Source organism: Kitasatospora sp. P5_F3 (assembly GCF_054049135.1).
The window spans coordinates 1-57671 of record NZ_JBFUMY010000016.1 but is presented as its reverse complement, the minus strand read 5'-3'; the positions used below and the strand labels follow the sequence as shown (position 1 = coordinate 57671).

General features: G+C 72.0%; 44 protein-coding genes and 5 pseudogenes (1 of these 49 running past the window's edge). 34 read left to right on the top strand and 15 right to left on the bottom strand.

The annotated features are described in order from the left end of the window. Positions 1-477, bottom strand: the start of a protein-coding gene (locus tag ACXJMZ_RS13515; protein ID WP_457030260.1) for a DEAD/DEAH box helicase. The gene continues 1758 nt to the left of window position 1, outside the view; the window shows 477 of its 2235 coding nt (coding positions 1-477); its start codon is at positions 475-477; its stop codon lies beyond the left edge, outside the window. A 220-nt stretch (positions 478-697) separates the two neighbouring features. Here ACXJMZ_RS13515 and ACXJMZ_RS13510 point away from each other — a divergent pair, with 220 nt between their 5' ends. Further along, positions 698-2287, top strand: a complete 1590-nt coding sequence (locus ACXJMZ_RS13510; protein ID WP_457030259.1) for a DUF4192 domain-containing protein — start codon at positions 698-700, stop codon at positions 2285-2287. 45 nt (positions 2288-2332) lie between these two features. Here ACXJMZ_RS13510 and ACXJMZ_RS13505 read toward each other — a convergent pair whose 3' ends face one another. Further along, entirely contained in the window at positions 2333-3646 is a 1314-nt protein-coding gene (locus tag ACXJMZ_RS13505) for an alpha/beta fold hydrolase (RefSeq protein WP_457030258.1), read from the bottom strand. Between the two features lie 426 nt (positions 3647-4072). Here ACXJMZ_RS13505 and ACXJMZ_RS13500 point away from each other — a divergent pair. From ACXJMZ_RS13500 to ACXJMZ_RS13465, 8 genes and pseudogenes are all read left to right on the top strand, one after another. After that, a pseudogene (locus tag ACXJMZ_RS13500) lies at positions 4073-4756 on the top strand (glycogen debranching N-terminal domain-containing protein); the annotation flags it as partial. A gap of 202 nt (positions 4757-4958) precedes the next feature. Continuing rightward, on the top strand, positions 4959-6500 hold the full coding sequence (locus ACXJMZ_RS13495) for an amylo-alpha-1,6-glucosidase (RefSeq protein WP_457030257.1): 1542 nt from the start codon (positions 4959-4961) through the stop codon (positions 6498-6500). 144 nt (positions 6501-6644) lie between these two features. After that, positions 6645-7394, top strand: a complete 750-nt coding sequence (locus ACXJMZ_RS13490) for an NUDIX hydrolase (protein WP_457030256.1) — start codon at positions 6645-6647, stop codon at positions 7392-7394. Positions 7395-7605: 211 nt separating this feature from the next. Next, the gene (locus tag ACXJMZ_RS13485) at positions 7606-8868 is read left to right on the top strand and encodes an ATP-binding cassette domain-containing protein (RefSeq protein WP_457030255.1); all 1263 of its coding nucleotides are present in this window, start codon (positions 7606-7608) and stop codon (positions 8866-8868) included. A gap of 2 nt (positions 8869-8870) precedes the next feature. Continuing rightward, positions 8871-9674 carry a hypothetical protein gene (locus ACXJMZ_RS13480; protein ID WP_457030254.1) on the top strand — a complete coding sequence of 268 codons (804 nt, stop codon included), beginning with the start codon at positions 8871-8873 and terminating at the stop codon, positions 9672-9674. A gap of 169 nt (positions 9675-9843) precedes the next feature. After that, the gene (locus ACXJMZ_RS13475; protein ID WP_457030253.1) at positions 9844-10767 is read left to right on the top strand and encodes a FadR/GntR family transcriptional regulator; all 924 of its coding nucleotides are present in this window, start codon (positions 9844-9846) and stop codon (positions 10765-10767) included. A 479-nt stretch (positions 10768-11246) separates the two neighbouring features. Further along, entirely contained in the window at positions 11247-12845 is a 1599-nt protein-coding gene (locus ACXJMZ_RS13470) for an RNA polymerase sigma factor (RefSeq protein WP_457030252.1), read from the top strand. A gap of 201 nt (positions 12846-13046) precedes the next feature. Continuing rightward, complete coding sequence (locus ACXJMZ_RS13465; RefSeq protein WP_457030251.1) at positions 13047-13913, top strand: S1 family peptidase; 867 nt, start codon at positions 13047-13049, stop codon at positions 13911-13913. Between the two features lie 132 nt (positions 13914-14045). On the opposite strand, the gene ACXJMZ_RS13460 is transcribed toward ACXJMZ_RS13465, so the two are convergent. Next, positions 14046-14276 (bottom strand): DUF7455 domain-containing protein, encoded by a 231-nt coding sequence (locus ACXJMZ_RS13460; RefSeq protein WP_057229341.1) that lies wholly within the window; start codon positions 14274-14276, stop codon positions 14046-14048. A 503-nt stretch (positions 14277-14779) separates the two neighbouring features. Here ACXJMZ_RS13460 and ACXJMZ_RS13455 point away from each other — a divergent pair. The 3 genes from ACXJMZ_RS13455 (at position 14780) to ACXJMZ_RS13445 (ending at position 19012) form a co-directional block, all read left to right on the top strand. Then, a complete protein-coding gene (locus tag ACXJMZ_RS13455; RefSeq protein ID WP_457030250.1) occupies positions 14780-16891 on the top strand; it encodes a DNA gyrase/topoisomerase IV subunit B in 2112 nt (703 codons plus the stop codon). 166 nt (positions 16892-17057) lie between these two features. After that, positions 17058-17408 carry a DUF485 domain-containing protein gene (locus ACXJMZ_RS13450; RefSeq protein ID WP_457030249.1) on the top strand — a complete coding sequence of 117 codons (351 nt, stop codon included), beginning with the start codon at positions 17058-17060 and terminating at the stop codon, positions 17406-17408. After that, entirely contained in the window at positions 17405-19012 is a 1608-nt protein-coding gene (locus tag ACXJMZ_RS13445; protein WP_457030248.1) for a solute symporter family protein, read from the top strand. Before ACXJMZ_RS13450 ends, ACXJMZ_RS13445 begins: the two co-directional genes overlap by 4 nt. On the opposite strand, the gene ACXJMZ_RS13440 is transcribed toward ACXJMZ_RS13445, so the two are convergent. Together ACXJMZ_RS13440 and ACXJMZ_RS13435 are read right to left on the bottom strand one after the other, a co-directional pair. Then, positions 18990-19688, bottom strand: coding sequence for a response regulator (locus tag ACXJMZ_RS13440; RefSeq protein ID WP_457030247.1), 699 nt, complete (start codon positions 19686-19688; stop codon positions 18990-18992). The genes ACXJMZ_RS13445 and ACXJMZ_RS13440 overlap by 23 nt on opposite strands. Next, positions 19685-21280, bottom strand: a complete 1596-nt coding sequence (locus ACXJMZ_RS13435) for an ATP-binding protein (protein WP_457030246.1) — start codon at positions 21278-21280, stop codon at positions 19685-19687. The genes ACXJMZ_RS13440 and ACXJMZ_RS13435 overlap by 4 nt, the downstream gene beginning before the upstream one ends. A 226-nt stretch (positions 21281-21506) precedes the next feature. Between ACXJMZ_RS13435 and ACXJMZ_RS13430 the strand changes: the two genes are divergently transcribed. The 3 genes and pseudogenes from ACXJMZ_RS13430 to ACXJMZ_RS13420 all read left to right on the top strand — a co-directional run. Continuing rightward, positions 21507-22328: an ABC transporter ATP-binding protein gene (locus ACXJMZ_RS13430; RefSeq protein ID WP_457030245.1), complete on the top strand. Its 822-nt coding sequence runs from the start codon at positions 21507-21509 to the stop codon at positions 22326-22328. Next, on the top strand, positions 22318-23184 hold the full coding sequence (locus tag ACXJMZ_RS13425) for an ABC transporter permease (protein ID WP_457030244.1): 867 nt from the start codon (positions 22318-22320) through the stop codon (positions 23182-23184). The genes ACXJMZ_RS13430 and ACXJMZ_RS13425 overlap by 11 nt, the downstream gene beginning before the upstream one ends. Positions 23185-23223: 39 nt before the next feature. Then, a pseudogene (locus ACXJMZ_RS13420) lies at positions 23224-24213 on the top strand (ABC transporter substrate-binding protein); the annotation flags it as partial. Positions 24214-25363: 1150 nt separating this feature from the next. Here ACXJMZ_RS13420 and ACXJMZ_RS13415 read toward each other — a convergent pair. Together ACXJMZ_RS13415 and ACXJMZ_RS13410 are read right to left on the bottom strand one after the other, a co-directional pair. Continuing rightward, positions 25364-26281, bottom strand: a complete 918-nt coding sequence (locus ACXJMZ_RS13415) for a sucrase ferredoxin (protein WP_457030243.1) — start codon at positions 26279-26281, stop codon at positions 25364-25366. Positions 26282-26463: 182 nt separating this feature from the next. Then, positions 26464-28917, bottom strand: a complete 2454-nt coding sequence (locus ACXJMZ_RS13410; RefSeq protein ID WP_457030242.1) for a DNA gyrase/topoisomerase IV subunit A — start codon at positions 28915-28917, stop codon at positions 26464-26466. A gap of 263 nt (positions 28918-29180) precedes the next feature. On the opposite strand from ACXJMZ_RS13410, the gene ACXJMZ_RS13405 reads away from it, so the two are divergent. From ACXJMZ_RS13405 to ACXJMZ_RS13395, 3 genes are all read left to right on the top strand, one after another. Then, positions 29181-30515, top strand: a complete 1335-nt coding sequence (locus ACXJMZ_RS13405; protein ID WP_457030241.1) for a M16 family metallopeptidase — start codon at positions 29181-29183, stop codon at positions 30513-30515. Beyond that, positions 30512-31930 carry a M16 family metallopeptidase gene (locus tag ACXJMZ_RS13400; protein ID WP_457030240.1) on the top strand — a complete coding sequence of 473 codons (1419 nt, stop codon included), beginning with the start codon at positions 30512-30514 and terminating at the stop codon, positions 31928-31930. The genes ACXJMZ_RS13405 and ACXJMZ_RS13400 overlap by 4 nt, the downstream gene beginning before the upstream one ends. 200 nt (positions 31931-32130) lie before the next feature. Further along, a complete protein-coding gene (locus ACXJMZ_RS13395; RefSeq protein ID WP_457030239.1) occupies positions 32131-33324 on the top strand; it encodes an RtcB family protein in 1194 nt (397 codons plus the stop codon). 4 nt (positions 33325-33328) lie between these two features. On the opposite strand, the gene ACXJMZ_RS13390 is transcribed toward ACXJMZ_RS13395, so the two are convergent. Beyond that, complete coding sequence (locus ACXJMZ_RS13390) at positions 33329-34147, bottom strand: LAGLIDADG family homing endonuclease (RefSeq protein ID WP_457030238.1); 819 nt, start codon at positions 34145-34147, stop codon at positions 33329-33331. 160 nt (positions 34148-34307) lie between these two features. On the opposite strand from ACXJMZ_RS13390, the pseudogene ACXJMZ_RS13385 reads away from it, so the two are divergent. Beyond that, positions 34308-35153 (top strand): annotated as a pseudogene (locus tag ACXJMZ_RS13385) (glutaminase); the annotation flags it as partial. Positions 35154-35182: 29 nt separating this feature from the next. On the opposite strand, the gene ACXJMZ_RS13380 reads toward ACXJMZ_RS13385, so the two are convergent. Then, on the bottom strand, positions 35183-35464 hold the full coding sequence (locus ACXJMZ_RS13380) for an HPr family phosphocarrier protein (RefSeq protein WP_457030237.1): 282 nt from the start codon (positions 35462-35464) through the stop codon (positions 35183-35185). A 228-nt stretch (positions 35465-35692) separates the two neighbouring features. On the opposite strand from ACXJMZ_RS13380, the gene ACXJMZ_RS13375 reads away from it, so the two are divergent. From ACXJMZ_RS13375 to ACXJMZ_RS13360, 4 genes and pseudogenes are all read left to right on the top strand, one after another. Further along, complete coding sequence (locus tag ACXJMZ_RS13375) at positions 35693-38461, top strand: bifunctional acetate--CoA ligase family protein/GNAT family N-acetyltransferase (protein ID WP_457030236.1); 2769 nt, start codon at positions 35693-35695, stop codon at positions 38459-38461. A 93-nt stretch (positions 38462-38554) separates the two neighbouring features. Continuing rightward, positions 38555-39145, top strand: a complete 591-nt coding sequence (locus tag ACXJMZ_RS13370; RefSeq protein ID WP_057229307.1) for a DUF5998 family protein — start codon at positions 38555-38557, stop codon at positions 39143-39145. A 9-nt stretch (positions 39146-39154) separates the two neighbouring features. After that, entirely contained in the window at positions 39155-40324 is a 1170-nt protein-coding gene (locus tag ACXJMZ_RS13365; RefSeq protein ID WP_457030235.1) for an alkaline phosphatase family protein, read from the top strand. Positions 40325-40367: 43 nt separating this feature from the next. Then, positions 40368-40963: pseudogene (locus ACXJMZ_RS13360) on the top strand (thymidine kinase). A gap of 3 nt (positions 40964-40966) precedes the next feature. Here ACXJMZ_RS13360 and ACXJMZ_RS13355 read toward each other — a convergent pair. Then, the gene (locus tag ACXJMZ_RS13355) at positions 40967-41668 is read right to left on the bottom strand and encodes a VOC family protein (protein WP_457030234.1); all 702 of its coding nucleotides are present in this window, start codon (positions 41666-41668) and stop codon (positions 40967-40969) included. Positions 41669-41795: 127 nt separating this feature from the next. Here ACXJMZ_RS13355 and ACXJMZ_RS13350 point away from each other — a divergent pair, with 127 nt between their 5' ends. After that, the gene (locus ACXJMZ_RS13350) at positions 41796-42629 is read left to right on the top strand and encodes a sulfurtransferase (RefSeq protein ID WP_457030233.1); all 834 of its coding nucleotides are present in this window, start codon (positions 41796-41798) and stop codon (positions 42627-42629) included. 63 nt (positions 42630-42692) lie between these two features. On the opposite strand, the gene sepH is transcribed toward ACXJMZ_RS13350, so the two are convergent. Beyond that, complete coding sequence (gene sepH / locus ACXJMZ_RS13345; protein WP_457030232.1) at positions 42693-43778, bottom strand: septation protein SepH; 1086 nt, start codon at positions 43776-43778, stop codon at positions 42693-42695. A 439-nt stretch (positions 43779-44217) separates the two neighbouring features. Here sepH and ACXJMZ_RS13340 point away from each other — a divergent pair, with 439 nt between their 5' ends. After that, positions 44218-45024, top strand: a complete 807-nt coding sequence (locus tag ACXJMZ_RS13340) for a hypothetical protein (protein WP_457030231.1) — start codon at positions 44218-44220, stop codon at positions 45022-45024. A 7-nt stretch (positions 45025-45031) separates the two neighbouring features. Here the strand turns inward: ACXJMZ_RS13340 and ACXJMZ_RS13335 are convergent, their stop codons facing one another. Then, positions 45032-46345 (bottom strand): D-arabinono-1,4-lactone oxidase, encoded by a 1314-nt coding sequence (locus tag ACXJMZ_RS13335; RefSeq protein WP_457030230.1) that lies wholly within the window; start codon positions 46343-46345, stop codon positions 45032-45034. Positions 46346-46456: 111 nt separating this feature from the next. Beyond that, on the bottom strand, positions 46457-47692 hold the full coding sequence (locus ACXJMZ_RS13330) for an MFS transporter (protein WP_457030229.1): 1236 nt from the start codon (positions 47690-47692) through the stop codon (positions 46457-46459). 125 nt (positions 47693-47817) lie between these two features. Between ACXJMZ_RS13330 and ACXJMZ_RS13325 the strand changes: the two genes are divergently transcribed. Together ACXJMZ_RS13325 and ACXJMZ_RS13320 are read left to right on the top strand one after the other, a co-directional pair. Beyond that, positions 47818-48972, top strand: coding sequence for a ferrochelatase (locus ACXJMZ_RS13325; RefSeq protein ID WP_457030228.1), 1155 nt, complete (start codon positions 47818-47820; stop codon positions 48970-48972). A gap of 47 nt (positions 48973-49019) precedes the next feature. After that, positions 49020-49808, top strand: coding sequence for an inositol monophosphatase family protein (locus ACXJMZ_RS13320; protein ID WP_457030227.1), 789 nt, complete (start codon positions 49020-49022; stop codon positions 49806-49808). 214 nt (positions 49809-50022) lie between these two features. Here ACXJMZ_RS13320 and ACXJMZ_RS13315 read toward each other — a convergent pair whose 3' ends face one another. Continuing rightward, positions 50023-50208 (bottom strand): hypothetical protein, encoded by a 186-nt coding sequence (locus tag ACXJMZ_RS13315; RefSeq protein WP_457030226.1) that lies wholly within the window; start codon positions 50206-50208, stop codon positions 50023-50025. 401 nt (positions 50209-50609) lie between these two features. Between ACXJMZ_RS13315 and ACXJMZ_RS13310 the strand changes: the two genes are divergently transcribed. From ACXJMZ_RS13310 to ACXJMZ_RS13295, 4 genes are all read left to right on the top strand, one after another. Then, positions 50610-51263: a response regulator transcription factor gene (locus tag ACXJMZ_RS13310; protein ID WP_057229285.1), complete on the top strand. Its 654-nt coding sequence runs from the start codon at positions 50610-50612 to the stop codon at positions 51261-51263. 43 nt (positions 51264-51306) lie between these two features. Further along, positions 51307-52605, top strand: a complete 1299-nt coding sequence (locus ACXJMZ_RS13305; RefSeq protein ID WP_457030225.1) for a sensor histidine kinase — start codon at positions 51307-51309, stop codon at positions 52603-52605. 263 nt (positions 52606-52868) lie between these two features. Continuing rightward, complete coding sequence (locus tag ACXJMZ_RS13300) at positions 52869-53870, top strand: acyl-ACP desaturase (protein WP_457030224.1); 1002 nt, start codon at positions 52869-52871, stop codon at positions 53868-53870. A 447-nt stretch (positions 53871-54317) separates the two neighbouring features. Beyond that, the gene (locus ACXJMZ_RS13295; protein ID WP_057229281.1) at positions 54318-54617 is read left to right on the top strand and encodes a DUF4193 domain-containing protein; all 300 of its coding nucleotides are present in this window, start codon (positions 54318-54320) and stop codon (positions 54615-54617) included. A gap of 227 nt (positions 54618-54844) precedes the next feature. On the opposite strand, the gene ACXJMZ_RS13290 is transcribed toward ACXJMZ_RS13295, so the two are convergent. After that, entirely contained in the window at positions 54845-55294 is a 450-nt protein-coding gene (locus ACXJMZ_RS13290; RefSeq protein ID WP_457030223.1) for a DUF3093 domain-containing protein, read from the bottom strand. A 164-nt stretch (positions 55295-55458) separates the two neighbouring features. Here ACXJMZ_RS13290 and ACXJMZ_RS13285 point away from each other — a divergent pair, with 164 nt between their 5' ends. The 3 genes and pseudogenes from ACXJMZ_RS13285 (at position 55459) to ACXJMZ_RS13275 (ending at position 57363) form a co-directional block, all read left to right on the top strand. Continuing rightward, positions 55459-56031 carry a PaaI family thioesterase gene (locus ACXJMZ_RS13285; protein ID WP_057229481.1) on the top strand — a complete coding sequence of 191 codons (573 nt, stop codon included), beginning with the start codon at positions 55459-55461 and terminating at the stop codon, positions 56029-56031. Next, positions 56028-56560, top strand: a pseudogene (gene dut, locus ACXJMZ_RS13280) (dUTP diphosphatase). Before ACXJMZ_RS13285 ends, dut begins: the two are co-directional and overlap by 4 nt. Positions 56561-56562: 2 nt before the next feature. Beyond that, positions 56563-57363 carry a DUF3710 domain-containing protein gene (locus tag ACXJMZ_RS13275; protein ID WP_457030222.1) on the top strand — a complete coding sequence of 267 codons (801 nt, stop codon included), beginning with the start codon at positions 56563-56565 and terminating at the stop codon, positions 57361-57363. The last annotated feature ends 308 nt before the right edge of the window (positions 57364-57671 follow it).

The window sequence follows — 57671 nt, the reverse complement described above, 5'->3', positions numbered from 1 at the left end:
CAGCAGACCGGTGGAGGCGGCCAGCTTCGGCAGCACCTGGTCGCGGAAGTCGGGGTTGTTCAGCCGCTCGGGGCTGACCAGCAGCACGTCCACCCGGCCGGCTGCCACCTCGGCCTGGATCTCGTCCCACTCCTCGGGGTTGGCCGAGTTGATGGTGCGGGCCTGGATGCCCGCCTTGGCGGCGGAGTCCACCTGATTGCGCATCAGGGCGAGCAGCGGCGAGACGATCACCGTGGGGCCGGCGCCCCGGGCCCGGAGCAGGGCGGTGGAGATGAAGTAGACGGCGGACTTGCCCCACCCGGTGCGCTGCACCACCAGGGCCCGGCGGTGGTCCACCACCAGGGCTTCGATGGCCCGCCACTGGTCCTCCCGCAGCACGGCGGCCGGGCCGGCCAGCTCACGGAGCACGGCCTCGGCCTGCGCCCGGACGGCGGCGCGGTCGGGGGTGGGGGCGGGGTGGTGCAGCGGCTGGGTCATGGCTCATGGATACAGGCTGGGGGCGACAGACGGCGAACTCCGCCCGAGGGGCGGTGCAGCCGGTTGGTCATTAGATCATCTGAATGGGTGTCATTTGTCAGCATCTGTACAGATATTGTGGTTGCTCCGAACGGGTGTACTGATGCTGAACCCCCTCAGTTGTCCACAGGCGCCGGGTGCTCTCCGGGTGGGGCACCGGTGCGGCGGGACCCTTCTCGACATGAACGGCAACGAGGAACACCTGATCCAGTCCGTCACCGGCCCGCTCTCCGGGCAGGTCCCGCTCCAGATGCGCGGCCCGGCCGACATGGCCGAGATGCTGCCCTACCTGCTCGGCTTCTTCCCCGATGACAGTGTGGTCGCCGTCGGTCTGCAGGGGCCGATGCTCCAGCAGGGCGGGGTCATCCGGCTCGACATCCCCACCGATCCGGCCGACTGGCCGTCTGTCGCGGCCGACACGGCCCGGCTGCTCGTCACACTCTCCGGGCAGCGGGACAGGCCGCCCGAGCAGGTGCTGCTCTACCTCTGCCGGGATGCGGCGGAGCCGGCCGCCGGCGCCGGGAGCGGGCCCGGGAGCGGGCCCGGCAGTGAGTCCGGCAGTGGGCCCGGGAGTGGCGGGCCGGCCGACGGCCCCGGGGTGCTGGCCGGGCTCAGGCCGCTGGCGGAGCAGCTGGCCCAGGCGTTCCGGGCCGCCGGGGTGCTGGTGAAGGAGTCCCTGCTGGTCTCGGACGGGCGCTGGTGGTCCTTCCTGTGCGGCGGCGAGAGCTGCTGCGACCCGGCCGGGGTGCCGATCCGCTCCGTCCGGCTGCCCAGCCCGATCGCCGCGGCCGCCGCTTTCGCCGGGGTGGCGCCACGCGGCAGCCGGAAGGCGATCGCCGCCGGGCTGATCCCGATCGGGCCGCCGGAGGACGCGCCGGTCCGGGAGGCGATCGGGCGGGCCGGGCCGCAGCTGATCCACGAGCTCTCCGGCCCCGGCGGCCGACTGGCGACGCTGGAGCGGACGGGCGTCTTGCTCGCCGAGGTGCTGGCCGAGTTCGGCACCGGCGCCCGCGAGCTCGACCGGGTCCGCACCGCGCGCCTGCTGGTCGGCCTGCAGGACAAGCTGGCCCGGGACCGCGCGGCCGAGTACGCCGAGCCGGACGAGCTCATCCCGGCCCAGCGGCTGTGGCGCTACCTGGCCCGGCAGTGCGTCCCGCCGTTCGAGCACTACGCGGCACCCCCGCTCACCTTGCTGGCCTGGACGTCCTGGCTGGCGGGGGACACCGCGACGGCGCGGGTGGTGCTGTCCCGGGTGCTCGACCTGGACCAGGGGTACACGCTGGCCCAGCTGCTCTACGAGTCCCTCAACGGCGGTCTGCACCCGAGCGAGCTGCACGACCGGGTCCGCCAGGAGCGCCGGGCCCGCGAGCAGCTGGCGGGCCTCCGGCCGGCGGACGTGGCGGTGCCACCGGACGACCCCGGGCCGTCGGCCACGCCGCCCCCGCCCCCGCCCGGGCCCCCGACCGTGCCGACGCAGCGTCAGCACCCCCCGGCACCGCCGGGCGGCTCGGCCGGTCCGCCCGACCAGCCCGCCCGGTCGGGTCAGCCCGGCCGACCGCGGGTGCCCCGCCAGGCCGGCGACCCGGGGCGGTCCGGCCAGCCGTCCCCGTCCCGGCAGAGCCGCCGCAAGGCCCGCCGCTCGGGCCGGGGAGCGGGCGGTGGCGGCGGCCCGGCCTACGACCTCCCTGAGGAGGCGGGCCCATTCACCGTCCGGGTGGCCAGGCGGGCCCACCGTCCGCACCGGGCCCACCGCGCCAGGCGGGCCCGATGACGGGCCGTCCGGGGCCGGCCCCCAGGGCCTCGCCGGTGACAGGCCCTAAATCTCGCCGCGCGCCATCCGGATCAGCCGGTCGAGGACGGCACCGCCGCTGACCCGCAGCCCGTCGTGCTCCCACTCGTTGGTGACCCAGACCCGCACGCCCTGGACGGCGTCCGCGGTGGCCAGCGAGTCCGTGGTGTCGACGTACATGTCGTCGTGGTAGACCGCTGCCAGCACCGGGACTTGATTGCTCGCCAGCTGCTTCGGGGAGTACAGGTCCGGCCAGTCGGTCCGCTCCGCGAGCAGCTGGGCGGTCTCCCGCAGCGACCGCAGCGCGGGGTCGTTCTCGAACAGCGCCGGGTAGATCATCTCCCCGGTGAGCAGCACCGCCCGTCCCTCCCGTACCGCCGCCTCGGCGTCGAACTCGGGGAAGTCCTTGCGCACGCGCTCAGCCGCCCACTCGGTCCCGGCCGGGTCAACCGACCGCTGGCCGTAGATGGATTCGTGCAGCACCGCGTACAGCGGCCCCTGGGCGAAGGAGAGTTGGGCCTGCACCCCGGCCAGGAAGGTGTCGGAGAGCTCCGGCCCGGCGAGACCCTCGACCCAGGCCTCCTCCAGCAGGTAGTGCAGCACGTGCGAGCCGCTCCCGGTGCCGAGCAGCATGCCGAGCCCCTGGAACGCCTGCACGGTCAGCAGGCCGCCGTCCGGCAGCTCGGCCGGCCGCTCCAGCAGGTGCGCGGCGATCCGCTGAACGGCCGTCACATCGTCCGGGTAGCGGGCGTAGTGGCCCGCGTTCTTCCGGGCCACCCGGGGGTAGGCGGCCCGGTAGACGTCCTCGGCCGAGCTGCGCAGGCCCGGCAGTCCGCCGGTCACGAAGGCCTCGCGCACGCCTTCGGGGGCGATCGAGAGGTAGCTGAGGATGCAGAAGCCGCCGAAGCTCTGGCCGAGCAGGCTCCAGCGGCCGGTGTCCCCGAGCAGTCGACGGCGGATCAGTTCCGCGTCCCGGACGATCGAGTCGGCCCGGAAGTGCGCCAGGTAGTCGGCCTGCTGCCGGGGGTCGCCCCGCCGGGCCAGAGTCTGCCGGGTGGCGGGGGTGGACCGGCCGGTGCCGCGCTGGTCGAGCAGCAGCACCCGGTAGTCGTCCAAGGCCCGGACGAGCCAGCCGTCCCGGCCGATCGGGCGGTTCGCCCGGCCCCCGGGGCCGCCCTGCAGAAAGAGCAGCCAGGGCAGGTCGTCACCCTCCCGGTCGGAGGCGACCACCTCCCGGGCGTACACCTCGATCTGCTCGCCGTCCGGGGTCCGGTGGTCGAGCGGCAGGTGGAAGAGGTGGTCGGTGGTGACAATCCCGGGCAGCCGGCTGGCGGTGGACATACAACTCCTCGGTACACGCTGGTCACAGGCGCTGAGCGGCGGCCGCCCACGGTGTTCCCGGTGCGCCCGCCGACGCCACCGCACCGTATCCTGACGCGGGCGAGGCAGCCGTCGGGACGGGATCCGGTCGGGGCACTCCGGCCGCGAACGACACGGGGGAGCCGTTGCCGACCGCCGCTGACGGTGGCCGTTCAAGGCAGTGCGACAACTGGTGCGACAGGTGATCGGCCTGCCGATGACAGCCGGATCGGCGTGACCTGGGGGAGGTGCGGTGCGTTCAACCTGCGGGGCATATGCGCCGGCCGACCGAACGACGTCCGACCGAACGACGTCCGGGCGGCGAGTGTCCGGGCGTCGGAGCAGCGCGGCTCACGACGCGTCCGGCCTGTCCGACCGGCGCCGCACCACGGGTGTGGGCCCGGTCCCATGCTCCACGAGCGGTCCGACCACCGCTCCGATCCAGCCGTACCCGCCCCTGACCGACCACGAGCCCGGCCGACCGGCGACCCAGCCGTCGACCGGCCGAAGAAGGAGAGCCTGGTGACCGACCCAAGGCCGCCCCGGGACACGCCGCCCCCCACCGGGTCTGCCGCACCGTCAGGTTCCGCCGGGCCCGCCCCGTACCCCGCTCCCGGCGCCGGTCCCACCGGCTTCGGCCCGACCGGCGCCGTGCCGCCGGGACCTGCCTGGTCCGGCGCCCCGTCGGCGCCCCCGGCCCCGCCGCACTCCGTACCCCACCCTGCTGCTCACCCCGCAGCCCAGTCCGCACCCCCGCGCCCGCCGTACGCACCACCCGGCACGGGCCCGTCCGCTGACGCGGCGTCGAGAGCCGGGATCCCGCGCCCCGACCAGGGGCCCGGCCTCCCCCCGAACCCCGCCCCCATGGCGGGTGCGCCCGGCCAGCCGCCGCGCATGCCCGTCCAGGCCCGCCCTCAGCCCGTCGCCACCCACACCACCGTGCTGTGCGTCAGCGCCCCGGCGATGGCCGCCTCCGGCCCGGACGGTCAACTGCGGGGGCATGGCCTGCACGGCTTCTACCGCGCGGGCATCCGCACCCTGGCCAGGATGGAGGTCCGGCTCGGCGGGATGGAGCCGATGCCGCTCCAGGGCACCCTCACCTCGGCGGCCGAGGCCCGCTTCGTCGGCGCCGTCCGGCTGCCCGGCGACCCCGACCCGGACCCGACCCCCCCCCCCCCCCCCCCCCGCCGGTCAGCGGTCGTCGGACCTGCCAGGGCAGGTCCAGTCGGCCGGGCTGCGCTGGGCCGGCCCGCAGCACAGTGCCACCGTCACCTCCCGGCCCTCGCCGCACGCCGTGCTGGCCGGCGCCGGCGTCCTGCGCTGGGATCTGGAGGTGCAGCCGGGCGCCCGCTGGTCGGTCGAGCTGAGCACCACGCTGGAGAGTGCCACCCCGGTGGGAGTACGTCCGCCGACCGGCCGTGGCGCTGGGGTGCCGCTGCCCTGGTCCGAGCCCGAGGTCAGGTGCGACGACTCCCGGGTGGAGCTGCTGGTGCCGCGTTCGCTGGACGCGCTCGGCAGCCTGCTGGTCGCTGACGCGGACCGGCCGACCGACCTCTACCCCGTCTCCGGAGCGCCCTGGCGGTTCGGTCTGACCGCGGCCGACGCGCTCTGGGCGGCCAGGCTGGTGCTTCCGCTCGGCACCCGGCTGGCGGCCGGTACGCTCCGCGCGCTGGCCCGCCGACAGCCGACCTCGGGCCCGCAGGCCGGGGTGATCCCCGGCGTGCTCCGGCATGCCGGGCCCGAGCTGCCGCTGTCCTGCACGGCCACCGAGGCGACCTTGCTGTTCGTCACCGTGCTGGCGGAGGCGTGGCGTTGGGGCCTGCCGCGCCAGGAGGTCGCCGAGCTGCTGCCCGCTGCGGAGCGGGCACTCGCCGCCCTGCGCGCCAACGTCACAGACGACCGGCCGGTGGTCGACGACCGGCCGACGGCCGACGCCCCCGAGGGCCCGGTCGGCTTCGTCACCGACCTCGGCCGCTCGGCCGAGGAGCGGTCCGCCCGGCCGGTGCCGGCCCGCTGCGAGGTACAGGCCCAGGCCCATCGGGCCGCGCTGCACGGGGCCGAGCTGCTGGAGGCGTTCGGTCGCCCGGGCGCGCCGGAGTGGCGGGTCTGGGCCGCCGGTCTGCGGGAGCGGTTCCGCGACCAGTTCTGGATCGACGACCTGTCGGGCGGCCGCCCCGCCGCCGCACTGGTCGCCCCGGGCCGTCCGTTGCCCGCCGTGGCCTCCTCCTTCGTGCACCTGCTGGATCTCGGTCTGGCCGGAGCCGGGGCCCAGCACGAGGGCCTGCTCGACCGGGAGCAGACCAGGATCCTGGCCCAGCGCCTGGTGACCCCGGAGTTCGACTGCGGCTGGGGCCTGCGGACGCTCAGCGCCAAGTCGCCCCGGTTCAACCCGCTCGGCCACCGCAGCGGCGCCAGCCGGGTGCACGAGACGGTGCTCGCCGTCACGGGCCTGGCCGAGGCCGGGTTCGAGCGGGAGGCCCGGGTGCTGCTGGACGGCCTGTTGGACGCCGCCTCCCACTTCGAGGGCCGACTGCCCGAGATGTACGCGGGGGAGCAGCGGGTGACGGGGTGTCCGCCGGTGCCGCACCCGGCGGCCTGTCGCCCGGCAGCGCTCTCCTCGGCCGCCGTGGTCCACCTGGTGACGGCCCTGGCAGGCGTCCGGCCCGACGTTCCGGCCGGCCGGGTCACCGTCCGCCCGGCCAGCACCGCACCGCTGGGGGAGCTGGAGCTCAGCGGCCTGCGGGTGGCGGGCGAGCCGTTCTCGGTCCGGGTCAGCCGGATCGGCGTGGCCGTCGTGGAGGAGGCGTCACCGGAGCTCCAGCTCGGCGCGCGCTGAGCCCGGGGCCGAGCCGGTGGAGTCTGCCGACACCCGCCGGGGCACCCGCACCCGGGCGGGGGCCGGGTCACCGCGTCGGGCGCCATCTGACGAGGTCTGCCGACGGCTGTGCTTATCGTCAGAGAGACGACTATGATCGTCGCCATGTCGCGTTATGACCCGTCGGCCTTCCCTCCGTTCGCTGTCACGGTCGACCTGGTGGTGCTGACGGTGCGTGAGCACGCGCTCTGCGCACTGCTGGTCCGACGGGGCGAGTCCCCGTTCCAGGGCTACTGGGCGCTGCCCGGTGGTTTCGTCCGCCCCGGCGAGGGCCTCGCCGAGGCGGCCTCAAGAGAGCTGGCCGAGGAGACCGGTCTGCGCGCCCACTCCGCGCCGGGCCCGGGTCCGAGCGCGGTCGGCGCCCATCTGGAGCAGCTGGCCACCTACGGTCATCCGCAGCGCGACCCCCGGATGCGGGTGGTCAGCGTGGCCCACCTGGTGCTGGCCCCCGACCTGCCCACCCCGCAGCCCGGCGGCGACGCCAGCAGTGCCCGCTGGGCCCCGGTCGGCGACCTGCTCGGCCCCACCCCGGTCGAGGGTGTCCCGCTGGCCTTCGACCACGGGAAGATCCTCGCCGACGGCGTGGAGCGGGCCCGCTCCAAGATCGAGTACTCCTCGCTCGCCACCGCGTTCTGCCCGCCCGAGTTCACCGTCGGCGAGCTGCGCCAGGTCTACGAGGCGGTCTGGGGCGTGGTCCTCGACCCGCGCAACTTCCACCGGAAGGTCACCGGCACGCCGGGCTTCCTGCTGCCCACCGGTGGTACGACGACCCGTCAGGGCGGCCGCCCCGCACAGCTCTTCAAGGCCGGCGGCGCCACCGTGCTCAACCCGCCGATGCTCCGCCCCGAGTCCTGACCCCACCCGGGCAGCCCGGCCTGCCCGGCCTGACGGGGCTGCCTGCTGCTCCCGGCCCCGTCGCTGTCCCCTGATCGGGTGAGCTGGACGGGCACGCCGTCCCAGCCGCGTCCGTAATGCCCGATTTCTCGGCCTGCTCGCCCTACTGTGCAGGCTCGGGGCCAGCGGCGCTCCGTGGCCCCGGTCGGCCGAGACATGGGAGCAGGCAGCGATGATCCAGATCACCGGACTGACCAAGGTCCACCGCCGGGGCCGGGCACCGGCCCTGCTCGACCTCACCTTCGACGCCCGCCCCGGCGTGGTCACCGCGCTGCTGGGTGCGGAGGGTGCGGGCAAGACCACCGCCCTGCGGCTGATGGTCGAACTGGAGCGTGGCCAGGGCATCACCCTGTTCGACGGCCGGACGTACCGCAGGCTCCGCCACCCCGAACGGCAGGTGGGCGTGCTGTTCCCCACCGCCGGCGGGGACGCCGCGGCCGACGGCGGTCACCCGGGCCTGAAGGCCCGCGCGCACCTGCGGATGCTGGCGGGCGCGGTCGGCGTCCCGGCAGCCCGGGCCGACGAACTGCTGGAGCAGACCAGACTGGCGGCGGTCGCCGGGCACCGGCTGCGCTCGTTCTCACCCGGCATGCACCGCCGGCTGGCCCTGGCGGTCGCACTGCTCGGTTCGCCCGGGACGCTGCTGCTGGACGCCCCGACCGAGGGCCTCTCGCCGCGCAACGTCGAGTGGTTCCACTCCTTCCTGCGCTCCTTCACGGTCTCCGGCGGCACCGTCCTGGTCACCACCCGCGCGCCGCAGGAGGCCGCGGTGCTGGCCGACCGGGTGGTCACGCTCGACCGGGGCCGCCTGGTGGCCGACCAGCCGGTCGCCGAGTTCCGCCGCACCAGGCTGCACCCCGAGGTGTCGGTCCGGGGCCCGCAGATGGCCCGGCTGGCCGACCTGCTGACCGAGCAGGGCCACCAGGTCCGCCGGGACGGCGGCGTGGGCCTCGCGGTGAGCGGTCTCGGCCGCACCGAGATCGGTGAACTCGCCTACCGGCACGGCATCCTGCTGCACGAGCTGGCCGACCGGGTGGTCGAGCAGCCCGTCCCGCATCCGTCCCTGCCGGCCGCCTCCGGCCGCTCCGGCCACGTCCTGCTGAACCCGCCGGACGCCGCGGGCAGGAACCGGGACGACACCCGGCCTCAGCCCCAGTTCGGCCAGTCCGGACTGCCCGAGCAGGCCGACCAGTCCGGGCAATCCGTTCAGTCCGGCCGGCCTGCTGAGCGCCCGGAGGAGCAGACCCTGGTCGCCCAGCTCACCGCCGCCACTACCGCCACCGCCGCCACAACCACCGCGACCGCCGCCCCTGAACGGCCGTTGCGCGCCTCCTCCCTGAGCGGCCGTCAGCTGTTCCGCGACGAGGTCCCCGAGAACTCCACCGTCCGCCCCATCTCCCGGCCCGTAACCGGGCCCGACCACCGGAGCGAGTGACCGTGCGCGTACTGGCATACGAGGTGCGGCGGTTGCGCGGCCTCCGGTCCACCTGGCTGATCCTGGCCGCCGTCCTGCTGGCGGACGCCGCCGTGGCGGTGGTGCTGGCCCGGCAGCTGCCGGCCGGCCAGCTGGGCACGGCCGCCGCGGTCCGCTGCGTGACGGCCGTCGTCCCGCTGCTGCCGCTCCCGATCGCCGCCCTCGGTGCGGGCGCGCTCGGCGCCCTGTCGTACGGCCACGAGGTCCGGTACCCGGGCCTGCCGGCCGGCCGGGTGTCCTACCGTCGCCGCCTCGGGCTGCTGGTCGCCAAGCTGGCCGCGACCGGGGTGCTGGCGGTGCTGCTCGCGGCCGCCAGCGTGCTGCTGGACGCGGCGGTGCTGCGGCTGCTGCACGCGCCGGGGGCGCGGGTCGCCGCGCTGTTCGACCCGGCCTCGGCCGGATTCGCCGAAGTGCTCCGGCCGTTGGTCTTCTTCGTCGGCCTGACCGCGTTGGCGGGCTGGGCCGGTCTGCTGGTCACCTCGCTGGTGCGCAGCGCCGCGGCCGGTCTGCTGATCCTGTGTGCCGTCCCGGCCCTGCTCGAGCCCGTGCTGTCGCTGCTGCTCCGGCAGAGCGGCCGGGTCTGGCCGGCCCAGCTCCGCGAACTGCTGCCGTTCCAGTACGGCTTGGACCTGGTGCGGGGTGCCGATGCCCAGCAGCTGGAGGTCTCCTCGGCGCTGGACGGCACGTTGCTGGCCGCCGTCTCGGTTCCGGCGGTGCTGTTGCTGCTGGCCGGCCTGCTGGCCCAGGTCCGGCGCCGCGCGCTCTGACCCGCCGCCACACACGCACGCGCCTCTGGCACTGACTCCGTGCGCGTGGATCCGCCTGTGCCACAAGCCAGGTGACGTCCTGTCACCAAGGTTGTCGACCCTGGGGCGAAATGGTGGCTTCTGGCTGATAAGAAGTCAATTATCCGGTCACGGGCGATCACCCTTTCGTGTGCTTTTCACGAGAATTCTCAAGCCGGGCCCGCCGATCGCCGACAAAGGAGCTGTGAGTACCCTTGCGCACCCCACCATGAACACGGCTCGCCCGTCCGACGCAGTCGGTCCCGCCGAGCTGGACCGCTTCTCCTACGCCGAACGGCCCACCCCGCCCGCCCCCCGCTGGGAGGGTGCCGAGTCCGAGCTGCGGATCGGCCGGAAGACCACCAGCAGCCGGGGCCGCGGCCTGCACGGCCAGCTGGTCCAGCAGCTCGGTCAGATGATCGTCTCCGGCGACCTGGGCGCCGACCGCCCGCTGGTGCCGGAGGAGATCGGCCAGCGGTTCGAGGTCTCCCGCACCGTCGTCCGCGAATCCCTCCGGGTCCTGGAGGCCAAGGGCCTGGTCAGCGCCCGGCCGAACGTCGGCACCCGGGTCCGTCCGGTCAGCGACTGGAACCTGCTCGACCCCGACATCATCGAGTGGCGCGCCTTCGGCCCGCAGCGCGACGAGCAGCGCCGCGAGCTGTTCGAGCTCCGCTGGGCGATCGAGCCGCTGGCCGCCCGGCTGGCGGCCGGCCACGGCCGGGAGGACGTCCAGCAGCGGCTGGCCGAGCTGGCCGAGCTGATGGGCCTCGCCGCCACCCAGGGCGACCTGGTCGGCTACGGCCGGGCCGACCTCGAACTGCACGCGCTGATCCTGCAGATGGCCGGGAACCGGATGCTGGAGCACCTCTCCACCATCGTCTCCTGCTCGCTCCAGGTCTCCGGTGGTCCGGCCACCTCCTGCGAGCGTCCGTCCGACGCGGCGGTCAGCCTGCACATCCGCCTGGTCGACGCGCTCGGCACCGGCGACGGCACCGCCGCCGACGCCGCCGTCCGTGCCCTGCTCACCGTGCACCCCGAGGTCGAGCACTCCGTCCCGGCCCCCCGCGAGCACTGACCGCAAGCACTGACCGCCAACCTGGCCGTGAGCCCTGATCCGGGCGCCCTGCCAGGTCGAACACCGCCCGGGCGGTCGAACGAAGCGTCGATCACCAGCCCGAAAGGCAACGATCCGAGTACGGATACGCGTCGGTACCCAATGGCCCTTCAGCCGTCTTCACCTGCGGCTGAAGGGCCATGGCCGTCTTTCGGCCGTGATCGGGACGGTCCGGGGCCCGTCGGTGTGACCGGCGCCACCAAGGCCATGCGTAACACTTGAGGAGCAGCGGCGATGTGTACGGAGCGGAAGCAACTCCGGAATACCGCCACCGTGTCAGAATGCTGTGTTGGTCTGCGGCGCCGCTGCCGTCCTGCACACCCCAGTCCTCAAGCCCGAGCCGGTCGGAACCGGGCCCGCGCGGATCGCGCGTGGCCGCTCCTGTCGGCTCGGCGGCAGGTACTGGTGTCGAGTTTGTCTCATCGTCCGAGAGGTTGTTCGTGTCGGCCAGCACATCCCGTTCGCTCCCCCCCGAGATCGCCGAGTCCGCGGCTCTGCTGGCGCTCATCGAGCGGGGCAAGGCCCAGGGGCAGATCGCCGGTGACGACGTGCGTCAGGCTTTCGAGGCGGACCAGATCCCGGTCACCAAGTGGAAGAACGTCATGCGCAGCCTCAATCAGGTTCTGATTGAGGAGGGTGTGGACCTCATGGTCAGCGCGGCGGAGCCCACTGTCGCCAAGCGCAAGAGCGTCGCGGCCAAGAGCACTGCCAAGCGCACGGCGGCCAAGGCGGTCACCACCCGCCCGTCCGCGCCCACCAAGCCGCCGGTGCGGATCGCGCCGTCCGCGAACCCCGTCGCGGCCCCGGTCGTGGCCGAGGTCCGGGTGGTGGAGAGCCTGGAGACGGACGCCGTGACCGGCGAGGTCAAGGTCGTCACCGCCAAGAAGGCGGCCGCGCCCGCCAAGAAGGCCGTGGCGAAGAAGGCCGCCCCGGCGAAGAAGACCGCCGCCAAGAAGACCACCGCCAAGTCCGGCAGCGACGAGTCCGGCTCCGAGGAAGAGCTCGAGGACGACGCGCTGCCCGCCGACAAGGCCGACGCCGAGGCGGAGCCCGAGGAGGAGTCGAAGGGCTTCGTGCTCTCCGACGACGACGAGGACGACGCGCCCGCTCAGCAGGTCGCGGTCGCCGGTGCCACCGCCGACCCGGTCAAGGACTACCTGAAGCAGATCGGCAAGGTCCCGCTGCTCAACGCCGAGCAGGAGGTCGAGCTCGCCAAGCGGATCGAGGCCGGCCTGTTCGCCGAGGACAAGCTGTCCGCGGCCGACAAGCTCGCCCCCAAGCTCAAGCGCGAGCTGGAGATCATCGCCGAGGACGGCCGCCGGGCCAAGAACCACCTGCTGGAGGCCAACCTCCGCCTGGTGGTCTCGCTGGCCAAGCGCTACACCGGCCGCGGCATGCTCTTCCTGGACCTGATCCAGGAGGGCAACCTCGGTCTGATCCGTGCGGTCGAGAAGTTCGACTACACCAAGGGCTACAAGTTCTCGACCTACGCGACCTGGTGGATCCGGCAGGCCATCACCCGCGCGATGGCCGACCAGGCCCGCACCATCCGTATCCCGGTGCACATGGTCGAGGTCATCAACAAGCTGGCCCGCGTGCAGCGCCAGATGCTCCAGGACCTGGGCCGTGAGCCCACCCCGGAGGAGCTGGCCAAGGAACTCGACATGACCCCCGAGAAGGTCATCGAGGTCCAGAAGTACGGCCGCGAGCCGATCTCCCTGCACACCCCCCTCGGTGAGGACGGCGACAGCGAGTTCGGTGACCTGATCGAGGACTCCGAGGCGGTCGTCCCGGCCGACGCGGTCTCCTTCACGCTGCTCCAGGAGCAGCTGCACTCCGTCCTCGACACGCTCAGCGAGCGTGAGGCGGGCGTGGTCTCGATGCGCTTCGGCCTGACGGACGGTCAGCCGAAGACCCTGGACGAGATCGGCAAGGTCTACGGCGTGACCCGCGAGCGGATCCGCCAGATCGAGTCCAAGACCATGTCGAAGCTGCGTCACCCGTCGCGCTCGCAGGTGCTGCGCGACTACCTGGACTGATCTCGACCGATCCAGCGCAACCCCGAAGGGCCCGGAGCACACCCGCTCCGGGCCCKTCGGGCTGTCCGGGGCGGGTCGTTCGTCAGCCGGGGCCCCGCCGGGTCCCCCGTCCGAGTGCTCACGGCGTGGCCAACCGCACGGTGCGTGATCACTCAACTACGCTGTGGCGGTTGCTGCCGCCGACCCAGCTTGGAGAATCCGGTGCCGCCCATCCTGGACGCCCGCCCGACCCCGCCGACCGCCCGGCGCCACCGCCGGGGGGTCGCCCTGGCGTTGCTCGCCACGTTGCCGACCTCGCTACTCGCGCTCGGTGCGGCCACGCCGGCCCAGGCGCAGCGCAGGATCGTCGGCGGCCAGGAGGTCAGCACCCAGCAGCTGCCCTGGATGGTGGCGCTGGCGAGCCGTCAGCAGTTCGGCAACGCCCGCTCCGGCCAGTTCTGCGGTGCCGCGCTGATCTCGCCGACCAAGGTGGTCACCGCCGCGCACTGCTTCTTCGACGAGTCCTCGGGGCAGCAGGTGAAGCGGCCCGGCCTGCGGGCGGTGATCGGGCGGGACGACCTGGGCGGCCGGGCCGGCCGCGAGGTCGAGGTGCGTGAGATCTGGGTGCACCCGCAGTACGACTTCTCCCGGAACCTGAACGATGTGGCGGTGCTCACGCTGGCCGAGTCGCAGGGCAGTCGCCCGGTGATCGAGCTGCTCGGGCAGGGCGACAACGAGCCGTACGCGCCGGGCACCCCGGCGACGGTCTACGGCTGGGGTGACACCAAGGGCAACGGCAGTTACTCACAGCGGCTGCGCGCGGTGGAGGTGCCGGTGGTCTCGGACGAGACCTGTGGCCGGGCGTACTCGCACGGTGACGTCGGCGCCTACGACGCGCACGTGATGGTCTGCGCCGGCGAGGAGAAGGGCGGCAAGGACGCCTGCCAGGGCGACAGCGGCGGCCCGCTGGTGGTGCACGGCAGGCTGGTCGGGCTGGTCTCCTGGGGCACCGGCTGCGCGGACGCCAGGTACCCCGGGGTCTACACCAGGGTGGCGGCGGTCTCCGACGCAGTACGCTCCGTGCTCTGACGGGCACGCTCCGACATACCGTCAGGTGACAGGGTGTCGGACATGCGACGGAGCCGGACGGCTCGCCCCGGGTGGGGCGGCCGACCGGCTCCGTCGGTCAGCTCTGCGCGCTCGCCTGTGCGAGCGGCGAACTCAGCGTTCGTCCTCCGAGGCGTTGGTGCTCGGCTCCGTGAGGCGGCCGCTCTCGTTGTGTATCTCGACCGCGATCTTCTTGAGCTCGGGCTCGAACTTCCGCCCGTGGTGGGCGCAGAAGAGCAGCTCTCCGCCGCTCGCGAGTACGACGCGCAGGTAGGCCTGGGCGCCGCAGCGGTCGCAGCGGTCAGCCGCGGTGAGCGGGCTCGCAGGGGTCAGAACAGTAGTCACGTCGCCTCTTCTCTAGCTCGACGAGCTGTCGTACCAGGGTCAACATCCAACCAGGCCGAAAACGTTCCCGCTCGTGGCTTTTCTTCTCTGAGGATTCTGCTGTGTTGTTGCTGAGGACGTGCCCAGGGCGCCGGCGGTTCATGCCTGCCGAATCCCAGGACTCGCCATTTGGCTCGAACTCCCGATCGGTCGGGTGTCGAGGTCCGCGTAGCATAATCCTCTGCTGGGTTGGAGCATAAGCCCCGTCCCCGACACCGGGTAGCCTGCATATCGCCTGCTCCACCGCCTGCTCATTGGGCGACGGTCCTTCAGGACCCGTGGTGGCAGGAGGAGATGGCGCTCCGGCGCCGCCGGATCCGGCCGAGGTCTTGTTCGCGCAGCGCGTACAAGCTGCGCAGGCCGTCTCCGATGTGTCTCAGGCATTGGGAACACTGTGGGGTCCGGCCGGGAAGCACCGGGCCGAAGTCAGACGAGTCAGAACGTCATTGAGGAGTGCACACCGAGTGAGCGCCGATCCGAACGCGTCGTCCGCCCTGCTGGCCGGAGACGACGGCTCCAACTACACCGCTCGGCACCTGCTCGTCCTGGAGGGGCTGGAGGCGGTTCGCAAGCGCCCCGGCATGTACATCGGTTCCACCGACAGCCGTGGTCTGATGCACTGCGTCTGGGAGATCATCGACAACGCGGTGGACGAGGCGCTCGGCGGTCACTGCGACCGGATCGAGGTGATCCTCTACGAGGACGGCTCGGTCGAGGTCAAGGACAACGGCCGTGGCATCCCGGTCGACGTGGAGCCGAAGACCGGGCTCTCCGGGGTCGAGGTCGTGATGACCAAGCTGCACGCCGGCGGCAAGTTCGGCGGTGGCTCGTACGCCGCCTCCGGCGGTCTGCACGGTGTCGGCGCCTCGGTGGTCAACGCGCTCTCCGCGCGGCTGGACGTCGAGGTGGACCGGAGCGGGCACGTCCACGCGATCAGCTTCCGGCGCGGCACCCCGGGCATCTTCACCGAACTCAGCCCGGACGCCCCCTTCGAGGCGGGCAGCGGGATGGCCAGGAAGGGCAAGGTCGCGAAGGGGAAGACCGGAACCAGGGTCCGCTACTGGGCCGACCGGCAGATCTTCCTCAAGGAGGCCAAGCTCTCGCTGGAGCACCTGCACGCCCGGGCCAGGCAGACCGCCTTCCTGGTCCCCGGCCTCACCATCATCGTGCGTGACGAACGTCTGACGGAGAGCGAGAAGGTCCAGCAGGACACCTTCCGTTTCGACGGCGGGATCAGCGAGTTCTGCGAGTTCCTGGCGCCCGACAAGCCGGTCTGCGACGTGCTCCGGCTGCACGGCGAGGGCAGCTTCAAGGAGACCGTCCCGGTGCTGGACGAGCTCGGTCACATGACCCCGACCGAGGTCACCCGCGAGCTCGGGGTGGACATCGCGCTGCGCTGGGGCGCCGGTTACGACACCACATTGCGCTCGTTCGTGAACATCATCGCCACTCCCAAGGGCGGCACCCACGTCACCGGCTTCGAGCGTTCGCTGGCCAAGACGGTCAACGAGGCGCTGCGGTCGGGCAAGCTGCTCCGGGTCGCCGAGGACGACATCACCAAGGACGACGCGACCGAGGGCCTGACCGCCGTGGTCACCGTCCGGCTCGCCGAGCCGCAGTTCGAGGGCCAGACCAAGGAGGTGCTCGGCACCTCGGCCGCGAACCGGATCGTCGCGGCCGTGGTGGCCAAGGAGTTGAAGGCCTTCCTCACCTCGGCCAAGAAGGACGAGAAGCTCCAGGCCAGGGCCGTGCTGGAGAAGGTGGTGGCCGCCGCCAGGACCAGGGTGGCGGCCCGTCAGCACAAGGAGGCGCAGCGCCGGAAGACCGCGCTGGAGACCTCCTCGCTGCCGGCCAAGCTGGCCGACTGCCGCAGCGACGACGTCGAGCGCAGCGAACTCTTCATCGTGGAGGGCGACTCGGCGCTCGGCACCGCCAAGCTGGCCCGCAACTCCGAGTTCCAGGCGCTGCTGCCGATCCGCGGCAAGATCCTGAACGTGCAGAAGGCGTCCGTCGCCGACATGCTCAAGAACGCCGAGTGCGCCTCGATCATCCAGGTGATAGGAGCCGGTTCCGGCCGGACCTTCGACATCGACCAGGCCCGCTACGGCCGGGTCATCTTCATGGCCGACGCCGACGTCGACGGTTCGCACATCCGCTGTCTGCTGCTGACGCTGTTCCAGCGCTACATGCGGCCGATGGTCGAGCAGGGCCGGGTGTTCGCCGCCGTCCCGCCGCTGCACCGCACCGAGCTGACCAGCCCCAAGCGCGGCCAGGAGAAGTACCACTACACCTACTCCGACGCCGAACTGCGCTCCACCCTGCTGGAGTTCCAGCGCAAGGGGATGCGCTGGAAGGAGCCGGTGCAGCGGTACAAGGGCCTCGGTGAGATGGACGCAGACCAGCTGGCCGAGACCACCATGGACCCGCGCCACCGCACCCTGCGCCGGATCAACCTGGGTGACCTGGAGCAGGCCGAGCGGGTCTTCGACCTGCTGATGGGCAACGACGTGGCGCCGCGCAAGGAGTTCATCGTCGACTCGGCGGCCACCATGGACCGTTCACGGATCGACGCCTGAGTCTCCGTCGGTAACAGGTGAGCCCCCGTCAGCAGACGGGGGCTCACCTGTTTGAGTGAACGTATCTGCAAAGCCGCCGCGAACGGTTCCGCGAGGGTTCCATGCTGGAGCGGTCCAGGTGACCGGAGGCTCGCCCTCCGGTGCCGATGCCGACCGTGGAGCAGCCGTGGCCCAACAGGAGATCACACCGCAGCAGAGCGTGGGCCGGGCCGAGGTGTACCGGACGGTGCAGGAGAGCGAGGCGTTCCAGCAGATCCGGCGCGGCTACCGGGGGTTCGTCTTCCCGGCCACCGCCGGCTTCCTCGGCTGGTACCTGCTCTACCTGGTGGCCCAGACCGCCGCCCCCGGCCTGATGCGACAGCAGGTGGCCGGTCCGCTGAACGTGGCCTGGGTGCTCGGCCTGCTGCAGTTCTCCTCCACCTTCGTGCTCACCTGGCTCTACGCCAGGAACGCCCGGGCCGGCCGGGACGCCGCCGCCCTGGAGCTGCGCTGGGACACCCAGGACCAGCTCCGGTGAACAGCGCCCAACACGGCCTGGCCGTGGCCCTGTTCGCCGTCATCGTGCTGGTCACCCTGGGCATCACGCTGTGGGTCGGGCGCCGGGGGCAGGCCGCCGAGGAGTTCTACACCGGCGGCCGGGAGTTCAGTCCGTTGCAGAACGGCCTGGCGCTCTCCGGCGACTACCTCTCGGCCGCCTCCTTCCTCGGCGTCACCGGTCTGATCTCGCTCTACGGCTACGACGGCGTGCTGTACAGCATCGGCTTCCTGGTGGCCTGGCTGGTGGTGCTGATGCTGGTCGCCGAGTTGGTCAGGAACGCGGGCCGGTACACCCTGGCCGACGTGCTGGCGCTGCGGATGCGCCAGCGGCCGGTCCGGGCGGCGGTCGGCAGTGCCAGCGTGGTGGTCACCCTGCTCTACCTGGTCGCGCAGATGGTCGGCGCGGGCAGCCTGGTGGCGCTGCTGCTCGGCACCGGCAGCGGTAGCAGCTCGGCGAAGACCTGGGCGATCGTCGGGGTCGGCGCGCTGATGATCGTCTACGTCACGGTGGGCGGGATGAAGGCCACCACCTGGATCCAGATCGTCAAAGCCGTGCTGCTGGTGGCCGGTTCGGTGCTGCTCACCCTGCTGGTGCTGGTCCGCTTCCACGGCGACCTGGCCGAGCTGATGCGGGCCGCCGCCCGGGGCAGCGGTGCGGGCGAGGCGTTCCTCCAGCCCGGCCTCAAGTACGGGACGAGCCGGGTCAGCCGGCTGGACTTCTTCTCGCTCGGCCTTGCCCTGGTGCTCGGCACCGCAGGGCTGCCGCACATCCTGTCCCGGTTCTACACCGTGCCCACCGCCCGGGCCGCCCGCCGCTCCACGATGTGGGCGATCGGGCTGATCGGCGGCTTCTACCTGATGGCCATCGTGCTCGGTCTGGGCGCCGCCGCGCTGGTCGGCAGCGCCGCCGTCCGGGCCGCCAACCCGGCCGGGAACACGGCGGTTCCGCTGCTGGCCCAGGTGCTCGGCGGGGGAGCGGGCAGCACCGGCGGGGTGCTGCTGTTCGCGCTGATCTCGGCGATCGCCTTCGCCACCATCCTGGCGGTGGTCGCCGGGCTGACGCTGGCCTCCTCGGCCGCCTTCGCCCATGACCTGTTCGCCCGGGCCTGGCGCCGGGAGGACGAACGGCAGGTGACGGAGCGTCAGGAGGTCGCGGTGGCCAGGATCGCGGCCGTGCTGATCGGGGCGCTGGCGATCGGCTTGAGCCTGTACGCCCAGCGGCTGAACGTCGCCTTCCTGGTCGGCCTGGCCTTCGCGGTGGCCGCCTCGGCCAACCTGCCGACCCTGCTCTACTCGCTGTTCTGGCGCCGTTTCACCACCCGGGGCGCGGTCTGGGCGGTGTACGGGGGGCTGGTCCCCGCCGTGCTGCTGGTGCTGTTCTCCCCGGTGGTCTCCGGTTCGCCGACCGCGGTCTTTCCCAGCCTGGACTTCCACTGGTTCCCACTGGAGAACCCGGGCCTGGTCTCCATCCCGGCCGGCTTCCTGGCCGGCTGGCTCGGCACCGTCACCTCGCGGGAGGTCGCCGACCCGGACAAGTACGCGGAGCTGGAGGTCCGTTCACTCACCGGGGCGGGGGCTGCGTAGGCAGCACGTATCGGTGCTCGGGCCGGCCGGTGTCGCCGTAGCGCAGGCTCAGCCGCAGGCGGCTGTCGCGTTCCAGCTGCTTGAGGTAGCGCTGCGCGGTGGAGCGGCTCAGCCCGGTCCGGTCGGCCACCTCCTGGGCGGAGAGCGGGCGCCCGGCCTGCCGGAGGACACCGAGCACCAGGTCGGTGGTGGGCGCCGAGTGGCCCTTGGGCAGGGTGGCCAGCGGGGAGGCGGCGGTGCGCATCGTGGCGTACATCCGGTCCACCTCGTCCTGGCAGGCCTCCCGGGCGGCCGGCCCGGCCAGCGCGTGCCGCAGCTCCGCGTAACTGACCAGCTTCTCGCGCAGCCCGGCGAAGCTGAACGGTTTCACCAGGTACTGCAGGGCGCCGTGCTGCATCGCGGCGTGCACGGTGGAGACGTCCCGGGCGGCCGTCACCATCATCACGTCGCAGCCGATCCCGGCCTCGCGCATCCGGCGGACCAGCACCAGGCCGGTCTCGTCCGGCAGATGGTGGTCCAGCAGCACCAGGTCGACGGGGGTGCGTTCCAGTGCGGCCAGCGCCTCCCCGGCGCTGTGCGCCCGGCCGGTCACCCGGAAGCCCGGCACCTTGGCCACGTAGGCGGCGTGCACGTCGGCCACCCGGAAGTCGTCGTCCACCACGAGTACGTCGATCACGCGATCACCACCGGGTGCAGGGCTTCCGGGAGTTCGACGCTGAACCGGGCGCCGCCGAGCGGCCCCTGATCGACGACCACCTGGCCGCCGGAGCGCTCCACCAGCCGCCGGACCATCGCCAGACCCAGGCCGCGCGGACGGTGTGCGGGGGCGGTCTTGTCGGTCCAGCCCTCCTCGAAGATCCGCTCCCGCAGCTCGGCCGGGACGCCGGGGCCGCTGTCGGCGACCTCGATCAGCAGGGCGTCGCCGCAGACCCGCAGGCCGACCGCGACCACCCCGTCGGAGCGCACCCCGCCGGAGAGCACGTCCAGCGCGTTGTCGACCAGGTTGCCGAGCACCGTGACCAGCGCGCGCGGGTCGACCGCCGCGTCCGGCAGGTGGCTGTCCGCGGTGATCTCCAGCTGGACGCCGCGCTCGGCCGCGACCGCTGCCTTGCCCGCCAACAGGGCGGCCACGTGCGGGTCCTGGACCTGTTCGGCGATCCGGGCGGCGACCGCGGCGTGCGAGCCCGACTGCTCGGAGATGAACTCGGCGGCCTGCTCGTGTCGCCCGAGTTCCAGCAGGCCGAGCAGCGTGTGCATCCGGTTGGCGTGCTCGTGGTCCTGCGCCCGGAGCGCCTCGGTCAGGCTTCGGGTGGTGTCCAACTCCCGGACCAGGGACTCCAGTTCGGTCCGGTCCCGGAGGGTGATCACGGCGCCGTCGTGCTCGGTGGCCATCCGGTTCACCACCAGCACCCGGTCGTCCCGGACGGCGGGCAGGTCGGTGCCCTCGATCCGGCCGGTGAGCACCTCGGCCAGCCGGCCGGGTGGCAGCAGCTCGTCGATCGCCCGCCCGGTGCAGTCCTCGGGCAGCGCGAGCAGCCGGACCGCCTCGTCGTTGGCCAGCCGGACCCGGCCCCGCCGGTCGAGCGCGACCATGCCCTCCCGGATGCTGTGCAGCATCGCCTCCCGCTCGACCAGCAGCGCCGAGATGTCGGCGATCGCGATGTTGTGCGTGCGCCGCTTCAGCCGCCTGGCCAGCACCAGGGTGGCCACCAGCCCGGCCGCCAGGCCCGCGCCCGCGCAGAGCAGGATGCCCGCGACCATGCTGAGCAGCCGCCGCCGGATCGACAGGTCGCTGATCCCGACCGACACCTCGCCGACGATCCGGCCGTCCGCCAGCCGGAGCGGCACCTTGCCCCGGGCCGTCCGGCCCAGCGTGCCCTGCTGGATCGCGGTCACGCTCTCCCCGCGCAGCGCGGGCTCCGGGTCGGTGCTGACCCGGAAACCGATCTTCGACGGGTCGGTGTGCGAGAGCCGGATGCCGTCCAGGTCGGTGATCACCACGAAGCTCGCACCGGTGGCCAGCCGGATCTGCTCGGCGTCGCGCTGGGCGGCCACCGCGTCCTGGTCCGCCGCGGCCCGGGCGATTGCCTCGTCGGCCGCCGTGGACTGGGCGATCGACAGCGCACGCTGCTTGGCGTCGTGGTCCAGCTCCCGGCTCACCGGGGCCAGGAACAGGCCGGCCGTCACGGCGGTGACCCCGACCGTGACCACGGTCTGGCTCAGCAGCAGCTGGGCGAAGACCCGGCGGGGCCAGTGCGGACGTCTCATCGCGGGTCTCCTTTCGAGACGGCTTGGGTGGGATCGACACCATATGTTTCCGCGGTGTTTCTGTCAGCCCCGCTCCGCTGTTGTAACGGAAGCAAAAGGAGCAGAACAGCCCTCAACGCCAGGAAGTCGCAGTACGCCCGCAAGGGTGCCGCCGTGACCCGCGCCACTCCTAACCTCCGGGGCAGACACAGACCCCGGCGATGGCGCCGGGACCACGGAGGTGGATATGAGCGGGCTGACAACCACAGCCCCGGCGATCGAGTTGACCGGTGCGACCAAGCGGTTCAGGACCCCCTCGGGCACCCTGCACACCGCCGTACGGGACCTCGATCTGACGGTGGCCCCGGGCGAGTTCGTCGCGGTGGTCGGCCCGACCGGCTGCGGGAAGTCCACCACGCTGACCCTGGTCAGCGGCCTGGAGGAGCCGACCGAGGGCGAGGTGCGGGTCCACGGCGAGAACGTCGAGGGGATCAACAGCCAGGTCGGCTTCGTCTTCCAGCAGGACGCGGTCTTCCCCTGGCGGACGGTGCTCTCCAACGTGATGGCGGGCCCGCGCTTCCGCGGCGTCCCGGCGGCCGAGGCCCGCGAACGGGCCCGTGACTGGCTCTCCAGGGTCGGCCTGGCCGCCTTCGAGGACCGCTACCCGCACCAGCTCTCCGGCGGTATGCGCAAGCGCGTCGCGCTCGCCCAGACCTTCGTCAACGACCCGAAGATCCTGCTGATGGACGAGCCCTTCTCGGCCCTCGACGTGCAGACCCGGGCCCTGATGTCCGATCAGCTGCTCGAACTCTGGGCCGGTACCGGCTCCTCGGTCGTCTTCGTCACCCACGACCTGGACGAGGCGATCGCGCTCGCCGACCGGGTGGTGGTCATGACGGCGGGCCCCGCCACCGTCAAGCAGATCTTCACCGTGGACCTGCCCCGGCCGCGGACCGTGGAGGCCGTCCGGCTGGAGCCGCGCTTCGTCGAGCTCTACCGCGAGATCTGGGCGTCGCTGGGCGAAGAGGTCCGCATCACCCGTGAGAGAGGAGCGGGCAATGCCGCTTGAGACCGCCGTCGCCGCACCGGCCGCCGAACCTGTCGTCACCCGCACCGCCGCCCGCGAACGGGCCGCCCGGAACCGGAAGTTCACCGTGTACGGGGCCAGGGCGGGCGTACTGGTCGCCTTCCTCGGCCTCTGGGAACTGTCCGCCCGGAGCGGGGTCATCGACCCGTTCAACTTCTCCCAGCCGTCGAAGATCTGGGCCCAGATCTGGCAGTGGATCACCCACGGCACCGCCCAGGGATCGCTCGGCGAGCAGATCGGCTACACCCTCTACGAAGCCCTCACCGGCTGGGTGATCGGTGTCACCTGCGGTGTCCTGCTGGGCATCGCGCTCGGCCGGATCCGCTTCCTGGCTGACGTGTTCGGCCCGTACATCAAGGTCCTGAACGCCATCCCGCGGATCGTGCTGGCCCCGATCTTCCTGATCTGGTTCGGCCTCGGCCCGGCCTCCAAGGTCGCCTCCGCGGTGGTGCTGGTCTTCTTCCCGGTCTTCTTCAACGCCTTCCAGGGGGCACGCGAGGTGGACCGCAACCTGATCGCCAACGCCCGCATCCTGGGCGCCGACAACCGCAGGCTCACCCTTCAGGTGGTCATCCCCGCCGCCACCACCTGGATCTTCACCAGCCTGCACGTCAGCTTCGGCTTCGCCCTGATCGGCGCCATCGTCGGCGAGTACATCGGCGCCACCAAGGGCCTCGGCCTGCTGGTCGCGGCCGCCCAGGGCACCTTCAACGCCGCGGGTGTGTACGCCGCGATGACCATCCTCGCCGTGGTCGCCCTGTTCACCGAAGGCCTGCTCACCTTCGCCGAGAAGCGGCTCTTCCGCTGGAAGCCGGCCGACTCCGGCGACGGCCGCTGACGCTCCCTCACCCCACCCGCAGAGATAGGCAGATCCCCCATGCGCAGAACCGCCGCCGCAGCCGTCGCCGCCGCGCTGCTCCTCTCCCTCACCGCCTGTGCCAACGACGCCGCCTCCTCCACCCACGCCGAGGCCGGGCAGCAGGTCGAAGGACCCAAGGTCAAGATCATGGTCGGTGGCCTGGACAAGGTCATCTACCTGCCCGCGATGCTCACCCAGCGGCTCGGCCACTTCGCCCAGGCCGGCGTCAACGTCGAGCTGCTGAGCGAACCGGCCGGCGTCAACGCCACCACCGCCCTGCTCGCCGGGGACGTCCAGGGAGCGGTCGGCTTCTACGACCACACCATCGACCTGCAGGCCAAGGGCAAGAACGTCGAGTCGGTGGTCCAGTTCTCGCAGGCACCCGGCGAGGTCGAGGTGGTCTCCGCCAAGCAGGCCGACACGATCAAGTCCGGCGCGGACTTCAAGGGCAAGAAGCTCGGCGTCACCAGCATCGGCTCCTCCACCGACTTCCTCACCAAGTACCTCGCCGTCAAGAACGGCGTCGCGGTCAGCGAGTTCAGCCCGATCGCGGTCGGCGCCGGGCAGACCTTCATCGCCGCCATGCAGCAGGGCAGCATCGACGCCGGCATGACCACCGACCCCACGGTGGCCAACATCCTCGCCAAGAACATCGGCACGGTGCTCTACGACATGCGCACCCCCGAGGGCTCCAAGGCCGCCCTCGGCGGGCTCTACCCGTCCTCCTCGCTCTACATGAACACCGACTGGGTCGAGAAGAACAAGGACACCGCCCAGAAGCTGGCGAACGCCTTCGTGAAGACCCTCAAGTGGATGTCCACCCACACCCCCGCCGAGATCGCCGCCCAGATGCCGGCCGACTACGCCCAGGGCGGCGCCGAACAGTACGCCGAGGCGATCAAGGCCACCCTGCCGATGTTCACCACCGACGGCGTGATGCCGCCCGAGGGCCCGAAGACCGTGCTGGCCGTGCTCGCCGCCTTCCACCCGGACGTCAAGGGCAAGGAAGCCTCGGGGGCGGCGCCGGGGCTATCGTTCGTCCGCATGACCGTCACCACCGTCCTGGTCGACACCACCGTGGCCTGGTCCGTCCTGGCCGGGCTGCTGCTCGGCCGTCGGCTGCTGCGCCGCCCGGCCCCGCCCGGGGCCGGACGCACCGTCGGCCCGGAGGTGCTGCTGGCCGGGGTCATCGGCCTGATCTACCTCAACCAACTGCTCTGCGCCGCCTACCTGCTGCGGGTGCACGGCGGCGACACCTCCTTCGTCACCCGCTACCTGCCGCCGGGCTGGTTCGCCCAGCCGGACGGCAACCCGCTGGTCCGCCTGGTCGCCGAGCACCTGCCCGCACCGACGCTGTTCGGGCCCACCGTGCTCCGGGTCCAGGCCTTCCTCGAGCTGCCGTTCGTGCTGCTCGCGTACGGCACGGTGCTGCGCCGGCTCAGCCCCGTGCTCTACCGGACCGTGCTCGGCTCCCGGCCGCTGGTGTGGTCGGCCGTGCTCTCGTACACGGTGGTCTTCGGGGCGGTCGAGTGGGGCCTGCCCAACCCCTGGACCGTGCAGGACCTGGCGATCCGGGTGGTGTCGGCACTGCTCACCGCCCCGCTGCTCACCACCTTCGCCCGGCGCGAGCGAGGTGCCGACCGACAGCCCGGGGCGGTCGGCGTGCTGCTCTTCGGCGCTTCGCTCTGGGCCGTAGGCCAGCTGGTCATGGTGGTCTACGACACCGCACTGCTCTACAACCTGGGCCACCTGGGCGCCCGTTGGCGCGAGCTGCTGCTCGCCCTGGCGGTGCTCACGGTCACCGCCCGGTGGCAGCCGGCCCGCCCGGCCGGGGGCGCGAGCGTGGCCGCCCTGGACGCGGTGCTGCGCCGCTCACTGGTGCTCTTCCTGGTGCCGGCACTGGCGATCCGCTACAGCGCCGACTTCGGCACCCTGCTGCTCGCGGCGGGCGGGGCCCTGTTGGTCGGCGGGGTCGCCCTCTGGCACCGGCCGGTCCGTGACGCACTGCTCCCGCTCGCCCTCGGCGGGGCGGTCGGAATGGCTGCCGCGTACCTGGCGGTGCGGCTGGTCATCGACGTCTACTACGAGAGCGCCCTGCTGAGGGCGATGGTCACCCTGCTCGTGGTCACGACGCTTACCTGCGCCCTGGCGGACCGCCTCAGGCCTGAGCCGCAGTCAGTTCGCGCAGTGAGCTGACGTCCATCCGGGCCGGGGTGGCCGGGCTCTTGCCGCAGCTCTCCGCCCGGGGCGGCTCGCTGACCCCCTGCACCACGTCGGCCTGCCAGCGGCGACCGTCGATGTGCCGGACCGTCACCGACCAGGCGCCCTCGGCGGTCTCCTGCTGAGTGAGCGTCAGCGCGTCCGCCCCGGCCTCCCCGGTCAGCTCCCGGACGGCCTGCTCGGCAGCCTGGCCCGGCCGGTCCCAGTACGAGCGGCCACGCGACCACTCGGTCACGGTGTGCCCGGCGGCGGTCGCCGCCAGCACCTCCTTGGCACCCGTCGGCGTCAGCCGCCCGTACGCGTAGCCGAACGGCAGCACCAGCATGGTGGGGGAGAACCGGTGCCCGCCCAGATGGGTGACCTCCCACACCTCGGCATGCCCGGCTGCCGCCAGCTCGGCCGCCAACGGCCGGCCCAGCAGGGCGCAGCAGCGGTCCCGCCGGCCGTTGGTGCACACCAGCGCCAGCGGGTCACCCCGGTGCTCGGTGCCGAAGCCACCGTGCACGCCCGCGCCCAGCGCGGCGAAGTCCAGCGCGAGCAGCTCGGCCGGATCGGCCACCACGCTCCGTCGCACCCAGGAGTTGCCCGGCGCCGTGTGTGCCACGAGCACCTCGTGCCGGGCGGTCGGCAGACAGTCCGCATGCCGCCCCGGGCGCCGGATCAGCGCGATCCGCACCCCCGTACCCACCGCCGCAGCGTCCAACGCCCGCCCGATACCGGCATCCAGATGGCTCTCGGTCAGCGCCTTCGCGCCCCACGGCCCGGCCTGCTCGACCAACAGCCAGGTCGCCGCCGTCGCCGCGGTGGCAGCCAAAGGCTCGGTCAGTTCGCGCGACAACGTTGCACAGGTGCTCACAGAGGCCAGGCTACCCTCAGGCCGGCCAGGGGCTCGGGCACCTGCGCTCCGGGCATGAGCCACCAGGGGCTCGGGGAACTGCGACGCCGACCTCGGAAAAGGTCACCGTTGCGTAGGTGGTCAGGCACTTTGCGGTGTGACCCGCACGCCAGACCTCCTCGCAGCTCCCCGAGCGCCTGAACCTAGGAGGCCGGCCCCGCCACCACCGCGACGGTGCCCGTCACCGGGATGCCCGAGCCGTCCCGGCGAGGGTCGCGCTCCGGCAGCTCGACCGGAGCTCCCGCCGCCGTGGCCGCACGGGCCGGTGCCGGGCCCGCCCAGGCGAACGCGAGGGCGTCCTCACCGCGCAGGAAGCGTTGGCACCGCACCCCACCCGTGGCCCGCCCCTTCCGCGGGTACTGCTCGAACGGCGTGACCTTCCAGCTGGTGTGCTCACCACCCGTCAGCGTCGCCGAGGCGGCCGCGACCGAGACCACCACCGCGTCCACCGCCGGGTCCACCGCCGTGAACGACAGCACCCGTGCGCCGTCCGCCAGCTTCACACCCGCCATACCGCCCGCCGGGCGGCCCTGCGGACGGACCTGCCCCGCCGGGTAGCGCAGCAACTGGGCATCGGACGTGATGAAGACCAAGTCCTCCTCGCCCGTGCGCAGTTCGACCGCGCCGATCACGGCGTCACCCTCCTTGAGGGCGATCACCTCGAACTCGTCCTTGTTGGCCGGCCACTCCGGCACCACCCGCTTCACCACACCCTGCACCGTGCCCAGCGCCAGCCCCGGCGAGGACTCGTCCAGCGTGGTCAGCCCGATCACCCGCTCGCCGTCCTCCAGCCGGAGGAACTCGCTCACCGCCGCCCCGCCCGCCAGCGACAGCGTCGGCGACGGCGGCAGCGCGGGCAGGTCGATCACCGGCAGCCGCAACGCCCGCCCGGCCGAGGTCACCACGCCCACGTCACCCCGGGCCGTGGCCGACACCGCCGACACCACCACGTCGTGCTTGGCCCGCGACTCCGACAGCTCCACCGGCTCGCCGTCCGCCAGCCGGGCCAGCAGGCCCGTCGAGGAGAGCAGCACCCGGCACGGGTCGTCCGCGACCTCCAGCGGCACCGACAGCGTGGCGGTCGGCACCGCGCCGGCCTCCAGCAGCACCGTCCGCCGCTCGGTGCCGAACTGCTTGGACACCGCGCCGAGTTCGTTCGACACCACGCTGCGCAGCTTGCTGTCCGACTCCAGGATCTCGGTCAGATCAGAGATCTCCGAGAGCAGCTTGGCCTGCTCCGCCTCCAGCTCCACCCGGTCGAACCGGGTGAGCCGACGCAGCGGAGTGTCCAGGATGTACGAGGTCTGCGTCTCCGACAGGGAGAAACGCTCCATCAGGCGCTCCTTGGCCTGCGTCGCGTTCTCGCTCGCGCGGATGATCGCGATCACCTCGTCGATGTCGACGAGCGCGACCAGCAGACCCTCGACCAGGTGCAGCCGCTCCTGGCGCTTGCGCCGGCGGAAGTCGCTTCGCCGCCGCACCACCGTGAAGCGGTGGTCGACATAGACCTCCAGCAGCTCCTTCAGACCCAGCGTCAGCGGCTGGCCGTCGACCAGCGCCACGTTGTTGATGCCGAAGGTCTCCTCCATCGGCGTCAGCTTGTAGAGCTGCTCCAGCAGCGCCTCCGGCACGAAGCCGTTCTTCACCTCGATCACCAGACGCAGACCGTGCGAACGGTCCGTCAGGTCCTTGACGTCGGCGATGCCCTGGAGCTTCTTCGACCCGACCAGGTCCTTGATCTTGGCGATCACCTTCTCCGGACCGACCGTGAACGGCAGCTCGGTGACCACGATGCCCTTGCGCCGCGCCGTCACCGCCTCGATCGACACCGTCGCCCGGATCTTGAAGGTGCCACGGCCGTTCTCGTAAGCGTCCCGGATGCCGGACAGCCCGACGATCCGGCCGCCCGTCGGCAGGTCCGGGCCCGGCACGAACCGCATCAGGGTGTCGAGATCCGCCGTCGGATGCTTGATCAGATGCCGGGCGGCGGCCACCACCTCGGCCAGGTTGTGCGGCGGCATGTTGGTCGCCATACCGACCGCGATCCCGGTCGCGCCGTTCACCAGCAGATTCGGGAAGGCGGCGGGGAGCACGGTCGGCTCCTGCTCGCTGCCGTCGTAGTTCGGCCCGAAATCGACGGTGTCCTCGTGGATCGACTCCACCAGCGCCATCGAGGCGGCCGTCAGCCGCGACTCGGTGTACCGCATCGCGGCCGGCGGGTCGTCGTTGCCGAGCGAACCGAAGTTCCCGTGACCGTCGATCAGCGGCAGCCGCATCGAGAACGGCTGCGCCATCCGGACCACGGAGTCGTAGATCGAGGCGTCACCGTGCGGGTGCAGACGGCCCATCACCTCGCCGACCACCCGCGCACACTTCACGTGCGCACGATCCGGGCGCAGGCCCATCTCGTTGGCCTGGTACAGGATGCGCCGGTGCACCGGCTTGAGGCCGTCCCGGGCGTCGGGCAGAGCACGGGAGTAGATGACCGAGTAGGCGTACTCCAGGAAGGAGCCCTGCATCTCGTCCACCACGTCCACGTCGAGGATGCGCTCCTCGAAGTCTCCGGGCGGCGGGGTGGGCGAACTGCGGCGGGCCATCGCGGCGGGGCTCCCTTACGTCTCTGACGGGTACTTCGGTAACTGTCCGGGGGGCTGCTGGGGTACGGCGCCCCCCATTGTGGACCCTCGCACCGACAGCCTCGGTCAACCCCCTCCCCACGAGCTCCCCCAGAGCGCACTTCCGCCCGTGGCGAACGCCCTGCTGGCGCGGGCACATCCAAGCGCCTCACGCGTTGCACCACAATGAGGGAACGGCAATCCAGCCGCCCGGACCGACGACTCGAAGACGGGAAGGACCCAGCATGGCCAACCCGGCCCCCGCCTCCACCCGAGGCCTCGCCATCACCGAGCACCGCCTGGCCAACGGCCTGCGCGTGGTGCTCTCCGAGGACCACCTCACCCCGGTGACCGCCGTCTGCCTCTGGTACGACGTCGGCTCCCGCCACGAGGTGAAGGGGCGCACCGGCCTGGCCCACCTGTTCGAGCACCTGATGTTCCAGGGCTCGGCCAACGTGTCCAACAACGGCCACTTCGAACTGGTCCAGGGCGCCGGCGGCTCCCTCAACGGCACCACCAGCTTCGAGCGCACCAACTACTTCGAGACCATGCCCGCCCACCAACTCGAGCTCGCGCTCTGGCTGGAGGCCGACCGGATGGGCTCCCTGCTGGCCGCCCTCGACGACACCTCGATGGAGAACCAGCGCGACGTCGTCAAGAACGAGCGCCGCCAGCGCTACGACAACGTCCCGTACGGCACCGCCTTCGAGAAGCTCACCGCACTCTCCTTCCCGGACGGCCACCCGTACCACCACACCCCGATCGGCTCGATGGCCGACCTGGACGCGGCCACCCTGGAGGACGCCCGGGAGTTCTTCCGGACGAACTACGCGCCCAACAACGCCGTGCTCTCCATCGTCGGCGACCTCGACCCCGAGCAGACCATCGCCTGGGTCGAGAAGTACTTCGGCACCATCCCCGCCCACGACGGCAAGCAGCCGCCGCGCGACGGCGCCCTGCCCGAGGTGATCGGCCAGGAGATCCGCGAACTCGTCCAGGAGGACGTCCCCTCCCGGGCGTTGATGGCCGCCTACCGCCTGCCGCACGACGGCACCCGCGAGGCCGACGCCGCCGACCTGGCGCTCACCATCCTCGGCTCCGGCGAGTCCAGCCGCCTCTACAGCCGACTGGTCCGCCGCGACCGCACCGCCGTCACCGCCGGCTTCGGCCTGCTCCGGCTGTCCGGCGCACCCTCGCTCGGCTGGCTCGACGTCAAGACCTCCGGCGACGCCACCATCGACCGGATCGAGACCGCCGTCGACGAGGAGCTCGCCCGGTTCGCCGCCGAGGGCCCCAGCGCCGAGGAACTCGAGCGCGCCCAGGCCCAGATCGAACGCGAGTGGCTCGACCGGCTCGCCACCGTGGCCGGCCGCGCCGACGAACTCTGCCGCTACGCCGTCCTGTTCGGCGACCCCAAGCTGCTCAACGAGGCACTCGGCAAGGTCCTCGACGTCACCGCCGACGAGGTCAAGGCGGTCGCCGCCGCCCGGCTGCGCCCCGACAACCGCGCGGTCCTGGTCTACGAGCCCACCACCACAGACGACGCTGCCGAGACCGAGGACGAGGAGGCGGCGGCATGACCGACCCCACCCCCACCATGACCTTCCACCCGCAGCCGACCGCGGGCACCCCCACCCCCTGGGCCTTCCCGGCCCCCGAGCGCACCACCCTGGCCAACGGCCTCACGGTGCTGCACTGCCACCGCCCGGGCCAGCAACTCGTCGCCGTGGAAATCCAGTTGGACGCCCCGCTGGCCGCCGAACCGGACGGCCTGGACGGCATCGCCAACATCCTCTCCCGCGCCCTCAGCGAGGGCACCGACACCCTCACCGCCGAGGAGTACGCCGGCGAGCTGGAGCGGGCCGGTGCCACCCTGGACGCACACGCCGACCACCCCGGCATCCGGGTCTCGCTGGAGGTCCCGGCCTCCCGCCTGGAGCGCGGCCTCACCCTGCTCGCCGACGCCCTGCGCGCCCCCGCCCTCCCCGAGGACGAGATCGAGCGGCTGGTCGCCAACCGCCTCGACGAGATCGTCCACGAGCAGGCCAACCCGGCCCGCCGCGCCGCCAAGGCGCTCTACGCCACCCTCTTCGAGGAGGCCGACCGGCTCTCCCGCCCGCGCAGCGGCACCGCCGACACCGTCAAGAACATCACCCGGGCCGCCGTCCAGTCCTTCTACGCCGATCACGTCAGGCCCGCCACCGCCACCGCCGTGGTGGTCGGCGACCTGACCGGCATCGACCTCGGCGCGCTGCTCGAAGCCACCCTCGGCAGCTGGACCGCCGCCCCCACCGCCGCCGGCACGCACGCCCCGGTCAGCGCCGACGACGCCGGACGCGTCGTCATCGTCGACCGCCCCGGCTCCGTCCAGACCCAGCTGCTGATCGGCCGGATCGGCCCCGACCGCCACGACCCGCTCTGGGCCGCCCAGATCCTCGGCACCTACTGCCTCGGTGGCACCCTCACCTCCCGGCTCGACCGCGTGCTGCGCGAGGAGAAGGGCTACACCTACGGCGTCCGGGCCTTCGCCCAGCCGCTGCGCTCCAACGCCGAGGGCTCCGGCCGCGCCCTGCTCGCCATCAGCGGTTCGGTGGACACCGCCTCCACCGCCCCCGCCCTGGCCGACACCTGGACCATCCTGCGCACGCTGGCCGCCGAGGGCCTCACCGACGACGAGCGTGAAGAGGCCGTCCAGTTCCTGGTCGGGGTCGCCCCGCTCAAGTACGAGACGGCCGGCTCGGTCGCCGCCACCCTGGCCGACCAGGTCGAGCAGTACCTGCCGGACGACTACCAGGCCGAGATCTACCGGCAGCTCGCCGCCCTCGACACCGCCGCCGCCACCGCAGCCGTGGTCGCCGCCTTCCCGCCGGACCGGCTGGTCACCGTGCTGGTCGGCGACGCCTCCGTGATCGCGGACGAGCATCAGCTCCGTCGGGCCGTCGCCGTTCACGCCGTTTATTCCGTTGCCGGGGCGTTGCCCCCTGTGGCTAGATAGCACCCGTCGCCCGGTCGGGCGGCCACACACAGGAGAGGAGGCGGTCACCATGCGGGTCGAGCGAACCAGCTCCCTCAGGCGACCGTACTTCCCCTGTACCGCTCGCTGAGCGCTCTCGACTCTCCCGAGCCACGCCGGAAGCTTCGCGCGGCACCCCTTCACTAAGCTTGGAACCAGCCGACCCCTGGAGGTCGTTCACCATGTCGTACACCGAAGTCCCCGGCATCCGGGTCCCGATCCGGATGTGGACCAACCCCTCGACGGTCGAGGGCCAGGCCATGCAGCAGCTGCGCAACATCAGCTCGCTCCCGTGGCTGCACGGCCTCGCCGTGATGCCCGACGTCCACCTGGGCAAGGGCGCCACCGTCGGCTCCGTCATCGCCATGAAGGGCGCGGTCTGCCCGGCGGCGGTCGGTGTCGACATCGGTTGCGGCATGAGTGCGGTGAAGACCTCGCTGACCGCGAAGGATCTTCCCGACGACCTGTCGCGGCTGCGTTCCAAGATCGAGCAGGTCATCCCGGTGGGCCGTGGCCTGCACTCCGACCCGGTCGACCCGAAGAAGCTGCACGGCTTCGCGACGGCGGGGTGGGACGACTTCTGGAGCCGCTTCGACGGCATCGCCGGCGAGGTGAAGTGGCGGCGGGAGCGGGCCATGCAGCAGATGGGCACGCTGGGCGGGGGGAATCACTATCTCGAACTACTGTTCGATACCTCGGGATCTATCTGGATCACTCTGCACTCCGGTTCGCGGAACATCGGCAAGGAGCTGGCGGAGTACCACATGGGCGTTGCCCGGTCGCTCTCGCACAACCAAGGCCTGGTGGATCGGGACCTCGCAGTCTTCATCGCGGACACTCCGCAGATGGCGGCCTACCGCAGCGACCTGTTCTGGGCACAGGAGTACGCCAAGAACAACCGCGCGATCATGATGGCGCTGTTCAAGGACATCGTCCGGCGTGAGTTCCCCAAGGCGAAGGTCGCCTTCGAGGAGGAGATCAGCTGCCACCACAACTACGTGGCGGAGGAGCAGTACGACGGTGTCGATCTACTGGTGACCCGGAAGGGCGCGATCCGTGCGGGCAACGGTGAGTACGGGATCATCCCGGGCTCGATGGGCACCAGCTCGTACATTGTCCGTGGCCTCGGCAACGAGGCGGCGTTCAACTCGGCTTCGCACGGCGCGGGCCGGAAGATGAGCCGGACGGTCGCGAAGAAGACGTTCACCGCACAGGACCTGGCGGAGCAGACCAAGGGCGTCGAGTGCCGTAAGGACAGCGGCGTCGTGGACGAGATCCCGGGCGCGTACAAGTCGATCGAGAAGGTCATGGAGCAGCAGCGTGACCTGGTCGAGGTGGTCGCCCAGCTCAAGCAGGTCATCTGCGTGAAGGGTTGAGAAGTCAGGCCGGGGTGTGCGGGAAGCGCACCCCGGCCTTCTTCGGTCCGATCAGTCGCCAACGTCGGGTCTGACAGCTCTTCACCGACCGGTTCAGCAGGCGGGCCGCCTCCTCGTGGTCGGGCGTTGCGAGCAGGAGCTCGGTCTCCTCGGCGGTCCATTCCTTGCGGTGCATCCTCTTCATGCCGACGGGCCTGACCCAGTCTCCGACGTCATCCGCAGCAGCCTGCTTACGAGGGAGCGCCAAGCAGCCCGGGTAGTAGAGCTCTTGAGCCAGGGTCATGGCCTCCTCCCGCGTCAGCAGGATGTTGTAGATGTTGTCGCGCGTGTTGCGCCTCGCGGTGCGGGCCCTGCCGGTCAGACGCTCGGTGTAGTCGCAGTAGTACCGGACGAGCGCTTCGCTGGCCGTGGTGAAGCCGACGAAGGGCAGATCCTGTGCGGTGCGGCCGACGGATCCGTCGGCGTCGATGATGCCTCGGACGTAGTCCCGTTCGGAGTACGGAACGGTCGGCGGGGCTATGTTCAGCGACTTGCGGCCGCTCGGCAGGCCGAGGGCCTGGAGCGTCTCCCGAAACTCCCGGGCGCAGACGGTCCACGCCACGGAGGTGTGCTCGGCGGCGAAGTTGGTGCTGCGGGTGCGGTAGCTGATGGAGCTGTTGTACGGGCAGATGCGCTGGAACTTCTCCAGCAGCGGGGCGTCACGTGCGGACAGCTCCACCGTGAGCCGGCCTTTGCGGCCCGGCCCCTGGCTGAGGTGTCCGTCTGCCTGGATGAAGCCGAACATGTAGGCGTGCTCGGGCCGTTCGAGATCGAAGTCGTTCATGCGGCACAGCGTGCGCTTCACCAGCCCCGCTCACCGCTGCTATCAGGTCGGACCATCCGATCGGATGGAATGGCTAAAGTCGAAATGTCTGATTCTCCGTCAGTCGGCCCCGCCTGGGCAGAATGGGCCCGTGGACTACCAGCAGCTCCTGCACGACGTGATGGACACCGCCCTGCGCGCGCCCGGCCGAGGCCGGCCCGCCGACTACATCCCGGCGCTCGCCGCCGTCGATCCGACCGCGTTCGGGATGGCGATCGCGACGGTGGAGGGGGAGGTGTACGGGGCGGGGGACTGGGAGACGCCGTTCTCGGTGCAGAGTGTGTCGAAGCTGTTCACGCTGGCGCTGGCGCTCGCGGAGGGTGGGGACGAGCTGTGGAGGCGGGTGGGGCGGGAGCCGTCCGGGAATCCGTTCAACTCGTTGGTGCAGTTGGAGACCGAGCACGGGATTCCGCGTAATCCGTTCATCAACGCGGGGGCGCTGGTGGTGACGGACCGTCTGCTGGAGCTGACGGGGGACGCGGTGGGGGCGGTGCGGGACTTCCTGCGGGCGGAGGCGGGGAACGACGGCATCGAGGTGGACGATGCGGTGGCCTCCTCGGAGGCGCGGCACGGGCACCGGAACGCGGCGCTGGCCCACTTCATCGCCAGCTACGGGAACCTGCGCAACCCGGTGGACAGTGTGCTGGCGCACTACTACGCGCACTGCGCGATCACGGCCAGCTGCCGGGACCTGGCGCTGGTGGGCCGGTTCCTGGCCTCGCACGGGGTACGGGCGGACGGCTCGCGGCTGCTGACCCGCAGCGAGGCGAAGCGGGTGAACGCGGTGCTGCTCACCTGCGGGACGTACGACGCGGCAGGGGAGTTCGCGTTCCGGGTCGGGCTGCCGGGCAAGAGCGGGGTGGGCGGCGGGATCCTGGCCGTGCTGCCGGGGCGGGGCGCGGTCTGCGTGTGGAGCCCGGGGCTGGACCAGGCGGGGAACTCGGTGCTCGGGGTGGCGGCCCTGGACGCGCTGAGTGCGCCCCTTCCGGCTGGGTGTCAGGCGGCGGCGGGGAGCTCGTCCAGGCCCTCCTGGACCAGCTTCGCCAGGCGGTCCAGCGCCGCGTCGGCGCCCTCGGCCTCGGAGGCCAGGATCACCGGGTCGCCGCCCTCGGCGCCCAGGCCGAGCAGGGCGAGCATGGAGGCGGCGTTGACCGGCTTGCCGCCCTCCTTGGCGATCGTGATCGGCACGCCGACGGCGGTCGCCGCGCGGACGAAGACCGAGGCGGGACGGGCGTGCAGGCCCTCGGGCCAACCGATGGTGACGCGGCGCTCAGCCATGAGACGTGCCTTTCAGGTGGTGCTGGTGGAGCCATGTTGTCTAGACCAGTGTGACACGCAAACCGGGAGGTCGCGCCGTCGCGGGACGCTTTGGTGGCCAAGGTCCCACCCTGCCCCGCCGATCGGCCCCATGCCACGCGGCTCGCCGCCGACCAGCAGGGCAACGACTTCGCAAGACTCACCCGCGCGACCGGGTCCACCCGGCGTTCGAACGTCTAACCTGACGCTGTGGAACACCCCGCGCCGCACCGCGACGAGCACAGCTACCCCCAGCACTGGGAGGCCGACGTACTGCTGCGCGACGGCGGCACGGCCCGGATCCGGCCGATCACCGAGGCCGACGCCGACCGGTTGGTGGAGTTCTACGAACGGGTCTCCGACCAGTCGAAGTACTTCCGGTTCTTCGCGCCGTACCCCCGGCTCTCCGACAAGGACGTCCGCCGGTTCACCCACCACGACTACGTGAACCGGGTCGGTCTGGCCGTGGTGGTCCGGGACAGGTTCATCGCCACCGTCCGGTACGACCGGATCGACCCGGACGGCCGCCCCTCCGTCACCGGCACCGACGCCGAGGTGGCCTTCCTGGTGCAGGACGCGCACCAGGGCAGGGGGGTGGCCTCCGCACTGCTGGAGCACATCGCCGCCGTCGCCCAGGAGCGCGGCATCCGCCGGTTCACCGCCGAGGTGCTGCCCGAGAACCGCAAGATGGTGAAGGTCTTCACCGACGCGGGCTACACCCAGCAGCGGTCCTTCGCCGACGGTGTGGTGCACCTGGAGTTCGACCTGGAGCAGACCGACTCCTCACTGGCCGTCATGCGGGCCCGCGAGCACCGCGCCGAGGCCCGCTCGGTGCAGCGGCTGCTGACGCCACGTTCGGTCGCGGTGATCGGGGTGTCCCGCAGCCCGCAGTCGGTCGGCCGGGCGCTGCTGCGCAACCTCCAGGGCTTCGACGGCACCGTGTACGCGGTGAACCGCAACGCCCCGCCCGGCACCGAGATCGACGGCGTCCCCACCTACCGCTCGGTGCTGGAGATCCCAGGGCCGGTCGACCTGGCAGTGATCGCGGTGCCCGCCACCGCCGTGCCGGGGACCGTCGCGGACTGCGGCGCGCACGGCGTGCAGGGCCTGGTGGTGGTCACCGCCGGGTACGCCGAGACCGGCCCGGAGGGGCGGGACCGCCAGCGCGCGCTGGTCCGGCAGGCTCGGGCGGCCGGGATGCGGGTGATCGGCCCGAACGCGTTCGGGCTGCTGAACACCGACCCCGAGCACCCGCTGAACGCCTCGCTCGCCCCGGTGCTGCCCGCGCGCGGCCCGTTCGGCCTGTTCTGCCAGTCCGGCGCGATCGGCGTCGCCCTGCTGGAGGCCGCGCACCGCCGTGGCCTGGGCGTCTCCTCGTTCGCCTCGGTCGGCAACCGGGCCGACGTCTCCGGCAACGACTGGCTGCAGTACTGGGAGGAGGACCCGGCCACCGACGTGGTGCTGCTCTACCTGGAGTCCTTCGGCAACCCGCGCAAGTTCACCCGGATCGCCCGCCGGCTGGCCGCACACAAGCCGGTCGTGGTGATCAAGGGGGCCAGGCACACCGGCAGCCTGCCGCCCGGCCACGCCGTCCAGCCAGCCGCCAGCCGGCTGCGCGACGCCACCGTGGACGCGCTGTTCCAGCAGGCCGGCGTGCTGCGGGTGGGGACCATCACCGAGCTGTACGACGTCGGCGAGCTGCTGGCCCACCAGCCGCTGCCGGCCGGTGACCGGGTGGCCGTGGTCGGCAACTCCGACTCGCTCGGGCTGCTCACCCACGACGCGCTGCTCAGCGCCGGGCTGCACCCGCGCTCCCCGGTCGACCTGACCACCGGCGCCACCGGCGAGAACTTCCGGATCGCCCTGGACACCGCGCTCGCCGACCCCGCGATCGACGCGGTGATCGCGGTGGCCATCCCGCCGATCGCGGCCCAGGGCCCGACCCCCGACCTGGGCGCGGACGAGCCCGAGTTCGCCGACGCCCTGCTCGAAGCCTCCGGCCGGGCAAGGGAGTTGGGCAAGCCGCTGCTGCTCGCCCACCTGGCGCTGACCGAGCTGCCGGAGCGGCTGCGGGCCGGTGGCATCCCCGCCTACCCGGCCCCCGAGCGGGCCGTGCACGCGCTGGCCCAGGCGGTCAGGTACGCCGACTGGCGCCGCCGGACCGCCGAGGCGGAGCAGACCGCCCGGGTGCCCGAGCTGAGCCGGATCGCCGAGACCGAGGCCCGCGCCCTGGTGGAGGCCGCCCTGCAGACCAGGACCGCCGTCGCGGCCAGGACCCAGCCCGGCGGTGCAAGGATCACACTGCCGGACGCGGAGGCCGCCGCACTGCTCGGCCACTACGGCATCGACGTGCACCCCACGCTGCCCGCCCCCGACGAGGAGAGCGCACTGCGGGCCGCCGCCACGCTCGGCTACCCCGTCGCCCTCAAGGCCACCGCCGAGCACCTGCGGCACCGCCCTGACCTGGGCAGCGTCCGGCTCGACCTGACCGGCGAGCCCGGGTTGCGGCGCGCGTTCCGGGAGTTGGACGCCCTGCTGGGCGGCGCGGCGAAGGCCGCCCTGGTGGTGCAGCGGCTCGCCCCGCGCGGGGTGGACACCGTGATCGGCGCCACCGTGGACCCGGCGGTCGGCGCGATCCTCTCCTTCGGCCTGGCCGGCGCCCCGGCCGAGCTGCTCGGCGATGTCGCGCACCGGCTGATCCCGGCCACCGACCAGGACGTGGCCGCCCTGATCCGGGAGGTCCGGGCGGCCCCGCTGCTGTTCGGCTGGCGCGGCGCCGAGCCGGTCGACACCGCCGCCCTGGAGGAGCTGCTGCTCCGGGTCTCCCGGCTGGTCGACGACCTGCCGGAGGTCGCCTCGGTGGACCTGGAGCCGGTGGTGGTGGGTCCGAACGGCCTTGCGGTGCTGGCCGCCCGGGTGCGGATCGCACCACTCCCGGTACGAAGTGATCTGGGGCCGCGCGCCATGAGCACCCTGTAACCTTCCTTGGTTGCGTCCGACAGCGGACGCCCTCGGTCAGAAGCTCGGCGCAGTGCCGCCCGCTTCGTCCGCGGGACATGCCAGGATGGAGCTATGGCGAAGACCGGTACCACGACCACGCAGGACCTGCGCTCGGCGATCGAGCGCAGTGGCTACTACCCGGCGCTGGTCTCCGAGGCCGTGGAGTCCGCGGTGGGCTCCGAGCCGATCGTCTCCTACCTGGTCCACCAGGAGACCACCTTCGACGCCAACGAGGTCCGCCGGCACGTCACCGTGCTGGTGCTGACCTCCACCCGGTTCGTGGTCAGCCACACCGACGAGCAGAACGGCGACGCCGCGACCCCGGTGCCGTACGCGACCACCTCGACCGAGTGCGTCCGGCTGGACCGGATCGGTTCCGTGGTGCTCAGCCGGATGGTGGCCAACCCGGAGACGTACACCCCCGGCACGCTGCCGCGCGAGGTGGTGCTCACGATCGGGTGGGGTGCGGTGCAGCGGATCGACCTGGAGCCGGCCGGCTGCTCGGACCCGAACTGCGAGGCCGACCACGGCTACACCGGTTCGGCCACCGCCGACGACCTGTCGCTGCGGGTCAGCGAGGCGGGCGACGGTCCGGAGACGGTGGCCCAGTCGCTGGTGTTCGCCCGGGCGCTGTCCGAGGCGACCATCGCCAACCGCGGCTGACGGGCGCCCATGACCACGCATCTCGGGTACGAGGCCTTCGAGATCCTCGACCCCTCCGACGCGCCCGCCCCGCACTACGGCACCGGCTCGCTGGCCGACCTGCTGCCCGCCGTGGCGGCCGGGCTCGGCGTGCCCGGGTTCGAGAGCGGGCTGCCGCTGGCCCCGGCCGACCGGGTCTGCGTCTTCCTGGTGGACGGTCTCGGCTGGGAGCTGATCAAGCGTCACCCCGAGTACGCCCCGTTCCTCAACTCGTTGATCAACGGCGGCGGTCGCTCGATCACGGCCGGTTTCCCGTCCACCACCGCGACCTCGCTGGCCTCGGTCGGCACCGGCCTGCCGCCGGGCCTGCACGGCCTGGCCGGGTACACCGTCGCGGTGCCGGGCACCAACCAGCTGATGAACCAGCTGCGCTGGCAGCCGCCGGTGAAGCCGAAGACCTGGCAGCCGTACCCGACCGTCTTCCAGCAGGTGCACGCGGCCGGGGTGGCCACCGCGCAGGTCTCCTCCCCGCTGTTCGCGCAGACCCCGCTGACCCAGGTCGCGCTCTCCGGTGGCACCTTCCTCGGCCGCACCACCGGCGAGGAGCGGATGGACCTGGCGGCCCAGTGGCTGGCCGAGCACGACCGGGCGCTGGTCTACACGTACGTCAGTGAACTCGACGGCGCGGGCCACCGGTTCGGGGTCGACTCGGACGAGTGGCGGATGATGCTGGACAAGGTGGACCGGCTGGCCAAGCGCCTCGCCGAGCAGCTGCCGCCGCGCTCGGTGCTGTACGTCACCGCCGACCACGGCATGATCGACATCACCCCCGAGGACCGGATCGACTTCGACGAGGACTGGGAGCTCAGCGCGGGCGTCGCCCTGCTCGGCGGTGAGGGCCGGGCCCGGCACGTGTACGCGGTGCCCGGGGCGGCCTCGGACGTCTTCACGGTCTGGAGCGAGGTGCTCGGGGACCGGATGTGGGTGGCCACCCGGGACCAGGCGATAGCCGCGGGCTGGTTCGGCCCGACGGTGGACGAGCGGGTGTACCAGCGGATCGGCGACGTCGTCGCGGCCGCCCGCGACGACATCGCGGTGATCGCCTCCCGCAGCGAGCCCGGTGAGTCCTCGATGATCGGGCTGCACGGCTCGATGACCGCGGTCGAGCAGATCGTGCCGCTGCTCGAAGTCCGCGGCTGACCCGCGCCCGACGCTCCACGACCGAAAGGCTCCTGCTCCACCCATGGCTGAACTGGTGTTCTTCTCGGGCACGATGGACTGCGGCAAGTCGACGCTCGCGCTCCAACTCGACCACAACCACGCCGCTCGCGGCCGCCGGGGCAGCCGCCGGTGGCGGTCGAGGTGACCGACGGCTTCGACTTCCACGCGCACGTGGTGCAGCTGCTCTCGTCCGGCGGCCGGGTGGACTACCTGATCTGCGACGAGGCCAACTTCTACACCTCCGAGCAGGTCGACCAGCTGGCCCGGGTGGTCGACGAACTCTCCATCGACGCCTTCACCTTCGGCATCACCACCGACTTCCGCACCAAGCTCTTCCCGGGCTCGCAGCGGCTGGTGGAGCTGGCCGACCGGGTCGAGGTGCTCCAGGTCGAGGCCCTCTGCTGGTGCGGCGCCCGGGCCACCCACAACGCCCGGACGGTGGGCGGCGTGATGGTGGTCGAGGGCGCCCAGGTGGTGGTCGGCGACATCGCCAAGAACGAGGGCGAGGTCGGCTACGAGGTGCTCTGCCGCCGCCACCACCGCCGCCGGCTGACCGCCGCCACCGCTCGCGCCTCGGTGCTCTCGCCCGACGTCCTGCCGTTCGGCGACAGGTCCTAGGTCCTACCGGACCCCGACCACCGAGAACCGGCCGCCCTGCGGATCGGCGAGCCGGGCCACCCGGCCCCGGTCGGTGTCGTGCGGGGCCACCAGCACCCGGCCGCCCAGCTGCTCGGCCCGAGCCGCCGTCAGATCCGGGTCGGCGACGGCGAAGTGGACCCGCCAGCGCGGCGGGCCGTCCCGCAGGTCGCCCGGGCGGATGGTGCGCTCGACCCCGGAGCCGAACGCCATGTCGTAGAAGTACCCGGCCTCAGAGTCCGGGGTGAGCAGCTCGGCCCAGGCCGGTGCGCCGGGCACGTTCATCACGTCCCAGCCGTGGTGCTGCTCGCCCTGCCAGAGGCCGAACACCGCACCCGAGACATCCGACGCGATCGCCAGCCGTCCGGCGTCCGCGGCCTGCAGCGGGCCGACCGCCACGGTGCCGCCGCACTCGCGGATCCGCTGCGCCACGTCGTCCGCCTGGTCCACCGCGAAGTACGTGGTCCACTCGACCGGGTGGCCGGTGCCCAGCGGCTGGTCACCCAGACCGGCCACCTTCGCCCCGTTCAGGGTGGCCCGGACGTAGACCCCGAGCTGGCTCGGACCCGGCCCGAACTCCCAGCCCAGCAGGGCGCGGTAGAACGTCTTCGCACCCTCCAGGTCATCCGTCATCAGGCTCACCCAGCAGGGCGTGCCCTGGGCCACTCGGGCCTTCACCGCGGTCATGGCGGACCTCCTTGGGAGCGCGTCGCAGAGGAATGGTTCCACCGCCGACGGCGTGCCTTCCTGACATACACCGGCGAGCCGGGCAAAGACCAGACAAAGAGCGGAGATGCGCGGGAAGAATAGGGGTATGACCACTCCCCTGATCACGGTTGCCGAGTTGGCAACCGAACTCGCCGCCGAACGGCCGCCCGTCCTGCTGGACATCCGCTGGCAGCTGGGCGGCCCGCCCGGCGTCGAGGAGTACGCGGACGGCCACCTGCCGGGTGCTCACTACCTCGACCTGGACCGGGAGTTGGCCGCGCCGCCCGGCGCCGCGGGGCGGCACCCGCTGCCGGACGTCGAGGTGCTCGGTGCCGCGCTGCGCCGYGCGGGCGTCCGGGCCGACCGCGCCGTGGTGGTGTACGACGCTGGCCCGGCCACCTCGGCGGCCCGGGCCTGGTGGCTGCTGCGCTGGGCCGGGCACACCGACGTCCGGGTGCTGGACGGGGGCCTGGCGGCCTGGCGGGCGGCCGGACAGCCCGAGTCGGTCGCACAACCGGCCACCGAGCCGGGGGACTTCAAGCCGCAGCCCGGCGCACTGCCCACGGTGGACGCCGCCGGAGCGGCCGAACTGGCCCGCACCGGGCTGCTGTTGGACGCCCGGGCGGGCGAGCGCTACCGGGGCGAGGTCGAGCCGGTGGACCCGAAGGCGGGGCACATCCCCGGCGCGGTGAGCGCCCCCACCATGGCGAACCTGGCCGCGGACGGGCGCTTCCTGCCGCCGGCCGTACTGGCCGAGCGGTTCCGCGCGCTGGGGGTCGACGAGGCGTCGGAGGTCGCGGTGTACTGCGGTTCAGGCGTGACGGCGGCGCACCAGCTGCTGGCCCTGACCGTCGCAGGGCACCCGGGCCTGACGCTCTACCCGGGCTCGTGGAGCGAGTGGTCCGCCGATCCGGCGAACCCGGTGGCGACCGGCGCCTGACCTACTCCTGCACCTACGCCCAAAACCGGTGACGGCGGGTCAGGCACTGCCTGACCCGCCCGTTCACTCCTGCTTCTTGCGGCGGCTGCCGAAGACGATCTCGTCCCAGCTGGGCACCGTGGCACGCCGACCGGGCCGGACACCGTCCGCCTCGGCCTGCCGGTCGGTGGTGCCGACCAGCCGCTCCCGGTGCGGCGAGACCGCACGCGGCATCAGGATGTCCGCGTACGCCGAGCCGGCGCCGACGCTGGCCGCCGGGGCGGCCTGCTCCTCGGGCTCCACCGGCTCCTCGGCGACCACCGGCTCCGCCACGGGGACGGAGAGGTCGCCGCGGTAGGCGGGCACCACGTCGAGCAGGCTGGTGAGCGAGTCCCGGTTCTCGGCCGTGGCCTCCCTGACCTCCCTGACCTCGCGTGCCTCCCTGGCCTCGCGCGCCATGATCCGGTCGGGCAGGGCGGGCCGCTCGATCATCGGGCGGGCCGGCCGGTCCTGGGGGAGCCGGGCGATCCGCGGGATGAACGGGAAGACCTGCTCCTCCTCGCGCTCGACGTTCTCGCCGATCAGCGCGCGGGCCTCGTCGTCGTTCGGCTGGACCAGGCGGCGGGGCGGGTCGTACGTCCAACTCGCGGTGCGGGTCTCACCGTCGGCGCGGTAGGAGAGGAAGATCTCCCAGGTGCCGTCGTCGCGGCGCCAGGAGTCCCAGTTCTCGGCGTCCTTCTCGGCACCCCGCAGGGCCAGCCGCTCCGCGACCGCCTCGCCGAGCTGGGGGCCGGTGGACTCGCCGTGCCGACGGATCGCGGTCTTCCGCGCCCGCTCGGCCATGAAGGCCCGCTCGGCCAGCACCGGACCCTCGAACCGACGGACCCGGTCCACCGAGATACCCGCCGCCTGCGCGACCTCCTCAGCGGAGGCACCGGCTCGTATCCGAGCCTGGATGTCGCGGGGGCGGAGGTGGCTCTCCACCTCGATCTCGATCTGTCCGAGGCGCGGACGGTCACCCCGGATCGCGGCGCGAAGGCGCTCGTCGATGGGAAGGGTGTACTCCGTGCTGTCGGCAGCTTTGAGCACCAGCCGTGTGCCGTCGTTGCTGACGGCCACGACGCGCAGTTCGGGCACGGTTACCTCCCGGGTGGTGCCTGCCGACGTCACCTGCGTCGCTGCTCCCGTACTGAGTGTGGCCTGCCCACTCACGACTGGCCACAACCTTGCAGAGTTACTCGGCGTGTCGGGCTTTCGCCCGGCCCTGCCGTTGTGGCACGGTTGCCTGTTTGCCACGTCGTCGGTCGACGCTGCGCCCGGGATGCCCCGGCCGCCGTCTGATGGACAGTCGGCACTGATGACCGAAGGCTCAGGCTTCACGAACAGTACTCCATTCGTGGCATCCACAGGGGCGGCTCGCCGCTCAAGTCTCCCGCGATTCACGGGAATCTCAAGGGTGGGCACTCCAATGGCCGACCGTCGATCAGTGCGCGGTGATCATCTTCACATATATCGACCGCCAAGAACCAGATTTTCGCCCGTTGTGTCCTTCTTTGTGCAAGATGGAGGGACTTTTCCCGCTCCGAGCCGTACCCACCGAGGGATGTTGATGCCCCAGCAGCGCGCACCGCAGGATGTCGCCGAGCTGTCCGACCGGACCACGAACAGCCCGAAGCGAATCGATCTGAGCGTGGCTCAGGTCGCGGCGAGTGCACTGGCGACGATCGTCGGTGCACTGCTCGCCTCGGAGCTCGGGGTCTACGGCACGATCATCGGCGCAGCGGTGGTCAGTATCGGCGCCACCACCGGCGGGGCGGTCTTCCAGCACCTGTTCCGGCGGGGCGGCGAGCAGTTCCGGCAGGCGGTCGACCGGGTCGGCACCGGCAGGCAGCCGACCCTGCTGTCCTCCGAACCGTCCTCGGAACCGTTCACGGAGCTGTCCTCGGAGTGGAACGAGCCGCAGACCGTCCGGGCCAAGCGGCGCTGGACCTGGAAGACCTACCTGGCGGTCTCCGGCCTGGTCTTCGCGCTCGCGATGGGCCCGATCCTGACCTTCGAGTGGGCCACCGGTCAGCCGGTGTCCGCCACGGTGAAGGGGGAGAGCGGCTCGGGCACCTCGTTCGGTGGCTCGGTCGAGCAGAAGCCGGCCTCGACCCCGCCGGCCGATCCCGCCGCGACCCCGTCCGGGGACGCCGGGTCGACCCCCTCCGGCACACCGAGCCCGACGCCGTCCGGGACGCCCTCGGGCACCCCGTCCGCCACGCCGAGCGGCAGTCCGTCCGCGACGCCGACGCCGACTCCGACCCCGTCCGGCAGTCCGACCTCGACCTCGACCCCGGCACCCCCGCCGTCGGGCGACCCCACCGGCAGTGCCTCGGGGGAGGCGGCGACGCCCAGCGGGACGCCGTCGCCCTGACGGCCGGTCAGTCGCCGAGCACCCGGCGCAGGTAGTCGTTGGCGAACAGCCGGCCCGGGTCCACCTTGTCGCGCAGCGCGGTGAAGTCCTCGAAGTGCGGGTAGACCGAGGCCAGGTACTCCGCGTCCCTGGTGTGCAGCTTCCCCCAGTGCGGGCGGCCCTGGTGAGCGGTCATCAGCTTCTCCACCTCGGTGAAGTAGCCCTGCTCGGCGGTGCCCCGGTAGAGGTGCACGGCGATGTAGACGCTGTCCCGGCCGTTCGCGGTGGAGAGCCAGAGGTCGTCGGCGGGCGCCAGCCTGACCTCCACCGGGAAGCTGATCCGCCAGTTCGAGCGCTCGACCAGCGCCTTGAGCTCACGCAGCACGGTGGTGGCCGCCGCGCGCGGCACGGCGTACTCCATCTCGATGAAGCGCACCTTGCGCGGGCTGGTGAACACCTTGTACGCGGTGTCGGTGAACGTCCGCTCCGACCAGGCCCGGCTGGCCAGCTGGGCGATCGTCGGAATGGCGGCCGGGAACCGCCGGCCGACCTGGCAGGCACCCTCCCAGACCGTGTTGGAGAGGAAGTCGTCGTCCAGCCAGGACTTGAACCTCGGCAGCGGCGCGGCCGGGCCCTGGCTCCGGTTGTTCCGCTTCACCGAGCAGCGGTCGGTGTGCGGGAACCAGTAGAACTCGAAGTGCTCGTTCACCGCCGCCAGGTCGTCGAAGGCGGCCAGCACCTCATCGAAGCCCATCGGCCGCTCATGAGCCGTCAGCAGGAAGGCGGGCTCCACCCCGAAGGTCAGCGCGGTGACCACGCCGAGCGCGCCGAGCCCGAGCCGGGCGCCCTGGAACAGCTCGGGGTTCTCGGTGGGGGAGCAGTGCCTGACACTGCCGTCGGCGAGCACGATCTCGACCGCCCGGATCTGCGCGGCCAGCGAGCCGGAGTCCCGGCCGGTGCCGTGCGTACCGGTGCTGGTGGCCCCGGCGACGGTCTGCACCTCGATGTCGCCCATGTTGGTCAGCGACAGCCCGGCCGCCTCCAGCAGCCGGTTCAGCTTCCACAGCGGCAGCCCGGACTCCACCGTCACCGTGCCGCCCTCGCGGTCCAGCTCCCGGACGGCGGTCAGCCCGTCGGGCCGGACCAGCACCCCGTCACCGGCGGACGCGATCGAGGTGAACGAGTGCCCGGAGCCGACCGCCTTCACGGTCCGCCCCTGCTCGGCCGCCTGCCTGAGCACCTCGCCGAGCTGCTCGGCCGAAGCCGGCGCAACCGTCCGGCTGGGCCGGGCGCTCTGGTTGCCGGCCCAGTTGCGCCAGTCGACCGATGTGCCCTGGGGCATGGGGGTGCCTCCTGCTCCGGGGCCAACGGCACCCGTACGTACCGGTGAGTAGGGGGAGCGTAGCCACTCGACCCCCGCAGGTCTACGGTTCACCGGCTCGGGCAGGCACCCTCAGGTACGAACCAGCTCCGCCTCGGCCGTCGCCAGACCACCCCGCAGGCGCGGCAGCCCCGCGAACGCCACCACCATCCCGAACGTCGCTGCGGCGAGCGGCACCCAGTACCCCGTCGCAGCCCCCTGCGCATCCACCACCAACCCCGCCGCCGACGAGCCGAGCGCCACCCCCAGGGCCAGCCCGGTGGTGGTCCAGGTCATCCCCTCGGTGAGCTTCGCGGCCGGGATCAGCCGCTCGACCAGCGCCATTGCGGTGATCAGGGTCGGCGAGATGGAGAACCCGGCGACGAACAGCGCCGCACTGATCGCGAGCAGCCCCCCGACGCCGTGCACCAGTTCGCCGACCAGCAGCAGGGGCACCATGCTGGCCGCCATCACCGCCGCCCCGACCGGGAACCGGGTCGCCATCGAGCCCTTGAGCTTGAGCGTCCCGAAGATCACCCCGGCCAGGCAGGAGCCGAGCGCGTAGACCGCCAGGACCAGACCGGTCCAGCTCTTGTGCCCCTGCTCGTCGGCGAACGCCAGGGTGACCACCTCGACCGAGCCGAACACCGCGCCGGTCGCCACGAAGGTCACCACCAGCACCTGCAGGCCGCCCGACAGGATGGCCGGACCACCGGTGTGCTGCTCGGCCGGGTGCACCGGCGGTTCGGTCCGCCGCTGGGCGGTGAACAGCAGCACGCCCACGGTCAGGAACACCCCGGCCAGCAGGATCCCGGCCTCGGGGAAGACGCTGGTGGCCAGAGTGATGGAGAGGATCGGGCCGATGATGAAGCAGATCTCGTCCACCACCGCCTCGAAGGAGTACGCGGTGTGCAGCTTCGGCGGCGAGGAGTTGTAGAGATACGCCCAGCGGGCCCGGACCATCGAACCGGTGCTCGGCATCACGCCCATCCCGAACGCGCAGACGAACAGCGTCCAGGTCGGTGCGCCGGACCGGGCGCAGAGCAGCAGCCCGATCGCCGCCAGCACGGTGATCGCGGTCGCGGGCAGCGTCACCCGGCGCTGCCCGTGCCGGTCCACCAGCCAGGAGACCGCCGGGCCGAGCACCGCCGCCGCGCCCGCCATGGTGCCCGACACCCAGGCCGCCAGACCGTACGAGCCCCGGAGCTGGGACAGCATGGTCACGATGCCGATGCCGGTCATCGAGATCGGCATCCGGGCAATGAATCCGGAGAGCGAGAAGGCCAGGCTGCCGGGGGCGGCGAAGATCTGGCGGTAGCTGGACAGCAAGGGGGCTCCGCTGGGTACAGGTAAGGAACATCGGTCGCATACACAGCTTACGTACTCGGGCAACGAGGTTTCCGTCTCCCGGACTTGACCCGGAGTCGGGTGCCGTTGGTGGCAGGATCGGAGCCATGTCCGACTCGCACACCCTCACCCACCCTGCCGCCCCGGCGGACCCGGCGCCCTTCGACGCCCTGCTGCTGCTCTCCTTCGGCGGGCCTGAGGCCCCCGAGGACGTGGTGCCGTTCCTGGAGAACGTCACCCGGGGCCGGGGCATCCCGAAGGAACGGCTGGCCGAGGTCGGCAAGCACTACTTCCTGTTCGGCGGGGTCAGCCCGATCAACGAGCAGAACCGTGAACTGCTCGCCGCGCTGCGCAAGGACTTCGCCGGGCACGGCCTCGACCTGCCGGTCTACTGGGGCAACCGGAACTGGGCGCCGTACCTGACCGACACCCTTCGCGAGATCGCCACCGACGGCCACCGCCGGGTGCTGGTGCTGGCCACCAGCGCGTACGCGGGGTACTCGGGCTGCCGGCAGTACCGGGAGAACCTCGCCGACGCGCTGGCCACCCTGGCCGAGGAGGGGCTGCCGACCCTGGAGGTCGCCAAGCTCCGGCACTTCTACAACCACCCCGGCTTCGTCGGCCCGATGATCGACGCCACCCTGGCGGCGCTCGCCGAGCTGCCCGCCGGGGTACGCGACGGCGCGCAGCTCGCCTTCACCACCCACTCGATCCCGGACGCGATGGCCGAGACCTCCGGCGCACCCGACGACCCGGCCCGGGGCACCCCCGGTGGCGCGTACGTCGCCCAGCACCTGGAGGTGGCCCGGCTGGTCGCGGAGGCCGTCGCCGTCGCCACCGGGGTGGCCGAGCGGCCCTGGGAGCTGGTCTTCCAGAGCCGCAGCGGTGCTCCGCACATCCCCTGGCTGGAGCCGGACATCTGCGACCACCTGGAGTCGCTGAAGGAGGCCGGGGCGCAGGCCGCCGTGATGGTGCCGATCGGCTTCGTCTCCGACCACATGGAGGTCAAGTACGACCTCGACACCGAGGCCACCGCCAAGGCGGCCGAACTCGGTCTGCCGGTCAGCCGGGCCGCCACCGTCGGCGCGGACCCCCGGTTCACCGCGGCGGTCCGGGAGCTGGTGCTGGAGCGGGCGGCGACCGAGCGAGGGGCGTCCGTCGAGCGCTGCGCGCTGGGGGCACTCGGCCCGAGCCACGACGTGTGCGCGGTGGCCTGCTGCCCCAACCCGCGCGCCCCCCGTCCCGCCGCCGCCCAGCTCTGACACTCCGTCACCGCCCGCCCGCCCGCTCGCCCGCCGGAAGGACCCCCGTGCCCGACCTAGCCCCGCCCGACGCACTGCTGGACGAACTCCTCGACGTTGCCCTGGAGGCCGCCGGCCGGGCAGGCACCCTGCTCCGCGACGGCCGACCCGCCGACCTCGGCGTGGCCGCCACCAAGAGCAGCCCGGTCGACGTGGTCACCGAGATGGACCTCGCCTCCGAGAAGCTGATCCTGGAACTGATCACCACCCGCCGCCCCGAGGACGGCTACCTCGGCGAGGAGGGCGCCGACCACTCCGGCAGCAGCGGCATCCGCTGGGTGGTGGACCCGCTCGACGGCACCGTCAACTACCTGTACGGGCTGCCCTCCTGGGGAGTCAGCGTGGCCGCCGAACTGGACGGCCGGGCCGTGGTCGGCGTGGTCGCCGTCCCGGCCCGGGGCGAGCTGTTCCACGCGGTGCTCGGCCGCGGGGCCTACCTGGACGGGGCGCCGATCCGCTGCCGCCCGGCCCCGCCCTGGGGCCAGGCACTGGTCGGCACCGGCTTCAACTACGTCCAGCCCGTGCGGGTCCGCCAGGCGGAGGTGCTGCTCGCCCTGATGCCCGAGGTCCGCGACATCCGCCGGGCCGGCGCCGCCGCGGTCGACCTCTGCGACGTCGCGGCCGGCCGCCTGGACGCCTTCTACGAGCGCGGCCTCCAGCCCTGGGACCGCGCAGCCGGCGCCCTGATCGCCGCCGAAGCCGGCGCCCGCACCGGCGGCACCGACGGCATGACCTGCACCGCCCCACCGGGCACCTTCGAACAGCTCCTGACCCGGCTCACGGCCCTTGATGCCTAGGGCACAAGCTTCGGAAGACAGGGGCTCGGGGAACTGCGACGCCGACCTCGGAACAGGTGATCCGTGTGTAGAAGGTCAGGCACTTTGGCAGCGACCCGAACGCCAGACCTCCTCACAGTTCCCCGAGCCCCTGGACCGTAGATACTCGATCGCCTGCCACATGCAGAAGCCCTGGCACGGGGGGTGCCAGGGCTTGGTGGTGCGTACTGCAGGATCAGGCGGCGGCGCGGTGCATCTCGCGCGCGGGGTCGATGCCGTGTTCGGCGGCGAGCCTACGGAGATCGTCCAGTTCGGACTGTTCGACCTCGGCGAGGAACTCGTCACCGGACTCGAGAGCGCGGTGCAGATCTGCTTCGGCATTCCTTATGCGCTGAATGATGCCGGCGGTGAAGGCGTCCATTCTGGCCCCCTTGCTGTGTCGGACGGGCGGTCCGGCGTTCCCCGGACGGGCTTCGGTGCCAACGGAAATGCCCCAGCCGGTGGTGGTCTCCCCAGCTGGTGCGGTGACGGCCTGAGACCGTCCGATGGACTCCGAGACCCGGGCCGGTGCGGATGAACGCACGGCGGGTGGTGACTGCGATCGGCGCTTCGGCCCGATCGCCGGTGTGAACCTGTCCTCCCCGCCCCCGGCGGCGGGAAACCTGACTCACCGAGAAAGTTGCCCGCGTCACAGTCCGTTCACGGAACCGAACCCCGTGGACGCACCGCTTACCGGTGCTTTACCGGTCCACCAGGCAGGATGTAACCACCGTCGGACTGGGGTGCCCGACCTCGGCCACTGCTGCAGAAGGGACAACCACCGTGCGGGTTCTCGTTGTGGAGGACGAGCAGCTGCTCGCCGAAGCCGTTGCCACCGGGCTGCGCCGCGAGGCGATGGCCGTCGACGTGGTCTACGACGGCGAGGCCGCACTGCAGCGGATCTCCGTCAACGACTACGACGTGGTGGTGCTGGACCGCGACCTCCCGCTGGTGCACGGCGACGACGTCTGCCGCAGCATCGTGGAGCAGAGCCTGGCCACCCGGGTGATCATGCTGACCGCCTCCGGCGACATCAGCGACCGGGTCGAGGGCCTGGAGATCGGCGCCGACGACTACCTGCCCAAGCCCTTCGCGTTCAGCGAGCTGGTCGCCCGGGTCCGGGCGCTCGGCCGCCGCGCGACCGTACCGCTGCCGCCGGTGCTGGAGCGGGCCGGGATCTCGCTCGACCCGGGCCGCCGTGAGGTGCTCCGGGACGAGAAGCCGGTCCAGCTCGCGCCCAAGGAGTTCGCCGTGCTGGAGGTCCTGATGCGGGCCGGTGGCGCGGTGGTCTCGGCCGAGCAGCTGCTGGAGAAGGCCTGGGACGAGCACACCGACCCGTTCACCAACGTGGTCCGGGTGACCGTGATGACCCTGCGCCGCAAGCTCGGCGACCCCGCCGTGATCGTCACCGTGCCGGGCTCCGGCTACCGGATCTGAACCGAGCCCCACCCGTACCCGGACCGCACCCGAGAGGACAGCCATGACCACCCCGCCCCCCACCGGCGGGGCCTCCGACGCGCCCGCCGGAGGCCCGGTGCCGCCGCGCCCGTACCAGCCCCCGACCGTCGCGACGGCCCAGCCGACGCCCCAAGTGGTGCACGGCGAGGGCCTGTTCAGCTGGTTGCCGCTGCGCCCGACCATCCGGATCAGGCTCACCCTGCTGTACGGCGGGATGTTCCTGATGGCCGGGGTGGTGCTGCTGATGCTGATGTACTTCTTCGTCCGGCAGGCCTTCTACGACGCCTCGCTGCCACCGCTGCGGCTGGGCTCCGGGGTGCAGATCCAGACCGAGGACGGCACCGTGATCACGGCCGCCAACTTCGAGCAGTGGCTGCGGCACTTCCAGAGCGTGCAGGCCGAGGCCGCGCTGACCACGCTGCTGCGCAAGTCGCTCACCGTCCTGGTCTGCCTCGCGGTGATCGCCTTCATCCTCGGGTACGCCCTGGCCGGCCGGGTGCTGCGCCCGCTCAACCGGATCACCAGGACCGCCCGCGAGGTGGCCGGTTCCGACCTGCACCGGCGGATCGACATGGACGGTCCCGACGACGAGCTCAAGGAGCTGGCCGACACCTTCGACGAGATGCTGGAACGGCTGCACCGAGCCTTCGACTCGCAGCGCCGGTTCGTCGCCAACGCCTCGCACGAGCTGCGCACCCCGCTGGCGATCAACCGCACCCTGCTGGAGGTCCAGCTCTCCGACCCGGAGGCCTCGGCCGACCTGCAGCAGCTCGGCAAGACCCTGCTGGCCACCAACGAGCGCAGCGAACAGCTGGTGGAGGGCCTGCTGCTGCTGGCCCGCAGCGACAACGAGCTGACCGACCGCCGACCGGTCGAACTCTCCGAGGTGGCGGTGCGGGCACTGGAGCAGATCCGCCCGGAGGCGGCCGGCCGGGAGGTCGAGCTGCGGTCGGTGCTGGAACCGGTCCAGGTGAGCGGGAACGGGGTGCTGCTGGAGCGCATCGCGCTCAACCTGCTGCAGAACGCGACCCGGTACAACACTCCCGGTGGCTGGGTGGAGATCACCACCTCGCCGGTGCCGGGCGGTGCCGGGGAACTGGTGGTGAGCAACACCGGTCCGGTGGTGCCGGGCTACGAGCTGGAGCACATCTTCGAGCCGTTCCGGCGGGTGAAGGGCGCCGACCGGACCCGGAGCGACAAGGGGGTCGGGCTCGGCCTCTCGATCGTCCGCTCGGTGGTCCGCGCGCACGGCGGGGCGATCGAGGCCACCCCGCGCACCGGCGGCGGCCTCACCATCCGGGTCCGGATCCCGGGAGCCTGACCCCCTACCGCCCCTAGGGGTCGCCGCAGGCACCCCAGCATCCTTCAGGGCCGGATTTCGCTCCGTGCGCGGAGCATCCCGCCGGGCCCGATCGCCGCCCCCGCCAGGCCAGTCGCCATGACAAATGCCCTGGCGGGGGCGGCTTGTCATTTTTGGTCGGGACAACTTACGGTGTCGTAACCTACGGAGCCGTAAGGTTGGTCGTAGCCACCCGGCCAGACGCGACCCCGTCGTCCCTGCCCCGCCCTTTCAGGAGCACCGCCGTGACCATCGCACCCGAGCAGCGCACCGCCGCCGCCCCTTCCGCCGCCTCGCTCAGCACCGCGGGCTGGACCGACGCGCGACTGATCATGGCGCTCGAGGAGGTCGTGGAGGTCGAGCTGAACCGGCACCTCAAGGTCGCCAAGGAGTGGATGCCGCACGAGTACGTGCCGTGGAGCCTGGGCCGCGACTTCGACGGCGTGCTCGGCGGCGAGGCCTGGGCGCTGGACCAGTCCAAGGTGACGCCGCTCGGCCGGATCGCGCTGGTGGTCAACCTGCTGACCGAGGACAACCTGCCCAGCTACCACCACGAGATCGCCACCATGTTCGGCCGCGAGGGCGCCTGGGGCACCTGGGTGCACCGCTGGACGGCCGAGGAGGGCCGGCACGGGATAGCCATTCGCGACTACCTGCTGGCCACCCGGGCCGTCGACCCGGTGGAGCTGGAGCGGGCCCGGATGACGCACATGGCCGAGGGCTTCGAGTCGGACAACTCGCACAGCATGCTGCACTCGGTCGCGTACGTGGCCTTCCAGGAGCTGGCCACCCGGATCTCGCACCGCAACACCGGTCACTTCTCGGGCGACCCGATCTGCGACCAGCTGCTCGCGAAGATCGCCAATGATGAGAACCTGCACATGGTCTTCTACCGGAACCTGCTCAAGGCCGCCCTGGAGATCGCCCCGGACCAGGCCATGCGGGCGGTAGCCGACGTGGTGATCGACTTCCGGATGCCCGGCCACGGCATGCCCGGCTTCGAGCGCTCCGCGGCCCAGCTCGCCATCGGTGGGGTCTACAACCTCCGGATCCACCACGACGACGTGCTGCAGCCGGTGCTGCGCCACCTGAAGGTGATGGAGATCGGCGGCCTCGGCCCGGCCGGTCTGCAGGCCCAGCAGGAGCTCGGTGTCTTCCTCGGCGCCCTCGACGCGCAGGCCACCAAGTTCGACGAGCGGCAGGCCGCACTGCTCGCCAGGCGGGCTGCGAACGCCGCGAAGAAGTAGCCTTCGGGTGGGTGGATTTCCAGGATTTGCCCGAAAAGTTCAGACTGTGAGGAAGCTCACAGGAAGTCGCCCCACACGTTCGGATGATCTCTCAGGGTGATCACTGGTTCGGGTGATCCGATCGCCGAGGGTGACGGTCGTCCAGCCCGAGAGATTTGTCGACACATCATCAAGTCGCTGTCGGTGCAGCTGAGTTGGCCGATGATCGCGCGGACCTCGACCACTGAGCGTGATGGCCCGAACGGTCGGTCGGCCTCCCGGAGGAAGCTCTCCGTGAGGCCGTTCGGACCGCCCGGGAGGGCCCTGAAGAGGCCGTTCGAGGATGTCGATTGAGTAACAGGGCTTGAAGTAAGGCAAAATCTCCGCCTCGGGTCGGGCACAAGACCGGCCCCCCATGCGTTACGTGCGCTGGAGATACCGCACACACCCAGAGGGGGAGAGCGAACAATGGCAACGGACTACGACACCCCGCGCAAGACCGACGACGATGTCAACGAGGACAGCATCGAGGAGCTCAAGGCTCGTCGGAACGAGAAGAGCACCAGCTCTGTCGACGTCGACGAGTTCGACGCTGCCGAAGGCCTGGAGCTTCCCGGCGCTGACCTTTCCAACGAGGAACTCTCGGTCCGGGTGCTTCCGCGCCAGGCCGACGAGTTCACCTGCATGAGCTGCTTCCTGGTACACCACCGGAGCCAGCTGTTCGGCGAGAAGAACGGGCAGCCGATCTGCCAGGACTGCGGCGCCTGAGCACCGGGCGGGAAGGCCCGGCCCGGCGGATCCCCGCCGGTCCGGCACACCGCCCCGCCCGGCCTTGGGCAGCAAGGCCGGAGGCAGCAACTGCGGTCACCCCGGCGGCCGCGCCCGCTCCACCGCGCGATCGGTCCCACCGATCGCGTCGCAGTACGGAACACAGGGACGGTCCCGCGTGCACATGCGCGGAGCCGTCCCTCCGCCGTTTCCGGGGCCGGGCGAGGTCAGCTGATCCGGCTCCGGCGGGCCTCGGCCAGCGCGTCGGCCAGCCGCTGCGGCGAGCGGGTCGACAGGTAGACGTACGGGGTCGGGTCGGCCGGGTCGGTGATCTCGACCCGGAGGGCGGTCGGCACGTAGCTGCGCAGCAGCATGAAGGCGCGCGGGTCCGCCTTCACGGACCGCCAGGCCACCGTCTCGGCCGGGTTCAGCACGTGGGCGGCGCCGAGCACATCGGCCGGGATCCGGGCCTGGCCGGCCACCAGGGAGCCCTGCACCACGCGGATCCGGGCAGAGCCGTAGCTGCTCAGCGCGGCGGCTCCGGCGACGATGCCGACCACCAGGCCGGCCAGAGCACCGATCGCGCTGAACCGCAGCATGATCAACGCCAGCGAGAAGCCGAGCGCAACGGGAAGCAGCCACCAGCTGCGGGGGACGGTGAGGCGTTCGTCGTACATGCCCCCATTGTGTGTGCCGCCGCCCGGCCTTCGGCCCCCGCCTCCCTGGCGGACAGCCGGTGCGGCCCGTACTACCCGCGGGTAAGGTCGCCGCTGTGAACGGACCCGCCGCCTCCCCGCCTGCGCAGCAGGGCTCCGAAGAGCCCGTCGCCCGCGCCACCGCCCTGCCGCCGACCACGCCCCCGGCCGACGCCGTACTGCCGCCCCGGGCGCCCGAGGCACCCGCCCCCGGCACCCTGCTCGGCTCGCACTACGACCACTGCTTCGGCTGCGGCCCACAGCACCCGCAGGGCCTCCAGCTGACCGCCGTCGCGGGCGAAGGCCTGAACGTCACCGCCGAGTTCACCGTCCGCCCCGGCCACCAGGGCGGCCCCGGCCTGGCCCACGGCGGCGTGCTGATGACCGCCATGGACGAGACCCTGGGAACGCTCAACTGGCTGCTGCACATGGCCGCCGTGACCGGCCGACTGGAGAGCGACTTCGTCCGCCCGGTCCCGGTCGACTCCACGCTGCACATCCACGCCTGGGTCACCGGCGTGAAGGGCCGCAAGATCTACAGCGCGGCCGAGGGCCGGATCGGCGGACCCGACGGGCCGGTCGCGATCCGGGCGCAGGCACTCTTCATCCAGGTGAAACTGGAACACTTCACCACGCACGGGCGTCCCGAGGACATCAAGAAAGCCCTGGACGACCCGGATCTGTTCAAGCGTGCCCGAGCCTTCGAGGTGAACCCGTGAGTACCACCGCCCGCCCGCCGGTCGACGTCCTGATCACCCGTTTCGATCCGGAACTGCCGCTGCCGTCGTACGAGCACCCCGGCGACGCCGGAGCCGACCTGCGCACCACCGTCGACGCCGAGCTCGCCCCCGGTGAGCGCGCCGTGCTGCCGACCGGTGTCGGGATCGCCCTGCCGGACGGCTACGCCGCCTTCGTGCACCCGCGTTCCGGCCTCGCGGCCCGGTGCGGAGTTGCACTGGTGAACGCCCCGGGGACGGTCGATGCCGGGTACCGTGGTGAGATCAAGGTGATTCTGGTAAACCTCGACCCGCGCGAGGGAGTCAGCTTCCGCCGTGGGGACCGAATCGCCCAGCTGGTGATCCAGCAGGTCGAGAAGGCGAGTTTCCACGAGGTGGCCGAACTTCCCGGATCGGCACGTGCCGAAGGCGGGTTCGGGTCGACCGGAGGTCACGACAGGGTTACCATGCCCGCGCCAGCGCAGTAGCCGAGCAGGTATTCGCATCGGTCTTGGACCGGGAAGGACAGTGACCGTGTTCCGTCGCCGCCAGAAGAGTGAGGACGCTGTCGAGCAGCTCGCCGACGACGCCATCAGCGCCGACGAGACGGCCGATGACGCCGAAGGCTTCGCCGACTCCGAGAACGAGAACGCCGACACCGACCCCGCGGACCGGGTCGGCCTGCCGCCGGCCCCGCGACCGGACGGCCCGTGGGACATCTCCGAACTGGAGAACCCCGAGGAGGGCCGAGTCGACCTCGGTGGCCTCCTGATCCCTGGTGTCGAGGGCATGGAACTGCGGGTCGAGGTGGCCGGCGACGCGATCGTGGCCGCCACCCTGGTCCTCGGCAACAGCGCCATCCAGCTCCAGGCCTTCGCGGCCCCCAAGTCCGAGGGCATCTGGGGCGAGGTCCGCGAGGAGATCGCCTCGGGCATCACCCAGCAGGGCGGCCTGGTCGAGGAGGAGGAGGGCCCGCTGGGCTGGCACCTCCGGGCCCAGGTCCCCGTACAGCTGCCGGACGGCACCCAGGGTGTCCAGCTGGTGCGCTTCGTCGGGTGCGACGGACCGCGCTGGTTCCTCCGTGGCGTGATCTCCGGCCAGGCCGCGGTCCAGCCCGAGATGGCCGGCATCCTGGAGCAGGTCTTCCAGCAGACCGTCGTGGTCCGCGGTGAGACCCCGATGGCTCCGCGCGACCCGATCGTGCTCAAGCTCCCCGAGGACGCCCAGATGGTCGCCGACGGCGGCGCAAGCGTCGTCGACGCCGGCAGCTCCCGCTTCGCGGAGACCTCGCTGGACCCGTTCGCACGCGGTCCGGAGATCACCGAACTCCGCTGACGCCTGCGGGATCGTCGGCCGATCGCCTCCGTCCGGTACGCCGGACGGAGGCGATTTGCTTGTGAGGCGGCGATGCCCGTACAGTTCCGGAGTCGCACCGAGAGGGGCGAAGAAAAGCGAGTCGGCTGAATGAAACTCCGGAAAACGGAGCGGAAAACGTCTGATAAGCTCGGAACACGAAAGAACGAAGCGCCCGGAGGGTCCGCCTGATAAGCGGCTCGAAGGAAGTGTCCGTTCCTTGAGAACTCAACAGCGTGCCAAAAGTCAACGCCAGATATGTTGACATCCCCGGCCTCACCGTTTGGTGG

Coding starts and splice junctions, on each gene's coding strand:
- ACXJMZ_RS13510 (WP_457030259.1), top strand. CDS start 698: ATGAACGGCAACGAGGAACACCTGATCCAGTCCGTCACCGGCCCGCTC.
- ACXJMZ_RS13505 (WP_457030258.1), bottom strand. CDS start 3,646: ATGTCCACCGCCAGCCGGCTGCCCGGGATTGTCACCACCGACCACCTC.
- ACXJMZ_RS13490 (WP_457030256.1), top strand. CDS start 6,645: ATGTCGCGTTATGACCCGTCGGCCTTCCCTCCGTTCGCTGTCACGGTC.
- ACXJMZ_RS13485 (WP_457030255.1), top strand. CDS start 7,606: ATGATCCAGATCACCGGACTGACCAAGGTCCACCGCCGGGGCCGGGCA.
- ACXJMZ_RS13435 (WP_457030246.1), bottom strand. CDS start 21,280: ATGAGACGTCCGCACTGGCCCCGCCGGGTCTTCGCCCAGCTGCTGCTG.
- ACXJMZ_RS13430 (WP_457030245.1), top strand. CDS start 21,507: ATGAGCGGGCTGACAACCACAGCCCCGGCGATCGAGTTGACCGGTGCG.
- ACXJMZ_RS13425 (WP_457030244.1), top strand. CDS start 22,318: ATGCCGCTTGAGACCGCCGTCGCCGCACCGGCCGCCGAACCTGTCGTC.
- ACXJMZ_RS13410 (WP_457030242.1), bottom strand. CDS start 28,917: ATGGCCCGCCGCAGTTCGCCCACCCCGCCGCCCGGAGACTTCGAGGAG.
- ACXJMZ_RS13405 (WP_457030241.1), top strand. CDS start 29,181: ATGGCCAACCCGGCCCCCGCCTCCACCCGAGGCCTCGCCATCACCGAG.
- ACXJMZ_RS13400 (WP_457030240.1), top strand. CDS start 30,512: ATGACCGACCCCACCCCCACCATGACCTTCCACCCGCAGCCGACCGCG.
- ACXJMZ_RS13395 (WP_457030239.1), top strand. CDS start 32,131: ATGTCGTACACCGAAGTCCCCGGCATCCGGGTCCCGATCCGGATGTGG.
- ACXJMZ_RS13390 (WP_457030238.1), bottom strand. CDS start 34,147: ATGAACGACTTCGATCTCGAACGGCCCGAGCACGCCTACATGTTCGGC.
- ACXJMZ_RS13380 (WP_457030237.1), bottom strand. CDS start 35,464: ATGGCTGAGCGCCGCGTCACCATCGGTTGGCCCGAGGGCCTGCACGCC.
- ACXJMZ_RS13370 (WP_057229307.1), top strand. CDS start 38,555: ATGGCGAAGACCGGTACCACGACCACGCAGGACCTGCGCTCGGCGATC.
- ACXJMZ_RS13365 (WP_457030235.1), top strand. CDS start 39,155: ATGACCACGCATCTCGGGTACGAGGCCTTCGAGATCCTCGACCCCTCC.
- ACXJMZ_RS13355 (WP_457030234.1), bottom strand. CDS start 41,668: ATGACCGCGGTGAAGGCCCGAGTGGCCCAGGGCACGCCCTGCTGGGTG.
- ACXJMZ_RS13340 (WP_457030231.1), top strand. CDS start 44,218: ATGCCCCAGCAGCGCGCACCGCAGGATGTCGCCGAGCTGTCCGACCGG.
- ACXJMZ_RS13335 (WP_457030230.1), bottom strand. CDS start 46,345: ATGCCCCAGGGCACATCGGTCGACTGGCGCAACTGGGCCGGCAACCAG.
- ACXJMZ_RS13325 (WP_457030228.1), top strand. CDS start 47,818: ATGTCCGACTCGCACACCCTCACCCACCCTGCCGCCCCGGCGGACCCG.
- ACXJMZ_RS13315 (WP_457030226.1), bottom strand. CDS start 50,208: ATGGACGCCTTCACCGCCGGCATCATTCAGCGCATAAGGAATGCCGAA.
- ACXJMZ_RS13305 (WP_457030225.1), top strand. CDS start 51,307: ATGACCACCCCGCCCCCCACCGGCGGGGCCTCCGACGCGCCCGCCGGA.
- ACXJMZ_RS13295 (WP_057229281.1), top strand. CDS start 54,318: ATGGCAACGGACTACGACACCCCGCGCAAGACCGACGACGATGTCAAC.
- ACXJMZ_RS13290 (WP_457030223.1), bottom strand. CDS start 55,294: ATGTACGACGAACGCCTCACCGTCCCCCGCAGCTGGTGGCTGCTTCCC.